Raw genomic sequence first — 55,056 nt, forward strand, 5'->3', positions numbered from 1 at the left:
GACCGAGACGGCGCAGTTTCTGGCCTCCGAGGCCTCGGGATTTATGACCGGGCAGGTGTTGACGCTGGATGGTGGGCGTACGCTGCTTGATCCCGTCACCGCGCCGGTGCATTGAGGCGACACGCTCGAATTACGATCTGACTCAGGAGGCCCGGATGGCAGAGAATGCGACAGAGATGCGCGCAGAAAAAGCGCGCGCGGCAGCATGGTTCCGGGAGTTGCGCGATCAGATCGTTGCAGCTTTTGAGGGGCTGGAGGGCAGCCATGCAGACGGTCCCTTTGCCGATATGGAGGCGGAACGGTTTGACGTGAGCGAGACCAAGCGCACGGCGGAAGATGGCTCTGACGCGGGCGGTGGCTTGATGAGCGTGATGCGTGGCGGGCGCGTATTTGAAAAGGTCGGCGTCAATATTTCCGAGGTCTACGGGACACTTGGCGAACGCGCGCAAAACGCGATGGCGGCCCGCAAGGGGCTGCCGGGCATGAAAGAAGATCCGCGGTTCTGGGCCTCGGGCATTTCGCTGGTGGCACATATGCGCAACCCGCATGTGCCGGCGGTACATATGAATACGCGTATGTTCTGGACACCGCATGGCTGGTGGTTCGGGGGCGGGTCTGACCTCAACCCCTGTATCGAGTATGACGAGGACACGGGGCATTTCCACGGCGTGCAGCAAGCGCATCTCGACCCGCATGGCGGCGACCTCTACCCCCGGCTGAAGGCCTGGGCGGATGAGTATTTCTTCATTCCGCATCGCGGGCGGGCGCGCGGAGTTGGCGGTATTTTTCTGGACGATCACAACACCGGCGACTGGGCGGCGGATTTTGCGCTGATTCAGGACATTGGCCGCGCCTTCCTGCCGGCCTTTGTGCCTCTGGTGGAAAAACGCCGAGTGCAGACTTGCTCTGAGGCGGACAAAGAGGCGCAGCTCATTCACCGCGGGCTCTATGCGGAATACAACCTCGTTTATGATCGCGGTACCAAGTTCGGTTTGGAGACCGGGCATGACGCCAATGCGGTGTTGATGAGCCTGCCGCCGCTCGCAAAATGGGTCTGACGGTCACATCGGTGTAAACCCGCTCAGCGTGCGGGAAAGCGGACCCTATTCGGCATTCTGCATTGAAGGATCTGCCTGTCTCCGGCTCTATGGAGGCAGGCAGTTTTCTTTGGCAGGTAGATATGAAATTTCATCAACTGATTGGTTTGGGGATGCTCGCGGCGCTGGCCGCCTGCGGCAGTGCAACGCGGGAGCCGGTGCCGCCGCCGCCTCTGGAGGGGGAGGTCGAGCGGGTGATAGATCCCGCTTTTGCACGTGCCTATGCGGCGCTCGCGACCTATCCGAAATACGGCGACAATGACCCCCACGACTGGGAGGGGGGCACGCCATGGGGCTATCCGATCCATGGCATCGATGTGGCGCGCTATCAGGGCGATATAGACTGGCGTCAGGTGGGTGCGGCGGGGGTGTCCTTTGCGTGGATCAAGGCCACGGAAGGGGGCGACCATCTGGACCCCGAGTTCAAGTCCAACTGGCGCGCGGCACGGCGTGCAGGTCTGCGACGCGGGGCCTATCATTTCTATTATTTCTGTCGCAGCCCGGAAGAGCAGGCGCGCTGGTTCATCCGCAATGTCCCCAAGGAGGCAGGTAGTCTGCCACCGGTGCTGGACATCGAATGGAACCATGCCTCGCCGAGCTGCAAACGCCGCCCTTCCGGAGCCGAGGCGCGGCATGAGGCGGAACGCTTCATCCAGAAGATTGAGCAGCACTATGGTCGCAGGCCGGTGGTTTATACCACGGTGGATTTCTATCGCGACACCGGGATTGGGCAGCTTCAGGGGGGGGATTTCTGGCTGCGGTCGGTCGCCGGGCATCCAGAGCAGGTCTATCCCGGCGCGCATTGGGTGTTCTGGCAATACACGGGCACAGGCTCTGTTCCCGGCATCAAGGGAAATGTGGACTTGAACGCCTTTGCGGGGAGCGCGGAGAACTGGCTCCAATGGCTTGGATATAGGAAATACCTGCCGGTGGAGGTGCCCCCGGCAGAGGCGGAGGGCTGATTCAAGCGCGGGGCAGTAGGTTTTGCGCTCCGCTTGCGCGGATCGCCGGGGGGCAGGGGCAGCGCCTTCGGCGCTGCCCCTGCCGGGCCCAACGCTTTTGGGGGAGGCTTGTCTCACCCGCAAAGGGGCGGGAGCGCCCCCTTACCCGGTGCGGCAGCAGCGACGGTCCGGTCAGGTGCTAGGGCGGTGCCAGCCCGCTTCGATCAGGGCCTGCCTGTAGCTTTTTGCCACCCGCATGCGCGTGCCGTATCTTTTTTGCCAGCAAGAGAGCGTGCATCTTTGGCAGCTGCCAGCACGGAACATGCATGACCATGTGGTGTTCGAGGTGATAGTTCACCCAGTAGGGCGCGACCAGAGCACGGGCTAGTGGGCCGGCATAGGTGGTTCGCACGTTTTGGAACGGGTTCTCAGATCGTTCTACCGCGCTGTGTTCGGCGATATTGCGCAGGCGCACGACGAATTGGAACCATGTCAGATAGGGCAGGAGCCAGAAGGCCAGCCCCCACCACCAGCTGCCCAGCAGGCTCATGACCAGCATCGGCAGCAGGAACATTGGCAGGGCGGGCAGCAGACGCGGGCTCTTGAACGTCTGCGCAAAATCGCCCGAGGCGGCCAGCACAAGGGACATGCGGATCTGGCCAAAGAGTTGCTTGAGGCCGGTTTGGCCCGTGAGGTCGCGGGTGAACTTGCGCTTGAGGGAGGCGCGTGTGGTCGGGAAGGCCAGCGACAGCGCCAGATCCGGGTCATTATCGGTCTGGGTGTAGCGGTGATGGGTCAGATGATAGTGGCGATAGGCCAGCAGGTCGGCCAGGATCGGACGCGCGCAGAACCATTGCCCAATGTGATCATTCAGCCTGCGCGTTTTGAACAGCGCATTATGCGCGGCCTCATGCATCAGGATGGCCAGTCCCAATTGGCGCGAGCCGATGAGCATCACTGCAATAAGCGCCGTCAGGAGGTTGGGCCAGAGTGCAAACAGCGCCACCGCCGCCGCAATCACGCCCCAGCAATGCAGCACCAGCCACGCGCCCATCAGGTCTGATCGCGCAGCAAGCGGGCGAATGTCGTCGCTGCTGAGATAGGCCTTTCCCGGTGTCATGACGTGCCCTCCCCGCACCCTGGTTCACTCCTCAGGCTGGCAGCGGAGCGGGCCTTGCGTCAATCGGGGCGTGGCGTCACGCAGGCTGCGACCGGTTATGACGGTTGCAAACGCGGGAGCGCGGGCCCGTCGGTCAGTGGCTGAAGAACCCTTCTCCCGCCCGCGCGCGCAGAGCCTCGCCCATGCGGCGACCGAGTTCGGCACCGTCTTCTATCGCGCAGCTTTGCTGGTCCGCCAGCGCCTCTGATCCGTCGGGGCGTAGAATTTGGCCGCGCAGCTGCAAGGTGCCGCCGGAGAGGTCGGCCAGCGCGGCAATCGGCGTTTCGCAGGATCCATCCAGCGCGGCCAGAAACGCGCGCTCGGCCGCGAGGCGCAGGCTGGTCTCGGCGTGGTGGATGGCTTCCAGCATGGCGGCCGCGGTTGTGTCGTGGCTGCGACGTTCGATGCCGATCGCGCCTTGGGCCACCGCAGGCAGCATGTCCTCGGGCGCGATGGGCGTGGCGGGAACCTCCTCGGCCATGTTGAGGCGGCGCAACCCGGCCATGGCGAGGAAGGTTGCGCTGGCCACGCCATCGTGGAGCTTTTGCAGGCGGGTCTGGACGTTACCCCGGAACTCCACCACCTGCAAATCCGGGCGCCGGTGCAGCAGTTGCGCGCGCCTGCGCAGGGAGGAGGTGCCCACGACCGCGCCCTCCGGCAGATCGGCAATCGCACGGATCTGGGGGGAGACAAACGCGTCGCGGACATCTTCGCGCGGCAGGTAGCAATCCAGCATCAGCCCTTCGGGCTGCTCGGTAGGCATGTCCTTCATCGAATGCACCGCGAGGTCGATGCCGCCGGAGGTCAGAGCCTCTTCGATCTCCTTGGTGAACAGCCCCTTGTTGCCGATCTCTTTCAGCGGACGATCCGCGTCGATCATGGCGCGGTTGTCGCCGGTGGTCTTGATCACCACGATATCAAAGGCCGTGGGCTCCAGCTCAAAGGCGCGGGCCAGCCGGTCGCGGGTCTCATAAGCCTGAGCGAGCGCCAGCGGAGAGCCGCGGGTGCCGATCTTCAGGGGCGAAGCGGGAGAGGGCAGGGTCAAGGTCATGGTGCACAGGATTAGTCGCGACATTATGCCGTGGCAAGCGCCAGTCTGTGCGGGCCGGCAAGCCTTGACAATTTGCCGCTGAGGCTAGACCTCAGAGTGACCGCAATTAAAGGGGCAGAGCATGGGCCAGAAAAAGACGATCCTTCGCGCATTGGCAGGCGAAACACAGGCTGTGCCACCGATTTGGATGATGCGGCAGGCGGGTCGCTACCTGCCCGAATATCGCGCCACACGGGCGCAGGCCGGCGATTTCCTGAGCCTGTGCTACAACCCGGAACTGGCCGCTGAGGTGACGTTGCAGCCCATCCGTCGCTACGGTTTTGATGCGGCGATCCTGTTTGCGGATATTCTTCTGGTGCCGCAGGCGTTGGGGGCGGAGTTGTGGTTCGTCACCGGTGAAGGGCCGCGCCTGTCCACCATCACGACGGAGGCGGATTTTGCCAAGATTGGCCCCGCCAGCGACGTGCATGAGACCTTGAACCCGATTTACGAGACGGTGCGCATACTGTCGCGGGGGCTTCCTTCTGAGACTACGCTGATTGGGTTTGCGGGGGCGCCGTGGACTGTGGCGACCTACATGATCGCGGGACGCGGGACACCGGATCAGGGTCCTGCACACGCATTGATGCAGGAAAATACCGCTCTTTTTGAGGCTCTCTTGGCGCGTATCACCGAAGCCACTATTCACTACCTTTCGGCGCAGATTGAGGCGGGCGCAGAGGTGGTGAAGATCTTTGACAGCTGGGCTGGATCGCTCAAGGGGGTTGCGTTTGAAAAATACGCGTTGGAGCCTGCACGTGAAATCACGGCGGCACTGAAGGCACGCCATCCCGGTATTCCGGTCATCGGTTTTCCACGTGAGGCCGGAGAGAAATACGTTGGCTTCCATAAGGCGACCGGCGTGGATTGCGTGGCACTCGACAATTCTGTTGATCCGGAATGGGCAGCGGCGCAGGTGCAGGTGGATGGTTGTGTGCAAGGCAATCTTGCGTCGCGCCATATGGTGACTGGCGGCGAAGAGCTTGTCGCGGATACACGCCGGATCGTGCAGGCGTTTTCAAAAGGGCCACATATTTTCAACTTGGGCCACGGGATCACGCCGGATGCCAACCCTGACAATGTTCAACTTATGATTGACACAGTCCGCGCGGGGGGCACGGGGTAATCTGGCTTGGCCCGGTCAAATGCCGTTTCAGCTCTGCTATGATGAGGGGGCTTTGCCCCCTCAAACTCCCCCGGGATATTTTGGTTTAGAAGATGATGTGAGGCGATCAGCGAGGTCTGCGAGAATATGCGCGCGATGCTGATCGCGGTATGGCGATGTCCCGATCGGGCGGATTTTATCATCAAAGCGCGGCGCGGGAGCAGCCTGAAGGTGGCCATCCTGTGTAAGCCATGTTTTGCGGCTGTTCATTGCATCTTGCGCAGCTTCTGCCGGGGAGAGCACGGCCGTTACGCAGGCGTCACAGTCGTTGAACATGTCTGCCCAGTATTCGCGCGGGTGTTCTGCAAAGCGGCCTGACAGGCGGACTGTGAGCTCAGGCCAGAGTGTCTTGTCGAATTGGTGAAGGAAATCAGGATCGTCGCCAAGGCCCAGTTTCGCAAGGAAGATGGCGTAGAATTTAGGCTCAAAACACTGGACCGCGATATATCCTCCACCTTTGCAGAGATAGGTTCGGCTCCAATGCGGGCCGTCCAGCAGGTTTTCCCCGCGTGTTTCTCCAAATCCACCGGCTTGGCGCAGCGCCATAAGCAGGTTCATCATATGCGCAGACCCATCATAGATTGCCGCGTCGACCACGGTGCCCACGCCGGTTTCTGCGGCGCGCAGGAGACCCGCCAGCAGCCCTGCGACGAGGTAGAGCGCGCCGCCACCGATATCTCCTACGAGGGTCGGTGGCGTCAGGGGCGTATCGTTTGGGGCTGAGGCTGACCAGAGTGCCCCGGACAGGGCAATATAGTTCAGATCATGCCCAGCCTGTGTCGCGCGAGCGCTTTGTTGCCCCCAGCCCGTCATCCGGCCATAGATCAGCTTGGGGTTTTTCTGATGCATTTGCGTGGGGCCGAGCCCCAAGCGCTCCATGACACCGGGGCGAAACCCCTCGATCAGGCCGTCTGCGGTGGCAATCAATTCCTGTGCGATCTGAAGATCTTGTGCATTTTTGAGATCAAGCGCGATGGATTTCTTACCACGATCCAGAATTGAGCGCTCTGGCATGCCGGGAGGTGCGGCGGTTCCCTTGCGATGAATGCAAATGACTTCAGCCCCCAAATCAGCAAGCATCATTGCTGCAAACGGTGCGGGGCCCAGTGCTTCGATTTCGATGATGCGAATCCCACGGAGCATGTCTGTCCCTCGTTGTTGTGCTGATGGGTGTAAATCGCATTCGCGCAGGTCATGGCGTGCGCTGTCAATCTATGTGGCAGGCCATGACGCCACGTTGCGGCCCTTCGCTGTCGATGTGGATCGCGGCAAGAGGTTCTTGGCAGCGCGACAAATTTCCGGCTAGGTGGAGACAGATGTGCCGTTTGGCCCGCAGGTGCAGAGCAAAGGGAGTTACGCCATGCAGATGAGTGATCAAAAAGAAATTGCGGCAGATCCGGCGAGTGTTTACGCGGCCCTGCTCAATCCTGAAGTGTTGAAGGCCTGCGTTCCCGGCGCGCAAGAAGTCACCGGCTCACCGGAAGAGGGATTTGAGGCGAAAGTGACCCAGAAGGTCGGCCCGGTAAAAGCGACCTTTACAGGCAAGGTGACGCTTTCTGATATGGTGCCGGGTGAGACGCTGACCATTACTGGCGAGGGGAAAGGGGGCGCCGCTGGTTTTGCCAAAGGCGGCGCAGAGGTGACGCTGACACCGAGTGATACCGGCACTCTGCTTTCTTATGATGTTGAGGCCAAAGTTGGTGGGAAACTGGCGCAGCTTGGCAGTCGGATTATCGACGGTTTTGCCAAGAAGATGGCAGATCAGTTCTTTACGAACCTCCAAGATGCACTTGCGCCAGAACCACCAGAGGGTGAAGCCGAGGCACCGGATGCCGACGCTGGCGATGCTAAGCCAAAGGGTTGGTTCAGAAAATTGTTGGGCGGAACCCCGGACGAAAGCGCCTAGATCCGCGATCTCTTTGTGCGCGTTCGTTTATGCAGAAGGTCGCGCCGCATTGAGTTCAAGGCTGCGTCAATGCACAGTGGAATGCGCGGCGATGGGGGTGGTGGTTTGCTCACGTGAGCGTTACCAGTAATACAAAGCGTGAACAAAATGGTTCGCGCTTTGATTGCCCGTATTCGAGCACGATCCGAAGTGGAGGCCGCATGAGCACCATCCTGTCCATAACTGACCTGCGTAAATCTTATGCAGGCGGGTTTGAGGCGTTGAAAGGCGTTAACCTTGAGATTGCTGAAGGCGAGATTCTCGCACTTCTTGGTCCCAATGGCGCTGGGAAAACGACCCTTATTTCAACAATCTGCGGGATTACCACCGCGACCTCCGGCTCTGTCACCGTGGGGGGGCACTGTATCGAACGGGAGTATCGCGCGGCGCGGGCGATGATTGGTTTGGTGCCGCAGGAGATTAATTTGGAACCGTTTGAAACGGTGATGAATTCGGTCCGGTTCTCGCGCGGACTGTTTGGTAAACCGAGAAATGACGCGCTAATTGACGACATCCTCAAGAAACTCTCGCTCTGGGACAAGCGCTCTAGTCAAATCAAGGAACTGTCTGGTGGTATGAAGCGCCGTGTGCTTATCGCCAAAGCGCTGAGCCATGAGCCGCGTGTGCTGTTCCTCGATGAGCCTACTGCGGGTGTCGACGTGGAATTGCGCAAAGATATGTGGGACGTGGTGCGTGAGCTGCGGGAAAGCGGTGTCACCATCATCCTCACCACTCATTACATTGAAGAAGCGGAGGCAATGGCCGACCGCGTTGGCGTTATTGCTGGGGGAGAGATCCTGCTGGTGGAAGAAAAATCCGATCTGATGGCGCGTATGGGCAAAAAGGAATTGCAGGTGTTCCTTATCGATCCGGTTGCGACTGTACCCGAGGCTTTGGATCAGCATGAGTTGCGTCTGGGCGAGGACGGGCACTCCCTGATCTATACCTATGACGTGAAGGCCGAGCGCACCGGGATCACCACGCTGCTGAACGATGTGGCGGCTGCGGGACTGGTGCTTTCGGATGTGTCGACGCGGCAATCAAGCCTTGAGGACATTTTTGTCGGCCTTGTTTCGGGAGAAGATGCATGAACTGGACGGCCGTATCTGCCATATACAAATTTGAAATGGCGCGCTTTTTTCGCACCCTTGCACAGAGTTTTCTGTCACCGGTCTTATCGACCTCGCTCTACTTTGTGGTGTTTGGGGCCGCCATTGGCAGCCGCATAGATCAGGTAGAGGGCGTGTCTTATGGGGCGTTTATCGTGCCGGGGCTCATCATGCTCAGTGTGATCACGCAGGGTATCTCTAACGCGTCTTTCGGGATCTATTTTCCAAAGTTTATCGGCACAGTTTACGAGTTGCTGTCGGCTCCGGTGAATTTTTTGGAAATCGTGCTGGGGTATGTGGGCGCAGCCGCGACCAAAGCGTTGTTTATCGGGGTGGTCATTCTTGCGACAGCGCATCTGTTCGTTGACATCACCATTGCGCATCCACTCGCGATGCTGCTGTTTTTGGTGCTGACCTGTATCAGCTTCGCGCTCTTGGGGTTTATCATCGGGATCTGGGCGAAGAACTTTGAGCAGTTGCAGCTGGTGCCGCTTCTGATCATCACGCCGCTGATTTTTCTCGGGGGGTCGTTTTACTCGATTTCGATGTTGCCGCCAATCTGGCAGACAATCACCCTGTTTAATCCTGTCGTCTATTTGATTTCAGGGTTCCGCTGGTCTTTCTTTGGTGTTTCGGATGTGCCGGTCGGGTTTAGCTTGTTGGCGATTGCGGTGTTCACGGGTCTGTGCCTAGCGGTTATCGGCTGGATATTCCGGACTGGCTGGCGGCTGCGCTCGTAAGGATTGCCGGGTGATCTCCCGCCCGGCAGAACTGCATTGTAAATGCCGCCCTGCCCGTTGGGTCGAGCGCCGCCCCCTCATTGAGGGGGCGGCGCGGTTGCATCAGGACGCAGATGTTGTGACTTGAATTGAACGAGGATTACGTTGCATTTTTACCCTCCGGAGGGCTGCAAACGTAACATCGCAACAATTCCTCTATGCCGATACCTTGTTTCCGGGGGGTGGGCATTCTACATCGGCGCCATGAGTGTTCGATTGCCCTTCAAAAAACGCCCGCCTCTTGTGGCGGTAGTGCGCCTGTCAGGAGCCATTGGCATGGCAGGTCGCGGAAGTCTGAACGACACAACGCTTGCTCCTGTGCTGGAGCGCGCCTTCAAAAAAGGCAAGCCACAAGCTGTCGCGATAGAGATTAATTCTCCTGGTGGAAGCCCGGTGCAAAGCGCCCTGATCGGTGCCCGTATTCGCCGCCTTGCCGAAGAACACGACGTTCCTGTTTTTGCGTTTGTCGAGGATGTTGCGGCTTCTGGCGGATATTGGCTTGCGGCAGCGGCAGACGAGATTTTTGCCGATGCTAGCTCGGTCGTTGGCTCTATCGGGGTTATCTCCTCCGGTTTTGGTGCGCATATCTTTTTGGCGCGGCAGGGGCTTGAGCGCCGTGTACATACGGCCGGTGAAAGCAAGAGCATGCTCGATCCGTTCCGCCCGGAAAACGAAGGCGATGTTGCACGCCTGAAGGTGCTTTTGAACGATATACATGCCAATTTTATTGAGCATGTAACTGAGCGGCGCGGCACCAAGCTCACGAGTGATGAGAAACTCTTTACCGGTGAGGTTTGGCTGGCACGCCGGGCTATTGGACTGGGGCTCATAGATGGGATCGGGCATCTGAAGCCGGTGCTGCAAGAGAGATTTGGAAAGAAAGTCCGCCTGCGCCGCTATGGCGTGAAGAAGCCGTTTTTAAGCCGTTTTGGCCTGTCGATGGCTGAAGACGCGCTGGCTGCGGTGGAGGAGCGCGCGCAGTTTGCGCGTTTTGGCCTGTGACGTGATCCTAAAGATCGTCTCTCTGTTTCTGGTGGCCATGGCTGTCCTCGCCATGTTTGGACGTTTGCGTTTTCCGGGACAAAAGAAACTCAATTCGGCCCGCTGCCCGTCCTGTGGACGTTTCAAAATTGGCAGAGGCGCCTGTGACTGTGGACGAGGAGGTCCAAAAACATGATGCCCTGGCTGTTTTCTGCCCTTGGCCTGGTGATCCTGTTACTGGCCGGTGACGCGCTGGTGCGCGGCGCTGTGAACCTCAGTCTGCGGGTGGGTATTCCTGCGCTGATCGTAAGCCTGACCATCGTGGCCTTTGGCACCTCCGCGCCCGAGCTGTTGATCGCAATACAAGCGGTGCATGAAAATGCCGATGGCATCGCGCTGGGCAATGTTGTCGGGTCCAATACTGCAAATATTCTGTTGGTTCTGGGCCTGCCTGCTTTGCTGCGCGCGCTGCACACCAGTGAATGTGACAGCCGGAAGAACTACATCTTCATGGTTGCGGCTTCCGTATTGTTCATTGCACTCGCCTTTGTCGGAACCTTTACGTGGGTGTCCGGTCTGATCCTGCTGCTTGCGCTGTTTGGCGTGCTGTTTACGGCCTTTCGCGAGGCCAAGGCGCACCGCGCAGCGGGGGAAGAGGACGAGCTGGAAGACATCGACGAAGCAGATCCGAATATGCCGTATTGGCGTATCGGGATCTATTTGGTGCTGGGTCTCATCGGTCTGCCTCTGGGGGCCGAACTTCTGGTGGAGAACGCGACCATCATTGCACGTATGTATGGCCTCTCGGAGACCGTGATTGGTCTCACACTTGTGGCACTCGGCACCTCGCTGCCTGAGCTCGCAACGACATTGGTTGCGGCCATGCGTCGACAAGCGGATGTGGCGCTGGGCAATGTGATCGGGTCGAACATGTTCAACCTTCTGGCGATCATTGGCATCACCACCTTTATCGGGCCTATCACAGTTGATCCGGCGTTCCTGCATTTCGATCTGTGGGTGATGCTGGCGGCATCGCTGCTGATTATTCCCTTCGTGTTCTTCCGTCAGGACATTACGCGCATTTGGGGCATCGCATTGACGGCTCTTTATGTGGTCTACGTGTGGTCACTGCTCTAAGTCTTTGTGCAAGACACAAAGATAAAGGGGACAGAGATGCGGGCATTGGTGACCGGCGCGGGCAAGCGCCTGGGTCGAGCGATGGCATTGGCATTGGCTCAGGACGGCTATGATGTGGCCGTCCACTATGCATCCTCCGAACGGGACGCCGAGGAGGTGGTGGCCCAGATCCGTCGCCTTGGACGCAATGCCGTGGCGCTTCGGGCAGATTTGCTGCAAGATGAGGAGACCGAGACATTGCTGCCGCGTGCGGCAGAGGCTCTTGGCGGGCATATCACATGTCTGGTGAACAACGCTTCCATCTTTGAGCCGGACGCATTGGGGACCGTGACCCGACAAAGTTGGGATCGACACCTGCAGAGCAATCTTCGCGCGCCGGTCGTGTTGCTACAGGCGCTGGCTGCACAGTCTCTGCCAGATCTGAGGGACAATTCCGGCGAGCCGCTCGCTGCGGCTGTCGCGGTGAACATGGTTGATCAACGGGTCCAAAAGCTCACCCCGGATTTCATGAGTTATACCTTAGCAAAATCCGCGCTTTGGACACTGACGCAGACGGCGGCGCAGGCCCTAGCTCCTAAAATCCGGGTCAACGCGATTGGTCCAGGACCGACGCTTCAAGGGCCACGCCAGAGCGCATCTGACTTTTCAGCTCAACGTGCATCGACGCCGTTGCAGCGTGGAGCAGGGGAAAATGACATCACTGCGGCTCTGCGCTATCTGGTCGCCTCTCCCGCTATCACCGGGCAGCTGATTTGCGTGGATGGCGGTCAACATATGGCATGGCAAACGCCTGATACCCTTCTTCCAGAGTAGCGTTGGCGACGGTCAAAATAGGCGTCGTCAAAGTACAAAAGTGCAACGTGAGCCACGACTTATGCACCCGTCACAGACCCTTCACATGAGCGTTACAAAAACCTCATTGTTTTCAATGATTTGGAGTGGGTGCGGAGAAAATGTAAGAAAAATCAGCCATTTGCGGCATCGCCTAATTTTTAGGCAAATCTGCGAAGTCGCGATATATAAAGGTAAAATTCCAACAAGCCCAAAGTTACCCGTACAGTTATCCACAAGAATGGTGGATTCATCACAGCTTGAAATCCCCGTCTGAAGATTGCAGCAAACCCCTCAGAATCATATGTCAGAGAACATGAGTGATCCCAGCGCAGAATCGCCCGGCCAATCCGAGACGCCGCGCACCGGCTACGGTGTAATTCAGGACTATCTGAAGACGCTCGACTCCTCGCCCGGCGTTTATCGCATGCTCGATCATGAGAGCCGTGTTCTCTATGTGGGTAAGGCACGCAACCTGCGGGCGCGGGTGTCGAATTACACGCGCCCGGGCCACACGCCGCGTATCGAAAAAATGATCTCGCAAACCACCCGCATGATGTTTCTGACCACACGGACGGAGACTGAGGCGTTGCTGCTTGAACAAAACCTGATCAAACAGCTGAAGCCCAAGTACAATGTGCTGCTGCGTGATGATAAGAGTTTTCCCAACATTCTTGTCGGGAAGAACCATGCCTACCCGCAGCTGAAAAAACACCGCGGGGCCCGCAAGGAGAAGGGCAGCTATTTTGGGCCTTTCGCAAGTGCCAGCGCGGTGAATAGAACGTTGAACCAGCTGCAAAAGGCGTTTTTGCTGCGTAACTGCTCGGACACGATGTTTGAGAACCGCACGCGGCCCTGTCTCCAGTACCAGATCAAACGCTGTTCGGGGCCCTGTGTGGGGCTGATCTCACACGACGACTATTCCGACAGCGTGCGCGATGCAGAGCGGTTCCTCGCGGGGCGCTCCACCAAGATTCAAGAGGAACTGGGCGCGCAGATGATGGCCGCCTCTGAGGCGATGGAATACGAACGCGCGGCGGCCCTCAGGGATCGGATCAAGGCGCTTACTCAGGTGCAGTCGGCTCAGGGTATCAATCCGCGTGGGGTTGCGGAGGCGGATATCATTGGCCTGCATTTGGAAAACGGGCTGGCTTGCGTGCAGGTGTTCTTTATTCGCGCCAATCAGAACTGGGGCAATCAGGATTTTTATCCGCGTGTGGCGGATGACATGTCTGCGGCAGAGGTCATGGAGGCCTTTATCGGCCAGTTCTATGACAACAAGGATGTGCCGCGTCAGTTGATCTTGTCCGATGATATTGAAAACGCGGATCTGATGGCCGCTGCTTTGGGTGATAAGGCCGGGCGGAAGGTTGAAATCCTGATCCCCCAAAGAGGGGAGAAGACCGAGCTTGTGGCCTCTGCCGTGCGCAACGCCCGCGAAAGCCTTGCGCGCCGGATGGCTGAAAGCGCGACACAGGCGAAGCTGTTGCGCGGCATTGCGGATGCCTTTGGTCTGGAAGGACCGCCGAACCGGATCGAGGTCTACGACAACTCTCACATTCAGGGCACCAATGCCGTAGGCGGAATGATTGTCATGGGACCGGAGGGGTTCATGAAGAACGCCTACCGCAAGTTCAACATCAAGGATGGCGAGACCATCGCGGGGGATGACTTTGGCATGATGAAGGCGGTGTTGAACCGTCGTTTCTCGCGTCTGCTGAAAGAAGATCCTGACCGTCAAAAGGGCATGTGGCCGGATCTATTGCTGATCGATGGGGGCGCGGGGCAGGTTTCTGCTGTTGCGGAAATCATGGAAGAACACGGTGTGCAGGACATCCCGATGATCGGCGTGGCCAAAGGCGTGGACCGGGATCACGGCAAGGAAGAGTTTTACCGTCCCGGCGAGAATGCGTTTGCGTTGCAACGAAATGATCCGGTGCTCTACTTCATTCAGCGCATGCGGGACGAGGCACACCGCTTTGCAATCGGAACTCATCGAGCCAAGCGGGCAAAGTCTCTGGTCGCAAATCCGTTGGATGAAATCCCCGGTGTAGGCGCACGGCGCAAGAAGGCATTGCTGACGCATTTTGGCAGTGCCAAGGCCGTAAGCCGGGCGAACCTGTCGGATCTGAAAGCGGTTGATGGCGTGTCGGACGCGTTGGCGGAAACCATCTATAACTATTTTCAGGTGCGTTGAGCGGAAATGCACACGTGTCGCACAAAATGAAACCCCCACGGCCATGGGCTGCGGGGGTTTTATTCTTAAACAGTATCCAGAAGCGACTGGAGACGAGCGAGGGGTCTTAGAGGAGACCTTCGCGCTGTGCTTTTTTGCGTGCCAGCTTGCGGGCACGGCGGATAGCTTCAGCTTTCTCGCGCGCTTTTTTCTCGGAGGGCTTCTCGAAATGTTGCTTGAGCTTCATTTCGCGGAAGACGCCTTCGCGCTGCAGCTTCTTCTTCAGGGCGCGGAGCGCCTGATCGACGTTGTTGTCGCGAACACTAACCTGCATGTGGTTTTCACCACCTTTCTAAGTTGAGTTGCAAGGATTTGCAGGAAGTGGCCGTATAGCAAGACAGTCCTAAATTGTCTAGTACTGGAGCCGCCGACACAAAGGAGCACGGGCATCATGGCAGAAAACCAAGGAAATTCCACCGGTCAGGGCGCGGATTTGCAGGCAAAGCTGCTGGATGCGGCGCTGATGCATGTGGCATTCGACGGCTGGACCAGGGCGACCTGGGATGCGGCTGTTGCTGATTCGGAGGTCGATCCCACCCTTGCCGAGGCGCTATTTCCGCGTCGTGCGCTGGATCTGGCGGTCGCCTATCACAAACGCGGTGATGCGCTGATGCTGGAACGGCTGAAGGATGCGGATCTGTCGAGTTTGCGGTTTCGTGACCGGGTTGCGGCTGCGGTGCGGTATCGTCTGGAAGCGGTTGGCGACAAAGAAGCAGTGCGTCGCGGCGCGACACTCTTTGCGCTGCCGCAAAACGCCGCTGAGGGCACCAAACTGATCTGGGGAACGGCGGATGCGATCTGGAATGCGCTTGGTGACACGTCAGAGGATGCAAACTGGTACACCAAACGAGCAACGCTTTCGGGGGTCTATTCCTCTACTGTGCTATTCTGGCTTGGCGATGACAGTCCCGAGCACCAAGCGACTTGGGATTTTCTGGATCGTCGCATCGACAATGTCATGCAGTTTGAGAGCCTTAAGGCCAGCGTAAATAAGAACCCATTGCTGAAGCCGCTGCTGGCAGGACCAAATTGGTTGTTGAGCCATGTTCGAGCCCCAAGCCAGCGGGATGATCTGCCCGGTCGCTGGCGATAGCCCCGCGTCGACGGTTGAGATATCCTGCGCCCGTCCATTCGCGGGGCGTTGCCAATGTGGCATGGCTTGGCCAGAGGCGTCGCGGGTGATACCTCTCGAACGGAGATGCAGGGGAGAGGACCGCACCGATGACTTTAGAACTTCCGCAAACCATGCGTGCCGTCGAGATCTCAGAGTTTGGCGCTCCAAACGTTCTGAAAATGGTGGAGCGGCCAGTCCCCGAAGCCGCGCATGGGCAGGTGGTGATCCGTGTTGCCTATGCCGGTGTCAATCGCCCCGATGCGCTGCAACGTGCCGGGGCTTATGCGCCGCCCAAAGGCGCAAGCGATTTGCCGGGGCTTGAGGCATCTGGCGAGATCGTCGCCATCGGTGCAGGCGTCGCGGGCCGGTCCATTGGAGATCAAGTGTGCGCGCTCCTGCCTGGCGGGGGATATGCAGAATATGTGGCCACTCCGGCTGCACATTGTCTGCCGCTCCCAGAAGGCGTGAGCCTGAAAGAAGCGGCCTGTCTGCCAGAGACCTGTTTTACTGTCTGGTCCAACGTGGTGACGCGTGGGGGACTTGCTGCTGGTGAGCGCTTTTTGGTGCATGGCGGATCATCGGGCATTGGAACCACGGCAATTCAGCTGGCCTCGGCCCTTGGCGCGCGGGTCTACGCCACCGCGGGGTCGGATGATAAATGTGCAGCTTGCGTTGGGTTGGGCGCCGATGTGGCGATCAACTATCGCGACGAAGATTTTGTCGAGATCATGAAAGCCGATGGAGGCGCGAACCTCATCCTCGATATGGTGGGCGGCGATTACATCCCCCGCAATATCAAAGCGCTGGCCGAGGACGGACGACTGGTTCACATCGCCTTTCTGCAAGGGCCGAAGGCAGAGCTCAACTTTGCCCAGATCATGGCGCGGCGATTGACGGTAACCGGTTCGACGCTACGCCCGCAAAGCGATTTGGCCAAGGCCCGCATTGCGCGTGATCTGCTTGAGGCAGTGTGGCCATTGATTGCTGCGGGCAAGCTACGCCCGGTGATGGATTCAACCTTCCCGCTGGCGGAGGCGGCCATTGCGCACGCCCGGATGGAGGGCTCCACCCACATCGGGAAGATCGTGCTTGAGGTGGCTGGCGACAGCTAAGCCCAGTCATTCAGCCCCGACCCAATCCGAGCGCCGCATGTCATTGCGCGGCGCTCACATCACCGCGCGGCGATACAGATGCCATGTTGCGTGTCCAAGCAGCGGCACCACGAAGATCAGGCCCGCAAACAGAGGCACTGAGCCGATCACCAACATCAGGCCCACTAAGGCACCCCACGCAAGGCAAACCACACGATTTTTGCGCATCACCTCAAGCGAGGTCGCCACGGCAATCGGAAGTCCGACATGGCGGTCGAGCAGGAGTGGGAAGGATACGATGCTGATGGCGAGCGCCGCATATGCAAAGGCGGCCCCAACCAGCGTGCCAACAATAATCATAGTCCAACCCGATGAAGTGTAGAACACATCGCGCACGAAGGCACTCAGCGTAGCAGGGCTCTCTGGTCCGAGCGTGGCGCCATAAATTGCTTCGGCAACCATGATCCAGATCACGAAGAGTGCCGCGAGATAGAAGGCGAGCATCAGGACCGACGCAAAAGCGGGGGATCGTATCACCGCGAAGGCTGACGCCCAGCCCATGGGTTGCCCTGCTTCGCGGCGGCGCGACATCTCATAGAGGCCAATGGCGGCGGCGGGGCCAACGAGTGCAAAGCCCATCACCATCGGAACCAGAAGCGGTAACACCTCAAGGTGAAACCCGCTGACGACCATCGCAAGGCCGATCAGCGGGTAGATGAACACCAGAAACATTGCGTCAGAGCGCGCGGCTTTGAAATCGTCCCAACCTGCCCGAAGGGCATGCGTAAGATCCGCCATGTCGAGGCTTCGAACACGTGGGCGACTGTGCGATGCGCCGCGGATCTCGTCGATTGCATCGGCGGTGCCATGACTGGCGGATTGCATCGATTGCAGAACCCAACTGGCTGGGTTGCCGATGGTTTTGGGGGCGGTGTCTGACATGGCTTGGCTCCTCCTGTGGCGCGCTGGGGCGTGCCGCGTGGACAGGCAGGATCTAAGCCGGGACCGGGCCAAGAAGGCGCGGACATGACGCGGCGGCTCTCGGTCGGTCCCGGTGGGAGGTTCCCACGATTGGGCCTGTGCGCGGCATGTCTGCGTTTCAGTGTAGCAGGATCGCTGCCGGGGCGGGATCAATTTCTGCTGAGGTCATCAGGTGCAGTCGTAGACTTCGCTCGGAAACGCGGTTGCTTGCTGCGTTGGCGATCAAATAGAATGGGTATGTCATATGCGCGTCATCGCGTTGTCATCAGCTGGTAGCCAAATCCAAGAAGAGTTGCGACGCAGGGCGAATTGAGCCATAAGACCAGCAAGAATGTTTGCGTTAACGGAAGATGCGGTCACGAACTGATGCCGTGCAAGTCCACGCAAATTCAAATTTAAGAATTGCCGTATTTAAAGGCGGCTGTCGAAGGATGGAGATCCCATGAAACGCACGCGCAATGTCAAAATCGTGGCCACGCTCGGTCCTGCGTCCGAGACCTACGAGACCATTCGCGCGCTGCATGAAGCGGGGGCGGATGTATTTCGCCTCAACATGTCGCACGGCAGCCACGAAGAAATCGCATCAAAGCACAAGATCATCCGTCAGGTTGAAGCTGATCTGGATTCCACCATCGCCATCCTTGCTGACTTGCAAGGGCCGAAACTGCGGGTTGGTGTCTTTACCAATGGGTCCGAAGAATTGGAAGAGGGTGCGAAGTTTCGCCTCGATCTTGATCCGGCTGAGGGAAATCTTGATCGTGTGTGCCTGCCACACCCCGAGATTTTTCAAGCGTTGGAGCCGGGGGCGTCGCTACTGGTCAATGACGGCAAAATCCGCCTGAAGGTCGAAGATTGTGGTGAAGATTTCGCCAATTGCGTGGTGACCACCGGTGGCACCATCTCCAATCGCAAGGGGGTGAATGTTCCTGACGTGATCCTGCCTCTGGCGGCGCTTTCGGAAAAAGACCGTGCCGATCTGGAATTTGTGTGTGAACTGGGTGTCGACTGGCTGGCGCTCTCTTTTGTGCAGCGCGCCAAGGATGTCTTTGAAGCACGCGCGCTGGCTGATGGGCGTGCCGCGATCCTGTCTAAAATCGAGAAACCCGCTGCGGTCGACAATTTTGCCGAAATCCTAGATGCCTCTGACGGGATCATGGTGGCACGTGGTGACCTTGGGGTGGAATTGCCAGTATCGCATGTGCCGCCAATTCAGAAACGTCTGGTGCGCAAGAGCCGGGCAGCGGCGAAGCCCGTCATTGTGGCGACTCAGATGCTGGAAAGCATGATCGAGAGCCCAATGCCGACCCGCGCCGAAGTTTCAGACGTGGCCACTGCAATCTATGAAGGCACAGACGCCATCATGCTCAGCGCAGAATCTGCGGCCGGCCAGTACCCGATCGAGGCGGTCCAGACCATGGATAAGGTCGCGACCGAAGTGGAGCAGGACCCGACATATCGCGACATCATCGCGGCGTCCCGGTCCTCTAAGGGGGACACGATTGCAGACGGGATTGTGGCCGCTGCACGCGAAATTGCTGAGAAAACAGAGATTAAGGCGATCTGTTGTTTTACTCAATCGGGCACCACTGCGCTGCTGACCGCGCGCGAACGCCCCTATGTGCCGATTCTGGCCCTGACACCGCTGGAGAAAACCGCGCGCCGTCTGTGTCTCAGCTGGGGCTGCAATTGCGTGATCACCCTCAAGGTGGACCGTTTCAAGGGGGCCGTGGTCTCGGCGGCGCGTGCTGCGCGTTCGGGCGGTTTTGCTTCTGAAACAGATCAGGTTGTGGTGACTGCGGGTGTGCCATTTAATGTGCCCGGAACCACCAATATTTTGCGAATTGCACCTTGTGATGAACGCCTGATTTACAACACCGATCCAGAATAATACGCTTTCCCCTGTGTATTTAAGGGGTAAGGCAAATATGGATACGGACCTGTTGCTGGTGGCTGGGCTGGTATTGGCTTGGCTTGGTGTGCCGGCGTTCTTTTCGGCCTATGCCCACCGCCGCAGCCTGGTAATGGCTGCGGCACTGCTTGTGCTCGGGGGGGGCTGCATTGCATGGGCGGTGCTCACCAACCCCGGAGGGTATAGCCTCGCTGAGGTGCCGGATGTATTTTTCCGGGTTCTGGGACGCTTTCTCTGATCAAAATCTCTTGCCCTTTATAACTAGCTGACGTAAAGGGCACCCCTGTTCGCGCGACCGGCCAATGTGGCATGCCGAGTCGCGTGTGTAGCGAACCTACGAATAAGGAGACGGAAATGCCCAAGATGAAGACAAAATCGAGCGCTAAGAAGCGCTTTAAAGTGACCGCGACCGGCAAGGTCATGGCTGGTCAGGCCGGCAAACGCCACGGCATGATCAAACGTCACAAGAAATTCATCCGTGATGCACGCGGAACCACCACCCTGTCCGCACCGGACGCAAAGATCGTCAAGGGCTTCATGCCCTACGACCGCTAAGAGGAGATCTGAGATATGTCCCGCGTTAAAGGTGGTACCGTCACTCACGCCCGTCACAAGAAGGTCATCAAGGCAGCCAAAGGTTACTACGGCCGTCGCAAGAGCACCTTCAAAGTTGCCCGTCAGGCCGTTGATAAGGCCAACCAATATGCAACTCGTGACCGTAAGAACCGCAAGCGCAATTTCCGCGCGCTGTGGATTCAGCGTATCAACGCTGCTGTCCGTAGCCATGACGAAGCGCTGACCTACTCCCGCTTCATCAACGGCCTGAACCTGGCCGGTATCGAAGTGGACCGTAAGGTTCTCGCAGACCTCGCCGTACACGAGCCCGAAGCTTTCGGTGCAATCGTGCGTCAGGCACAGGATGCGCTGGCCGCCTGAATTCAGGTGTAGCCGAACAAATTGGACCCGTCGGAGCGATCCGGCGGGTTTTTTTATGCCACGATTCACGAATGATCCTGCAGTCGACCGGTGCAATGGAACTGAGTGGCAGGTTGGTTGAGCGCAGGTCTATTCAGCCTGCGAGCGGCGTCGTTTGAAAAGGGAAAATACGGCGATTCCGCCAATCGGCCAGAGCGACCAGAGCGCGCCTTCCCAGCTGAACAGGTTCACCAGAAACAGGAAACCTGCGATCACGCAGAGTTTCACCGGGATGCCAAGGAACTCGGATCGACCCACAATGCGGTGGCCATCCCGAAGGCCGATCACCATCGCAAGCGCCAGCATCGGCCAATGAGCCCAGATACCGCGCCCCGATATAATATCTAACAGAAACAGTCCCGCCGCAACGACGGCGAGTTTCTTGCTGCCATCACTTAGGGGAAGGCGCCGCCCAAACAGCCGGTCTAAACCCTTAAGGGGGCGATCATCTGTGTCTTCGGGGGTATCCGGGAGCGCATAATCCCGTTTCGGCGCGCCAGAGAAAGGGTCGGGGTCTTCCCACACCTGCGCACTGCGGCCCGCATGATTGGTGCGGCTGGGACGTGGCGCACCAAGTGAGATGCGATAGACCGCGATATCCTCGGTCAGGTTGCGAGGGCGGCGGTCCCCCAGATATTCAAACCCGATGGTGAGCTTGTTTTTCACATGGTCATAGACCTGCTGCGAAATCAAAACCCCGCCGGGCTCTGCCATGGTTTGCAAACGGGCAGCGAGGTTCACACCTTCACCAATCAGATCGTCGCCATCGCAGATCACATCACCCAAATTGACGCCGATGCGAAAGGAAAGGGCGCTGTCCTTGGCAGCAAGCTCCTGCTGCACCTCTATGGCGCATTGCACCGCCTCGACGACGGAAGGGAAATCTGCGATCAGCCCATCACCCGCGGTATTTGCCACCCGGCCACCGTGCCGCTCGATCAGTTTGAAAAACACATCACGGGCCGACTGCAGCTCGGCATAGGTGCCGACCTCATCCGCCGTCATGGCCGTGCTGAACTGTTCAGCATCGGCTGCGAGGATCGTAGTCAACTTGCGTGTGATGCGATCATGCATGAAAGGCGCCCAAGTAAGTATGAGACCAAAGTGGGCCTTTGCGCCTGCGCATGCAAGGGGTTTGCGCATTCCTGGTGACAGGTGTTGGCATTAGCCGCGCCGCAAGAGCACGGGCGTGGATGGAGGGCGACAACATCCGTCTATGTGGCGGCTCATGACCCTCGGGTGCTTGCTTTCGACGCCTCGTGTGGTAGCAGGACAACAAAGCGAGACTTGAGGGGCCGTCATGGACGATCTTAAAGCAAAATACCTCGGCCAGATCGCCGAAGCCACGGATGAAAACGCGCTGGAGGCCGTGCGCCTCGCTGCGGTAGGCAAGAAGGGCGAAGTGGCCCTGAAAATGCGCGAGCTGGGCAAAATGACGCCCGAAGAACGTCAGGTGGCCGGCCCCGCGCTTAATGCGTTGAAGGATGAAATCAACTCGGCACTGGCCGCCAAGAAGGCAGCCTTGGGCGATGCCGCGCTGGATGAGCGTCTGCGCTCCGAGTGGCTTGATGCGACCTTGCCAACACGTCCGCGTCGGCAAGGGTCGATCCACCCCATTTCGCAGGCCTCAGAAGAGCTGACCGCGATCTTTGCCGAAATGGGATTCTCCGTTCAGGAAGGCCCCCGCGTCGATACCGATTGGTATAACTTTGACGCGCTGAATATCCCCGGCCATCACCCGGCCCGCGCCGAGATGGATACGTTTTACATGCACCGTGCCGAAGGCGACAATCGTCCGCCGCATGTGCTGCGCACGCATACCAGCCCTGTGCAGATCCGCTCCATGGAGAAGCTGGGCGCGCCGCTGCGCATCATCTGCCCCGGCGGTGTATATCGTGCGGATTACGACCAGACTCACACACCGATGTTCCATCAGGTCGAAGGGTTGGCGCTGGATGAGAACATCTCCATGGCGAACCTCAAATGGGTGCTTGAGGAGTTCGTGAAGAGCTTCTTCGAGGTGGACGAGGTGGAACTGCGTTTCCGCGCGTCGCACTTCCCCTTCACCGAGCCATCCGCAGAGGTCGACATCCGCTGTAGCTGGGACAATGGCCAGTTGAAAATCGGTGAAGGTGACGACTGGATGGAGATCCTCGGCTCCGGCATGGTGCACCCGAAGGTGATCGCTGCGGGCGGGATCGACCCCGAAAAGTATCAGGGCTTTGCCTTTGGGATCGGGATCGACCGGCTGGCGATGCTGAAATACGGCATCCCCGACCTGCGCGCCTTCTTTGAAAGCGACCTGCGCTGGCTGCGTCATTACGGGTTCAGCTGTCTGGACGTGCCGACACTTCATGGTGGCCTTAGCCGCTAAGTGTTTCTGATTGGCGAATATTTGGCGCGGTACATCGACTGGTGTGCCGCGCTTTTTTTGACCTAGCGTTCGCCGGCGTATGACTTGTCAAAAAAGGCCGCCCCGAACAGGGCGGCCTTTTTGTATTCTTCAGATCACTTCGGATCAGACCCAGGGGCGTTCCTGTGCCACGCGCTCCTCGTAGGACTTGATCGCATCCGCTTTCTCAAGCGTCAGGCCAATATCGTCGAGACCGTTAAGCAGGCAGTGCTTGCGGAAGGGGTCAACGTCAAACTTGATGACTTCGCCCTCCGAGGTTGTGATCTCCTGCGCCTCGAGATCCACGGTCATGCGGGCATTTTCGCCCTTTTCCGCGTCTGACATCAGCAGGTCGACCTGTTCCTGAGGCAGGACAATCGGCAGCATGCCGTTCTTGAAGCAGTTGTTGAAGAAGATATCGGCAAAGGACGTTGAGACCACCACTTTGATGCCGAAATCCGCCAGCGCCCAAGGCGCATGCTCACGCGAGGAGCCACAGCCGAAATTGTCGCCTGCCACCAGAATGGAGCTCTCGCGATAGGCGGGCTTGTTCAGCACGAAGTCAGGCACTTCGTTGCCTTCGCGATCAAAGCGCATCTCGTCAAAGGCGTGCACGCCAAGGCCGGAGCGTTTGATGGTTTTCAGGAACTGCTTTGGGATGATCATATCGGTGTCGATATTGACCAGCGGCATTGGCGCCGCGATCCCGGTGAAGGTTTCGAACTTTTCCATGGGTGTCTTCCTTCAGAGCTCGCGAACGTCGGTCAGTTTGCCGGTGACAGCAGCAGCAGCGGCCATGGCGGGCGACACCAGGTGCGTGCGTCCCTTAAAGCCCTGACGGCCTTCAAAGTTACGGTTGGAGGTGGAGGCGCAGCGCTCGCCTTCGCTCAGCTGGTCGGGGTTCATCGCCAGACACATGGAGCAGCCGGCCAGTCGCCATTCAAAGCCTGCGTCCTTGAAGATATCAGCAAGGCCCTCTTCTTCGGCCTGAGCCCGCACGAGGCCGGAACCCGGAACCACCATGGCGCGCATGCCGTCCTTGATCTTCTTGCCTTTGACGATCTCAGCGGCAGCGCGGAGGTCCTCAATCCGACCATTGGTGCAGGAGCCGATGAAGACGGTGTCGATCTCGATGTCCGAGAGCTTCATGCCCGGCGTCAGCCCCATGTAATCCAGCGAACGGCGCGCGGCTTCGACCTTGCCACCAGTGAAGTCCTCTGGTGCGGGGACGGTTGCGGTGATCGGCAGAGCGTCCTCCGGGCTGGTGCCCCATGTGACGGTCGGGGCAATGTCCTCGCCACGGATCGTGACGACCTTGTCCCAATGGGCGTCGTCGTCGGAGTAGAGCGTCTTCCACCAGTTCACGGCTGCTTCCCACTGTGCGCCTTTCGGGGCGTGCGGGCGGCCTTTGACGTACTCAAAGGTGGTCTCATCCGGTGCGATCAGGCCTGCGCGTGCGCCGCCCTCGATGGCCATGTTACAGATGGTCATCCGACCTTCCATCGACAGATTGCGGATCGCTTCACCGCAATACTCAATGACGTAGCCAGTGCCGCCACCGGTGCCGGTTTCGCCAATGATCGTAAGAACCACGTCTTTTGCAGTGACACCGGGCGAGAGCTTGCCGGTAATCTCCACCTTCATGTTTTTGGATTTCTTCTGGATCAGCGTCTGCGTTGCCAGAACGTGTTCCACCTCGGAGGTGCCGATACCATGGGCAAGCGAGCCGAACGCGCCGTGGGTCGCGGTGTGGCTGTCGCCGCACACCACGGTCATGCCGGGCAGGGTCCAGCCGTTTTCAGGGCCGACGATGTGCACGATGCCCTGACGGATGTCAGTGACCGGGTAGTAATGTACGCCGAACTCGCGGGCGTTGGTGTCCAGTGCGGCAACCTGAATACGGCTGTCTTCCGGCATCTGATCTGGGTTTTCGCGTCCCGCTGTGGTGGGGACGTTGTGATCTGGAACCGCGATGGTCTTGTCCGGGGCATGCACTTTGCGGCCGGACATGCGCAGGCCTTCAAACGCCTGCGGGCTGGTCACTTCGTGAACCAGATGGCGGTCGATATAAAGCAGACAGGTGCCGTCTTCGGCCTCTTGCGCGACATGCGCGTCCCAGATCTTGTCGTAGAGTGTTTTGGGGGACATCGGTCCTCTCCCGTATGTGGGTAAATGTGCTGGCGTAACTGGTCTGGCGGCGCAGCTTATAGGCGCGCAAGAACCGTGCGGGCGGCACCAAAGAACCGCTCACGCAGTCGCGCGCGGTCCTGAAGGGCAATAGTCTGAGCCAATACGTGAGTCATGCCTTGTGGAATATATCCACACCTTCCGACAATCAAGATTCGTTCTCGGGCTTGTGAGCACTCAAGTTCCGGAGTTCCCCTTGCCTCAGGCCCACCGTGCGGGACATGCTGGAGCGAAGGAGGACCGGAATGGAGCAAGACATTCTGCCCGAGGCGGTGCAGGGCACATTGCAATATCTGATCACGCAGGCGCAAATCTATTGGGATATGGCGCTAACCCCCGGTTGGCGCCAGTATCAGGTGCTGATCGTCATTGCGTTGGTGCTGGCCTCCATCGTGATGCGCAAGGTCACGCATGGACGTTGGGAAGCATGGGCAAGATCGCGTGAGGGTTGGCCCAAATGGCGTCTGCGTTTGCTGGTGCAAGTGCTCAGGCGGTTGTCGCTGATCTACTTTACGGTGTTCTCTTGGGCCGTTTACGCGATCATGCGCGAGGTCACATGGCCGTCCCGCAGTTACCTGATCGGAGCGGTGGCAAAGCTCGCGGCAGCGTGGCTGGTGATCGCACTGATCTCGCGGTTCATCGCCAATCCGACATTGCGAAAACTCGCATCATGGCTTTTGTGGATCTACGCGACACTGGCGGTGTTCAATCTGGTGGACGATACCGCTCAGATCCTCGATTCCATCGCATTGAATTTCGGTTCTCTGCATCTGTCGCTGTTGGTCGTGCTAAAAGCCGTGGTGCTGGCAACGGCAATGCTGACGCTGGCGCGGATGGGCTCCGGGCTTGCGGAACGTGGCCTGAAGGGGAACGAGGATCTCTCCCCATCTATGAAAGTGCTGGCAGGCAAGGCCGTTCAGGTTCTGCTCTATGGGGTTGCCTTTGTGATCGTCATTCGGTCGGTCGGCTTTGATCTCACAGGGCTGGCTGTTCTATCTGGTGCCGTCGGCGTTGGGATCGGTTTTGGCCTGCAAAAGGTGGTCTCCAACCTTGTGTCGGGCATTATCATTTTGATGGACCGATCTATCAAACCGGGCGATGTGATCTCCCTTGGCGAGACCTTTGGTTGGATCAATGCTCTGGGCGCGCGTTATGTGTCTGTGGTGACACGGGACGGCAAGGAATATCTGATCCCGAACGAGGACCTGATCACCTCGCAGGTGGTGAACTGGTCGCATTCCAACCGGTTTGTGCGGCTCGATATAAACTTCGGCACCAGCTATGACGATGACCCGCACTTGGTGCGTAAGGTGGCGATTGCGGCGACTATGACCGTCGACCGGGTGCTGGAGCGCGAAGGCATGAAACCCGTGTGCCATATCGTCGGGTTTGGTGACAGCAGCGTCGATTACATTCTGCGGTTCTGGATCACCGATCCGACAGGGGGCCTTACTAACATTCGCGGTAACGTCTTTCTGGCGCTTTGGGATGCATTCAAGGCTGAGGGGATCTCAATCCCGTTCCCGCAGCGGGAACTGCGCGTATTAAACGAAAAACTGGCGGTTCAGATGGCGGATGATCGCAGCGGTCCTGAGGGCGCTGATGGCACGGTGACACAGTCGCGCGGCGGTGCTTGAAGCTTGATTGAAAAGGGGCCGCTCAGTTGCTACATTTAACAGGACCCCAGCGCCGGGGGTCCGTCGGCGCGCAGCAAGGAGGACAATGTCCTGGCACCCCAACCTCAGGCGGCAGTTGCCGCCCCGTCCGGAGCAGCCGTGATGGCCGCTTCTGCACCTCAATTCTCCAGCGAGGATCTGCTGGAGCGCATTCTTTCCTCTCTCGATGAAGACAAGGCCGAGGACGTCACGCGGATTGACCTGCGCGGCAAGACCTCCATCGGCGACTATATGGTCGTGGCGTCGGGTCGTTCGACCCGTCAGGTCGCGGCGATGTCCGAGAAACTCACTGAGAAGCTGAAGCATGAATTCGGCGTCTCCTGTAAGGTCGAAGGTAAGGACGCAGGTGACTGGGTTCTGATCGATACCGGTGATGTGATCGTGCATATCTTCCGTCCCGAAGTGCGCGAGTTCTACCAGATCGAAAAGATGTGGCTGCCCGCAGGCGCAGTCGCCAGCTAAGACGGTTGTAATCGAGACCCGTTGCGGGTCGGGCGCTGCCTGACCCGAAGTGGTCTTGTTCATTCCCGGCATGGCAAGCGTGCTCTCAGCAATGACACATGCGACCGCCGCGCGCTCTCTTTTGATATCAGGAATCCCTCATGCGCGTGCATATCTGCGCGGTCGGGCGGTTGCGCGCCGGGCCGGAAAAGACATTGATCGATGACTATTTGCAGCGATTTGATCGCAGCGGTCGGGCACTCGGTCTTGGCCCGGCCAAGGTGATCGAGGTCGAAGACAAGAAAAACGCTGGTATGGGCGCGGAGGCGGATCTGTTGCGCAAGGCGCTGCCCAAGGGAGCCTTGATCTGCACGCTGGATGAACGTGGTAAGGTAATCTCTTCGCCGGATTTTGCGGATCGGCTTGCGGGGTGGCGCGATATGGGGCGACAGGATCTGGCGCTGATTATCGGCGGAGCAGACGGGATTGACCCCTCACTGCGGGCCGAGGCGGATTTTTCGATTTCATTTGGGAAAATGGTCTGGCCGCATATGATGGTGCGCCTGATGCTGGCAGAGCAGATCTATCGGGCCGCGACCATCCTGTCCGGCAGCCCTTATCACCGGGTCTGAAGGGCGTCAGGGCAGGTCGATCACTGTGGTATCCTGCGCCCAGCCGTCGACACTGCACCGCGCCTGTATTTGCACTTTCCCGATCCCCTCTGGCACCTGAACGCCACTGAGCGAACGTGTGAAGGGCTGTTCATTCACATGCGGATGCGCCAATACGCGCAGACCGAGTTCGTTGCCCTCCATATCCAGAACTCGCCATCCGTCGGCATAGTGATCCCAGCCCGTGTCCGGGTGGGATAGCGTGACGGAAAAGCTCCAGCTGTCGCCACGTTTCACTGCGGTCGCGTTTTCGACAACGGGATCAGCCGCAAGGGCCATCTGTGGTGCGACGAGGAACAGCAGCGATATGAGGACATGTTTCAACATGCGCTCAGGCTAGCCAATTCCCGGGGGGAGTGCGGTCACATTTTGGTGGGGGCGGTGATTTTGGGTTCTGATTGCATCAGGATGCGGCGGGACCGTGAGATGAACTCGCGACGATAAAGCACCGCAAGGGTGATCACGGTGGCGAGGATGAGCGCCTCGGCGCCCACCAGCCACGCCAGCCCGGCAAGCGAGAAATAGGTGGCCCGCAGGCCGCGATTGAAACTGCGTGCCGCCGTGATGTTGATTTCAGCGGCTTGTTGCGCCCGCGGATAGGCGCGGGGGTCGCTGGGCTCATTCGGGACCGCAGCCATCAGAACCGAGCAGTAACCAAACAGCCGGTGCGACCAGACAAAGGCAAGAAACGCGTTGGTGAGCGCGGCCAACACCAACAGGATCTTGATCTCCCAGACAAAATCCGGGGTTTGCCCCAGTGCCAGATCCTGCGCCACGCCAGCGAGTTGTTCTGTGTTGCCGATCAGTGCCAGCCCGGCGCCAAGCGCCAGCATGGTGGCCGATGCAAAAAAGGCGGTGGCCTGCCGCAATGAGGAAATCACCTGCGAATCAAAGATGCGTGGAGACCGGGTCACCATCTCTTTCATCCATTCGCGCCGGAAATCCGCCATCAGAAGCGAGACTGAGGGCCGTGATTTGCTGGGGTTCTCAATGCGCCAGCCGATCCATGCCCAGCCCAGTATATAACAGGCCAGGCTTATGAAATCCCCCGCAGAAAACAGTGACAGTCGCTCGATCCAGATCATGGCCCGACCCTAGCTCAGTCAGTTCGCCCTTGCCAGTAGAGATGAATTGGTAATATTATTTTACCAAAGAGGAGAGCCCGCATGGAGATGCCCACCCCCAATGCCGCCATCCTGGCCCGAAAGGCCGAGTTGCTGAAACGATTGCAGCAGGTGCTGCCCGATGATGCGCTGATCTCGGATGAGGCGGAGACGCGCGCCTATGAGTGTGATGCGCTGACGGCCTACAAATGCCCGCCGATGCTGGCTGTTTTGCCACGCTCGACCCAAGAGGTGTCGGATGTTCTGCGGATCTGTCTCGACATGAATGTGCCGGTGGTGCCGCGCGGGGCAGGGACGTCTCTCGCCGGTGGGGCACTGCCAACCGCCGATTGTGTGATCCTTGGTGTGGCACGAATGAACGAGGTTCTCGAAACCGATTACGCCAATCGCATCATCCGGGTGCAGACCGGACGCACAAACCTTTCGGTCTCTGGCGCGGTGGAAGAAGAGGATTTCTTCTATGCGCCTGATCCATCCTCGCAGTTGGCTTGTGCGATCGCGGGCAATATCGCCATGAATTCTGGCGGGGCGCATTGTCTTAAGTACGGTGTGACCACCAACAACCTCCTTGGGGTGACGATGGTGATGATGGATGGCACCGTGGTCGAGATTGGTGGCGCGCATCTGGACGCAGGTGGGCTGGATCTGCTGGGGGTGATCTGTGGCAGCGAGGGCCAGTTGGGCGTGGTGACTGAGGCAACCTTGCGTATCCTGCGCAAACCCGAAGGCGCGCGCCCCGTGCTCATCGCCTTTGACAGCAACGAGGTGGCGGGCGCTTGTGTGTCGGACATCATTAAGGCCGGCGTTTTGCCGGTTGCGATCGAGTTCATGGACCGCCCCTGTATCGAGGCCTGCGAAGCTTTTGCCAAAGCAGGGTATCCGATGTGCGAGGCGCTGCTCATCATCGAGGTCGAGGGGGCGGAGGCGGAAATCGCGCATCAGTTGGGGCTGATCGTGGAGATCGCGCAACAGCATAACCCGGTGGAACTGCGCGAAGCGGACGATGCTGATGAGGCCGCGCGGATCTGGCTGGGGCGAAAATCGGCCTTTGGGGCCATGGGGCAAATCAACGACTACATGTGTCTGGACGGAACTATCCCGGTGTCTGCCCTGCCGCAGGTCTTGCGCCGTATCGAGGAAATGAGCGCAGAATTTGGCCTGAAAGTTGCGAACGTCTTTCATGCGGGGGATGGCAATATGCATCCGCTCATCCTGTTTGACGCCAACAAACCCGGCGATTTGGAACGGTGCGAGGCCTTTGGGGCCGAAATTCTGAAGCTGTGTGTCGAGGTGGGAGGCTGCCTGACTGGAGAGCACGGTGTGGGAATCGAGAAACGCGATCTGATGCTGCACCAGTATGAGGCTGCGGACATCGAGGCGCAGTTGCGTGTGAAGGATGTGTTTGATCCGAAGTGGCTGCTCAACCCGGCGAAGGTTTTTCCGCTGTCAAGCACAGAGAACCGCCGCACCGTTTGTCTTGCCGCAGAGTGACACGCCATGGGGGCTTTGCCCCCAGACCCCCAAGGATATTTGGAAGAAGATGAAATGATGACACCGCAAAGTGAGGCTGAACTGGCCGACATCATTGCCGGGGCAAACGGGCCTCTTTGCATCGAGGGCGGCGGTACACGGGGTATTGAGGTGCCCGGTGAGCGGCTGAGTACAGGTGGTCTGTCGGGCGTGACCCTTTATGAGCCAGGGGCGCTGACGCTGGTGGTACAGGCGGGCACGCCGGTGGCCGAGATCGAGGCGCTGCTGGCGACGGAAAACCAGCGTCTGGCGTTCGAGCCCGTGGATTTCCGGAGCTCGCTGGGGACTGAAGGAGAGCCGACAATCGGTGGCGTTGTTGCCACCAATGCCTCCGGGCCGCGGCGCATTCAGGGGGGCGCGGCGCGGGACTTTCTGCTTGGCGTGCGGTTTGTCGATGGGCGCGGCGAGGTGCTGCGCAATGGTGGCCGGGTGATGAAAAATGTCACCGGCTATGATCTGGTCAAGCTGATGGCGGGATCACATGGCACGCTTGGGGTTTTGACGGAGGTCGCTCTCAAGGTGCTGCCACGTTCTGAGACCGAGGCCACTCTGGCGGTTGAAGAGATTGATCTTGCCGCCGGGATTGCCTGTTTATCGGCGGCTCTGGGCTCGCCGTTTGATGTGACCGGGGCCGCATATGACCCGGATGCGCAACGGGCCTATGTGCGGCTTGAGGGGTTTGAGGCTTCTGTGGCCTATCGCGCCAAGGCATTGCGAGAGCAACTTGGGCGCTATGGTGCGGTGACAGAGGTGTCTGGCTCAGGTGAGCTGTGGCGCGGTCTTCGCGATCTGCATGATTTTGCGGGGCTGGAGGGCGACATCTGGCGGGTGTCTGTCAAACCGACGGACGCGGTTGAGTTGATCCCGACATTGGGGGCAACGAGATGTCTCTGTGATTGGGGCGGTGGTCTGGTCTGGGCCTTGATGCCCGAAGGCGTGGACTTGCGGCAGCGCATGACGGTGCCCGGTCATGCAACATTGATCCGATCCGGCGCGGGCACATCGGTGCCGCGCCACCATCCGGAGCCTGCCTCGCTGGCGGCAATTTCCGCGGGATTGCGTCGGCAATTTGATCCGCGACACATTTTGAATGCAGGATTGATGGGGTAGCGATGGATGTGATCTTTATCTTTGTGGCGGGCGTTCCTGTCTTTGTGGTGCTGTCGGTGATCCCGGCGGCGCGACTGGGCCTCGCCGCCAGCCTCATCGTCGGGGCCGGGATCATTGCCTATAGCTTTGGTCTGGCGCCGATCACGGGCAGCGATCCGGCGGGGAACGCGATGTCCAATGGCTACCGGGGGATATTGCATATCTCGGCAGCCGGTGGGGCAGGGGTTGCCGCGCTCTATCATCTGACCCGCATATATATCCCGAGCTTTCCTGAGCCCGCGCTCAATATCCTCCGGTACATTGTGTTCCTACTGCTGAGCTTGCCCGGTGGGATGATGGGAGCTTGGATCGTGGCAGAGGCGTTGGTGTAGGACGATGCAGACCAGTTTTACCGATGAACAACTTCAGAACCCCGGAACGCAACGCGCGAATGAGATCCTGCGTACTTGCGTGCATTGCGGTTTCTGCACCGCCACCTGTCCGACCTATCAGGTGCTGGGCGATGAGCTCGACAGCCCGCGCGGGCGGATCTACCTGATCAAGGACATGCTGGAAAACGAGCGCGTTCCGGATGAGAAAACCGTCAAACATATCGACCGCTGCCTGTCTTGTCTGGCCTGCATGACCACTTGCCCGTCTGCTGTGCATTACATGCATCTGGTGGATCATGCGCGCGCCTATATCGACAAGCACTACAAACGGCCCTTTGGCGACCGCGCACTGCGCTGGATCCTGGCGCGTGTGTTGCCCTATCCAACCCGTTTCCGGCTAGCGCTTCTTGGAGCAAAGATTGCGCGTCCCTTCCGGGGATTGATGCCGGATGCGAGGCTGCGGGCGATGCTGGAGATGGCACCCAAAGTGATCCCTCCGGTGAGCCGAAATGACGACCCGCAAAGCTTTGCGCCGGAAGCTACGCAGGTAAAGCGCGTCGCGTTGATGACGGGGTGTGCGCAAAAGGCGCTGAACACCGATATCAATGACGCCACCATTCGCCTGCTGCGGCGTTTGGGTTGCGAGGTCGTTGTGGCCGAAGGCGCAGGCTGCTGCGGTGCGCTTACGCACCACATGGGACGCGAGGATGAGAGCCACGGGGCGGCGGCAAAGAATATCCGCGCCTGGATGGCCGAGAAAAATGGCAAAGGTCTGGACGCGATTGTCATCAACACATCCGGCTGCGGCACCACCGTCAAGGACTACGGTCACATGTTCCGCAACGATGCCTTGGCGGAGGATGCGGCAACGGTCTCTGGCCTTGCGATGGATGTCTCTGAATTGCTGATTCAGCTTGATCTGCCTGAGGGCGCGGACAAGGGGCTGACCATCGCCTATCATGCCGCCTGTTCCTTGCAGCACGGACAACAGATCAAGACCCACCCGAAGACCTTGCTGAAACGTGCCGGGTTCAAAGTGGTGGAGCCAGCGGACAGCCATTTGTGTTGCGGCTCTGCCGGGACTTATAATCTGTTGCAGCCGGAAATTTCGGCGCAACTGAAAGCGCGAAAACTACGCACGCTTGAGGCAAAGAATCCGGATATTATTGCGGCTGGCAACATTGGGTGCATGATGCAGATCGGGTCTGGCACCAACATCCCTATCGTGCATACGGTTGAGCTGTTGGACTGGGCAACCGGGGGACCCAAACCGCCTGCGCTGGAAGCGAAATGCAGCCGATCCGATGTTCCCATCTTGCGTTGAACCTGCGCAAACGGCATCACCAAGGGATGCGCGGAATCGCCCACGCGCGCCCAATTTTTGCCCGAAGCATTGGCTAGACTGCCGCATGAGGGATGTGGAGAGTGTCTGTGCTGCCGATGAAGCGTTTGATTTTGAGCGGGGTGTTTTGCGCCTTGTCTGCTGCCGCGATGGCGGGCACGACCCTGAGCGGGGAGAATACCCGGCTCAAGAGCTTGGAGACCACCGACGCCGGGCGCGATTGGGAGGCGGTTGGGCGTCTGGATCGTAAGGGCGAGGGGTTTTGCACAGGTGCGTTGATTGCGCCCGACATTGTTTTGACGGCCGCGCATTGCCTTTATGATCGTGACACGATGGAGCAGATCGACCCGACCTCCATCGAGTTTCTGGCGGGGTGGCGCAATGGGCGTGCCTCGGCCTATCGCGCGGTAAAACGTGCGGTGCTGCATCCATCTTATGTTTATGATGGCACGTTGTCGGCAAAACGGGTGCGCAACGACATTGCGTTGCTGCAATTGCAACGCCCCATTCGCAATACCACCGTCACACCGTTTGAAACGGACGCCCGCCCGCGTAAGGGCGCACGGGTCGGTGTGGTGTCCTACGCGCAGGATCGGTCCGAGGCCCCGTCGCTGCAGGAAGTCTGCATGGTAATCGCCCGTCAGGATGGCGTGCTGGTGATGTCCTGCGATGTGGATTTCGGCGCGTCCGGCGCACCGGTGTTTTCCTTCGAGGGGGAGCGTCCCCGGATTGTTTCCGTGGTTTCCGCCAAGGCGCGGGTGGAGGGATCTGCAGTTTCGCTTGGCGCATCACTGGCGGATGAGCTGGCGCTACTGGAGGCACAACTGACAGGTGCCCATGTCGGGAGCCGTATGCCGCAAGGTGTTGGCCGGGTGCAGGTCGGCGAGCCGCGGCGCAATGATCTCGGCGCAAAATTCATCTCCAATTGAGCATGAACCTCTTGAAACTGCGATGACCCTTCATAAATCGAAGGGTGTTCAGGGCGCCAATGATTGGGCTCTGAGAAAGAACCGCCCGTCCCGTGTTGGGAGGGCTTCATAGCAGTTATCGCTCAAAAATGAGGATGAACCATGCGTACGTTTGATTTTGCTCCGCTTCACCGCGCAACGGTTGGATTCGACCAGATTGCAGACCTGATGGATCGGGTCATGAGTTCTGATATCCAGCAGCCCAGCTACCCCCCTTACAACATCGAGAAGACCTCAGAAGATGCCTATCGCATCTCGATCGCCGTCGCCGGGTTTTCCGAAGACGAGCTGAACGTCGAGGTGAAGGAACACGCCTTGGTCGTGTCGGCGCGCAAAACCGAAGAGGCTGGCGAGCGCACCTATCTGCATCGCGGTATTGCCACCCGCGCGTTTGAGCGCCGCTTTACGCTGGCAGATCACGTGCGGGTCGAAGGTGCAAGCCACGCCGACGGTATGCTCCATATCGATCTGGTGCGCGAAGTTCCCGAAGCGTTGAAACCGCGCCGGATTGAAATCGCATCCGCCGCAGGATCGAAGCCCAAGGAAATCGCGGGCTCGACCGTGAACTGATCCCTCCCCGGGATGCATCCGCATCCTGTTTGCAGCGCCCCCGGTCTTACGGCTGGGGGCGATTTTATTTGTGGATTTGCGCATCCCTACCAATCGGTAGGTTGCCGGCCAAGTGATCACCTGCGCTAATGGCGCAATGACATTACGTGATGCGCCATCCAATACCCGCACCCAACTCATTGAAAGCGCGTGCCGCCTGTTTGCGGCGCATGGCTATGCCGGGGCTTCGATCTCAAGCATCGCCAAAGAGCTGGGCCTGAGCAAGCAGGCGCTGTTGCACCATTTTGGCAGCAAAAACGCGCTCTATTCATTGGCGGTCGAGCAGGCGGCGGCAGCGGTGCTGCAATTGCTGTTTGATGCCATGGAAGATGATCATCCGCCCGAAGATCAGTTGGCGGCTTTCTTTGCATCCTATCAGCGGCTCTTGAGCGTAAAGCCCGCCGCCGGGCAGCTCGTGTTGCGTGAACTGCTGGATAATGCGCTGACCACGCAGGAGGGGGGCGCATTTGCCACCTTGCTGGAAAGCCTGGTCGCAACAGTGCAGGCAACCGAGCGCTGGCAGGGTGCGGGTGCTGCCGGGGCGCTGGCAGTCGTGACGCAGCTGTTGGGGGCTGCGTCACTCATGTCATCGGCAGAGAGCTCGCTGAGCGCAAAATTTGGCAGTGCTACTGTGACGAAAGCTCAATCGCACACGGCAGAAATTTCTGCAGAACTGGTCTCAGGCATTTTGCGCGGGTGATGTTGGGCGGGCGCGGGCCTCCCGGTTCAACAGATAGATGCTGGCCACAAGGATTAGCATGGTGCCGAGCCACATATTCCCATCGGGCATAAATCCAAAGACCAGTGCGCCAAGACCGACGTTGAACACCAGTTTCAGGTGGTCAAAGGGCTGCAAAAACGCCGCATCCGCAAGCGTATAGGCACGCACCAACGTGTGCTGCGCCAATGCGGTCAAAAGCCCGGCCCCGATCACCAACCAAAGCGTGGTTTGTGGCAGGGCAAAGCCGGTGCTGACCGTGAGCAACGCATTGGCTGGGCTCAGCAATAGCAGTAGGTAAATGGTGACGGTCTCGGTGTTGTCGCGGCGCGTGAGCTGTTTGGTCACTACGGAACTTGCTGCCCAGAAGGCAGCAGCAGCCACCGGGAGCAGTGCCGCCAGTTGAAACCGGTCCGACCACGGCGCAAGGATCACCATGCCACCGATAATGCCCACGACAACTGCGCCCCAGCGATGCAGGGAGACCTCTTCGCGCAGGAACAGCCCCGCCCCGATGGTGACAAAGAAGGGCGACAACAGGATCAGCGCAATCGCCTGCCAGATCGGCACATGGGCAAGCCCCAGCGTCCAGAGCTGTACGCCGCCCACGGCCAGCGCGACACGCAGCACATGGGAGAGGATCTGTCGGGTCGACAGCACAGCCGACCGGTTGCGCCAGATCCATGGAATATAAAACAAAAGCGCGATCAGATACTGCCAGAAGGTCACCGTCGGAGCAAAAGCCCCGTGAAGCATGGTGGCCGATTGCAGTGCGGTGTTGACCAGCGCGAAACAGGCTCCGGCGATGACCATGAGGCCAGCCGCCTTGAGCGGGGTGGGGCGCGTTTGAGCCATCTGCGTGTCGTCCTTTCCTCGGTACGCATGTGACCCAAGGCAGACGAACAGACCCGGTGCCGCCTCCTGATTGGGGGCGGTGCGGGGCTCTCCATTCTCTTCCATCCGGACTATGACCGTCGGCCCCGGAATTGCGCCGGGTCTGCTGACACCTTTGCAAAAGCAAAGGCCGCTCGTGGGCTGTGACCACCGGTAGGGAATTTCACCCTGCCCTGAGAATATCACCTCACTTTCATGAGGTGCCAAAGACATAGCTAAGCTGACCGGCAAAGAAAAGCATCCCGTGCATAACGTGAAAGAGGCCCCCGTTTGGAGGCCTCTTTGCGTGGTCGGAATGTCGGCTGAATGGGCGAGCGGGTTACTCGACCTTGAAGGACCAGAACATGGTCTCGCCAGAGCTGTCATCGACGCCGTCGTTGTCGGTGGCAACCCATGCGGTGCCATCTGCCATGATAGCCAGCCCCTCGACCTTATCGAGGACATAACCGCCGGTGGATTTCAGATCGGGCAGCAGGTCGCGGACCTCTTCCTTGGTCACGACAGGCAACTCGCCACCGAGCGGAGCAGGGGTCATTTCAGACAGGGCAACGCGGTAGATCTTCTTGGTGACTGCGCGATCATCGTGCTGGTTGTCACGCTCGACGATGTAGACATAGTCGCCATGTGCCACGATCTCGGACAGACCGACCCAACCGGTTGCTGGCTCAGTCTTGGGATAATGAACCGCTCCCCACTCTTTGGTTTCCAGGTTGTAGGACACCAGTTTTACAAGGTTTTTGGGGTCGTCTTTCCACTCACGCTGCACCGGCATCCAAAGCGTGTTGCCAACCTTGGTGATGCCTTCGAACCCAAAGCGTTTTTCCACCGCTTGCAGTTTTGCCGGGATGGTGATTTCGCCTTTGTTGGTCTTGATCAGACCATCAGCGCTGACGTGATAGATCGCATGTGGAATGGCACGCTCCGTGCGGCCTTCGGACGCCACGTAAAAGCCGCCCTTGCCGTCCAATGTGATGCCTTCGAGGTCGAGCTTTTGAGCGGCATCGCCATTGGCGCGGTGGATGCGGATCACATCGGTGATGCGCGCCGGGGTCTGCGACGGGTCGATTTTAAAGATGGAGGGCTGGAAGCCATAGAAGCTGTCGTTGACAGCCCAGATCATGCCGTCTTCATCGGCGACCATGCCCGAGATTGCACCCCAGCCGATCAATTCATCAGCGCCCGCAGAGGTCAGATGCGGATAGACCGGCGCGCCATCCTGACGTTCGAACAGCATCACATGCGCCCGCGCGCCGCCATCCTCAATGAGGTCTTTTTCATTAGCGGAGACCAGCAGGCCGCGCTCTGGAATAGTGACATAGCCCTCGGGGCCGGTGCCCGACGGGAGCAGCTGGGTCAGAACCGGGTTGGCCGGGTCGGTCACGTCATAGACCCCCACGACCGAGGCGCGCTCGGCTCCGACAAAGACATAGGGCGTGCCGTCGAATTCGGCGAAGGTCACGGATTCAGGTTCCACGCCTTTGGCATCGGAACGTTTGTCCGGATAGTGGCCGATCTGAATGATGGCATGTTCGAAATCGACGCCGGAATCGTACACGAGCGTGCCATCTTTGTTGAAGATGCTCCAGCCACGCGAGCCGCCGTTGTAATCGCCTTCGTTGGCGATGGCGAAATGCTCATCATCAATCCATGTCACCGCATCGGGTTCGCGCAGGCGGCCCTGCTGGCTCTCGGTGAAGATCAGCGCGCCGCGCTCATCCGTGGCGTCGATCCCGTCGAGATCAACAGACCCGGCGGAGAAATGGTTCAGGATCTCTCCCTCTTTGGAGACAACGACCAGATGGTTGTTTTCCTGCAAGGTCACCACGGTTTCGCCAAGGCCGTTGATCGAAACATACTCGGGCTCGGGGTCGGACCCGGCGATGTCAGCAAGCCCGGTCAGGTCGACCATCTTCATGCTGGAGCAATCAAGGCCACCTTCGGTGGTGTTGACCATCACCAGATTGCCCGCTGGCATCTGCGGGATGACGCCGTCGTTCAGGTCCTCGTCGCGTTCATTTTCGATCGCGATAGACAGGAAGGAACCGTCTTTGGCCTTGGCAACAGAGTCCGGCTGACCGCCGAGATCGCAGGAGGCAAGTTCCTTGCCGGTGGTCGTGTCAAAGGCCATGAACTGGCCGGAGGGCTGGGTGTAGCTCTCGGAGGTGTTGACGCCCACATAGGCGATGGTGCCGATGACCGCGACAGAGGTCGGCTCACCCGGCAGAGCGATGTTGCCCTTAGGGATCGGGCTGGCGGCGTCGGTAATGTCGATCATGCCGAGTACCCCGAGCGGGCTGTCGGTATAAACCAGTGTCATGCCATCTGCAGTGACGTCGATGATCTCTGGCGAGCTTTCACGGGTTTGGTCGTCGCCTTCGGCCATGTTCTTGATGACGGGGAAGGACGCGATCCGGTTAAAGGATTTTTCAGCCTGCGCCAAACCAGCGGTCAGCGCGAGGGCAGAAGTCAGGCACACAAGGCGCAGGGACATCGGCAGCTCCTGTTGGAATTGTTGCAATGCCTTGGCCATGCCGATCCTGTGCAAAGTATTTGCGACGGTTTTCTGTAAATTTAATGACGCATGCATAAGTCCGCATTTACGAAGTTTCGGTACTGTTCCTGACAATACGCTGCAAAAACCAACTCTGCCGGGGTGTGCGATGGGGATAGCCATACTGCATCAAATTGATGCTCAACTGGTCAAAGGAAGCTTCAGGCAGGTTTTTGCGCACAAGGCTGCGCTCACGGATAAATTCTACGAGTACCTGTTTCTGGAAATGCCTGACACCAAGGCCATGTTCACCGGTGACTTCTCTCATCAGAAAGAGATGTTTGCCAGCGTGCTGGCAGCGGGTGTGCGCAGTCTTGGTCAAGACGCGGAATTGTTAGCGCTGATTGAACGCTTGCTGTTGCGCCACAGGCATCTGGGCCTGACCTCTGGGCATATGTATATGGCGCAAAGGGCGCTGCTGTTGGCGTTCCGCGAGGTGATGGGGCCGCATTTAACCGCAGCCGAGGTGTCTGCATGGGGGGCGGCGATCCGCCGTCTCTGTCAGACCTTGGCGGCGGGGATCGACACCCCCGCCACTTGAATACCTGTCCTCAGACGGACATGCAGAGGTATTTCATCTCGAGATAATCCTCAATGCCGTGGTGGCTGCCCTCACGTCCCAAGCCGGATTGTTTAACGCCACCGAAGGGCGCCATCTCAGTTGAGATGATCCCGGTGTTGATACCGACGATGCCATATTCCAGCGCCTCTGCGACCTTGTACACACGGCTCAGATCCTTGGCGTAGAAATAGGATGCGAGGCCAAAGATGGTGTCATTTGCCATCTCAATCACCTCGTCTTCGGTCTCAAACTTAAAGAGCGGTGCAAGCGGGCCAAATGTCTCGTCCTGAGCGAAGGCCATTTCAGGTGTTGCTCCGGTTACGATGGTTGGCTCAAAGAAAGTTCCGCCGAGTTCGGATGGATTGCCGCCAAGGATCACCTCCGCGCCCTTGTCCTTGGCATCCGCAATATGATCCTCGACTTTTTTGACCGCCGCGTCAGAGATCAGTGGGCCGAATTGGATGCCATCTTCAAGACCGTCACCGACCTTCATGGCGGCAACTTTTTCTTTCAGCTTGGCGGCAAAGGCATCATAGATCCCCGCCTGCACGTAGATCCGGTTGGCGCAGACGCAGGTTTGGCCATTGTTGCGGAATTTGCACATAATCGCGCCTTCGACTGCCGCGTCGAGGTCGGCGTCATCAAAGACGATAAAGGGTGCGTTGCCACCCAATTCCATCGAACATTTCATCACCTGATCTGCAGCTTGTCGCAGCAGAATACGGCCGACATTGGTGGAGCCAGTGAACGTCAGCTTGCGCACAATCGGGTTTTCGCAGAATTCCTTGCCAATGCCCGATGCATCGGATGCGGGAATGACATTGAACACACCTGCGGGGATGCCGGCACGCTCTGCCAAGACAGCCAGTGCTGTTGCTGAGAGCGGTGTCTCCGACGCCGGACGCGCCACAAAGGCACACCCTGCGGCGAGCGCTGGGCCAGCCTTGCGGGTGATCATGGCATTGGGAAAATTCCATGGTGTGATAGAGGCCGCAACGCCAATCGGCTGCTTGATGACCGTGATGCGTTTGTCACGTTGGTGACCGGGAATGGTCTCGCCGTAGACGCGCTTGGCTTCTTCGGCAAAGAACTCGATGAAGGATGCGCCATAAGCGATCTCACCGCGTGCCTCGGCCAGAGGTTTTCCCATCTCCGCAGTCAGGATTACGGCGAGGTCTTCTTGGTTCTCCATCATCAGATCAAACCATTTGCGCAGAACGCCAGCACGCTCTTTGCCGGTCCATTTCGCCCACTCTTTCTGAGCCGTATTGGCGGCTGCAATCGCCTCGCGGGCCTGCATGCGGCTCACGTCCGCCACCTGCGCGATCACGTCACCACGCGCCGGGTTTGCCACTGCGAAAGTGCCCTCGCCAGCCACGAACGCGCCGTTGATATAGGCACGCTCTTCCAGAAGGCTTGGATCCTTTAGAAGGGATTTCAGATCAGTTGTTGCGTCGAGCATGGGTTCCTCCGCAGATTCAGGTCTCGCAAATCAAAAGCAGTTGCGCCTAATGTTGTCCAGTGACAGCGATAAGTCTAGAAAATTAACACGTTAAGGGAATGTGATGGAACTCGACGACGCCTATGCAAACGGAGCCTATATCGAAGGAGCCGCAGACTACCCCCCGCGCTGGGCGGCCTCAGCCGAAGATTTCCGCAATAGCCTGCAAGAGCGGGCGCGACTGGACATCGCTTACGGTACAGGGGCGCGTCATAAATTCGATTTATTCCTGCCAGAAGGCGAGCCTGTAGGGGTGTTCGTTTTTGTGCATGGCGGCTATTGGCTTGCCTTTGATAAATCCAGTTGGTCGCATCTTGCTGTCGGTGCGCTCGAAAAGGGCTGGGCGGTGGCGATGCCGTCTTATGATCTTTGCCCGGATGTGCGCATTCCTGAGATCACGCAACAGATCGCGCAGGCGGTTCAGGCAGCGGCCAAAGAAATCGATGGCCCGATTGTACTGGCAGGGCATTCGGCGGGCGGACATCTGGTTGCACGGATGCTCGATAAGTCAGTCCTGCCTGAGGCGGTCGGGAGCCGGATTCGAACCGTCGTGCCCATTTCGCCATTGTCGGATTTACGACCTTTGCTGCGCACCTCAATGAACGAGAAGTTCAAGATGGATGCGGAGGAAGCCGCAGCTGAGAGCCCGGTAGAGATGCAAGACCGCTATGAGGCGAATGTGACGGTCTGGGTTGGTGGGGCGGAACGGCCTGCCTTCCTTGATCAGGCGATCTGGCTGGTGGAGGCATGGGAAGCGGATCACGTCATTGCCTTTGAAAAACACCATTTCAACGTGATCGAACCGCTCGCAGATCCTGAGAGCGATCTCGTCGCGGTGATTACGGGCTAATCATATGCCCTGCCCGGACCGTCGTTCGGGCAGGGCAAAAAAACCTTGCCGCATCGGTGATTTCATCCCATCATCAGTGCGGAACCAGCGATGGCGTCGCGCGTGGGGTGACCACGGGTTTCACATTCCAAACAACATCCTGAACGCCGGGATCTTCTTGTCAAAAGGAGGGTCCAGCATGACTGCTCGTCCTGAAATGTATCGCTTTCACAATGGTGAGAAAGCGCCGTTGCAATTTGCCGTGGCGGAGTATGAAGCGCGCATCGCGCATCTGCGCAGTATCATGTCTGAACTGGGAGTAGAGGCTGCGGTTTTTACGTCCATGCATAATATTTCCTACTACTCGGGCTTTACCTATTGTTCCTTTGGGCGGCCCTATGGGCTGGTTGTGACGGCGGATCAGGCGGTAACCATCAGTGCCGGGATTGACGCGGGCCAACCCTGGCGGCGGTCGTTTTGCGACAACATCACCTATACTGACTGGCAGCGAGACAACTTCTGGCGCGCGATCCTGTCGGTGACGGGTGCCGCGCAAGTGGTGGGATATGAAAGTGACCATCTCACACTGCTTCAACGTGGTAAGCTGGAGCACTTCCTTTCTCCGAAGCAGACTGTCGATCTCTATGAAGCCACTATGCAGCAGCGGATGCATAAGTCTTTGGCCGAGCTGGAAATCATCCGGGCCGGGGCGGCTGTTGCCGATGTGGGCGGGTTTGCCATTCGCGATGCGGTCAAAGCGGGCGTGCGCGAGATTGACGTGGCCATGGCGGGCCGGGACGCGATGGAGATGGAAATCGCCAAACGGTTTCCAGACGCCGAGTATCGCGACACATGGGTGTGGTTCCAGTCTGGTTTGAACACTGACGGTGCACATAATCCGGTGACAGCACGTCAGTTGCTGCGCGGCGATATCCTGTCGCTGAACACCTTCCCCATGATCTCTGGGTACTACACCGCGTTGGAGCGGACGATGTTTGTCCAGGAAGTCGACGCTGACAGCCTGAAGATCTGGGAAGCCAATGTTGCGGCCCATGAATACGGCATGTCGCTGCTGAAGCCAGGGGCGAGCTGCGCTGAGATCACCAATTCGATCAACGGTTTCTTCGAGGAACGCGACCTCTTGCAACACCGCACCTTCGGCTATGGGCATTCTTTTGGTGTTCTGTCGCATTACTACGGTCGCGAAGCTGGGCTGGAACTGCGTGAAGATATCGACACGGTACTGGAGCCCGGCATGGTGATCTCGATGGAGCCGATGCTGACAATTGCCGCTGATCAGCCCGGTGCAGGTGGCTACCGTGAGCACGACATTCTCATCATCACCGAAGATGGCAATGAGAACATCACGAAATACCCCTATGGCCCTGAATTTAACGTTGTCGGCTGACCTGCGATAAAACCCTTGACCGGCCCGCGTATGACTTGCATCCAGCGCGGGCCGGTGCGCAACTGGGGTTTCACCCACGGCACCGCGAATAATTCGCCCTAAATCATTGTTTCGGGAGGCCGGATGCCCGACATTGGATAGAGTGGCTCAGCGTGTGAAGGGGGCGAAATGGCCTATGTGAAGTGGATTTTCATTCTGATCTTCTGGCTCTTTGTCGGAGGCTTCCTGCACTACACGTTGCCGCAGTATGACGTGGTCCGCATCGTTAACACCTATGAAGAGCGCAAAGAGCTTGGTGATTGGACGCGGATGTTCTGGTCGACCCCGGACACTCAGAGCAGTGGTCTGTCCAATCGGGATGTTCAGTTCATTCAGGCCGTGCGCCCCAATGGCAAAGCGATCGTGTACCGCAATGAAGACACCGGCTGGAACTGGCCGCCTTATTTCAAGTTCGACACTGCGAACCTCTATACAGAGGCCAATGATGCGATCTCTACCAAGGATGACCCGGAATGGGTGCGTATCATGCATTATGGCTGGCGCAGCGAGTTGCTCTCGTCCTTTCCGAACGCGATATCCATCTCTGCTGCGGCAGGGCCGGATGACAAGCCGATCAACTGGATCTCCATCACCATACTTGTGTTGCTGGCAGCAATCTTCTGGGCCATTTTCGTGCGCCTGCGCCGTTTCAAACGCAACCGTCTGGACCCGATGTTTGAGAATGTTGAGGATGGGTTCTATGCAGCCGGAGACGCCATTGACGACCGCACGCGCGGCGTGCGGCGCTGGTTTGGGCGTAAATCCAAATAGCCCCTTGGCGCTCTGCCTTATGTGGTGAGTGCTCAATCAGCAAATAGATGTGGCGTGCGCACGACCTCGAAAGCGGTGTCCATCGGCACGTCGAGAAACTGCGCAACCGCACTTGCGTTGTCTTTTTCAAAGGCGCGCTCGGCCACCGCCCAGTGACGCTCAAACCCGGCATCACGGATCTGGTCGACCTCATTGCTGATATCGTTGCGGATCGCGGGCAGCAGCCGCTCCAGCGTGGCTTTGGCCGCATGTTCCCCCGCGAGTCCGACCCGATGCGCGTGTCCGATCAGATAGTCATCGGCGAACTCACAATCGATCCGCAACAGGCGCGTGTGTGAGCGATCGGAGAAAAAGTCATGCATCAGATCCAGTGCGGATGGATCCAGACAGATGATCATGCGATCTGTTTCAAAGTAGTCAAACAACATGCGCACCAAAGCGCGCCGATGCCGGGTGCGTTTGGCCAACGTGCGTTGGATGCCACCAAGATCAGGAAGCGGCGTGCTCTCCTCGTGAAAGAGGTACTCAATCGCTGGGGTGTTGGTAAGTTTTCGGATTTGCTCAAGCATGCGTTTGGCGACGTGCCATTTCTTGCAAGTGAGGATCAGCAATTCCCGCTCGCGTCCCAAACTGCTCTCTGTTTCCCAGAACCGCGAGGCAAAGCGCTGCCCCGTGCGGCCGCGTTCTGACAGGAATTTATAAAGGTTGCGCCCCTCATTGGAGATCTTGAACTCTACATCGCGCGCGGCATAAAGGCGCCCGAGGCGGGTTTTGAGTTCTTTTGCATCCGGGCTGATCTTACGCGCGAACAGGAAATCCTGCCCCAAGAGTAGATCGTAGTGATCATTGTAGAAGGTCACCGGCATGCCGTAGTCGCTGAACATCAAAAACGTCAGCGTCCGGCATTCTATTTCGTTCTCTGGGATCAGGTGACGGACAAGGGTTTGAAAAAAAGTCTCGTCGGGGATCCACGTGGTGGAGAAAAACCGCATCACATCCCGGCGCTTACGCGTCATGGACAGAACCGCCTCAACGGTGCGACGACGCAGGCACCACCATTGACTGCCGATCTGAACCTGAATGTCATTGGGAACATCGCGAGTCAGGTTCAGCTTCTTCTGCAGCTCATAGGATGCATAGAACAGTTGTTTTTGCGTGCGTTCGTTGAAGTAATGGCGATAGATCAGCCGGTCGTCCTTCATACCGGTCTTGATCCAGTCGCTTTCAAAGAAATCAAAGCTCTCGATGAAGTCTTTGTCATGTTGGTCAAGAAACGCACGCGCATATTCGGCGGTCTTGATGGCCATACAGTCACCGGACAACATGTAAAAATGTGTCGCACGCGGGAATTCGTCCACTGCCGCCTGCAATGCGTTGAGCGTGGCGCGTACCAGTGACCACTCCCCCCACCCACATTTCACCCGACGCTTTGCGAAGGTCACATTGGGATTGTCACAAAGCGCAGCACGTATGGTGCGGAAATCGCGTGCTCTGGCGCGGGCATCAAAGTGGATTGCCATGAAATCGCCAGTCGCAGTCAGCCGGTTGGCCTGCTGAATGATGGCCTCCGGATCCTTGTGGCAGAGCAGAATATAGGCGATTTTTGCCATAGTTGGGATGCAATAGCCTGTTTTATCGAACTGTTTCCTTGATAAAGTGGAACTAGGACTGAATAAACCAGATTGTTCTGCATTTACGAACAGATCGGGCATTCTTGCCCCAAGAGAGACGCAGGGGACGTTTAAGAGATGGGATTTCCGGGCACTTGGATGACCGAGAGCGAGAGCGTGGTGTACCGCGTGGTGCCAAAATGCGCGTGCTCCACCATCGGCCAGATCATGTTCTATTCAGACCACGGGCGCTTTTTTGATGGCGATATCCACGACTCGACTGCCGGGTTGCACAAGTGGGCGCAAGAGGAAAGCAAGCCTCTGATCCAGTCGAATGTGACATCTCACAGCGCCTATGCCTTCACCTGCGTGCGAAACCCCTACACGCGGATACTCAGTTCGTTTTTCGACAAGATTTGCGGCATCCAACGCAATGGGCGGCGCTATCGCGGTAATTTGGTGCCCCAGCTGGTCTATGAATACGGGATCGAGGTGGGTGGCGAAGACGGCAAGCAAGAGTTTGACCAAATCAAGAGTTTTCGGCGTTTCCTGCTTTTTGCACGCGATACCATCCGCTGGCGCCGACCGATGGATCCGGACATCCACTGGTCCGCGGCGTCGGGTCACGTGTCGACTTTCATTGTGAACGGCGGGCGCTACGACAAGGTGGTGTGGACAGAGAACTTCAACGACGGCATGCAGGATGTGCTCGATGCGATTGAGACGCCGCATAAGGTAGATCTGGCGTCGATTCCGCGGTTCAATGAGAGTGAGGGTCACGGTCCCAAACGGGCGCATCCGGTCGAGGATTACTTCGACGATCTGTCGATGCATCTGGTTTATGAGATCTACAAGCGTGACTTTGAGGTTTTCAAATATGATTTTGAGAACCCAGCCAACAAAATGCCCATCGGTGAGATCGACCTCGAAGAGCTGCACGCCAAATTGGGCGATTGATTAAAGTCTCAGAGGCGGGTGTGCTCCCGCCTGTCCGGCGATCATTGAAATGATCTGGTCCAGTTGGGCCCAGCGCCGGGCTGACGCCCGGCGTGCGCTTTGTGGCCACTCGACGCTTTCGCAGATCAAGCGGGGTGCTGGTCTCGCACCGGCAGCGCAGGGGAGGCAGCCCAAATCAATAAGGCCCCTACGCGGAGATCGCGAGGGGCCTTTTGTGTAGCATCAAAGGGGCGCGCTTACTCGTCTTCGGGCACCTGGCGTACCGCACCTTTGGCGGCCGAGGTGGCAAGCATCGCATAGGCTTTGAGCGCCGTGGACACCTTGCGCTTGCGCTTCGCTGCGGGCTTCCAGCCTTTTTCATCCTGCGCGGCACGACGCGCGGCCAAAGTGGCCTCATCCACCGCCAGATGGATCGAACGGTTGGGGATGTCGATTTCAATGGTGTCGCCATGCTCGACCAGACCGATGGTGCCGCCTTCGGCAGCTTCTGGCGAGACATGCCCGATCGAGAGGCCGGAGGTGCCGCCGGAGAAGCGCCCATCCGTGAGCAAGGCGCATTCTTTGCCGAGTCCTTTGGATTTCAAATAGGACGTCGGGTAGAGCATCTCCTGCATGCCCGGTCCACCGCGCGGCCCCTCGTAGCGGATCACCACCACGTCGCCCGCGCTGACCTTGCCGGTCAGGATGTCATTGACCGCCTGATCCTGGCTTTCGCAAACATAGGCGGTGCCGGTGAATTTCAGGATTGAGGCATCCACACCGGCGGTTTTCACGATGCAGCCATCCAGCGCGATGTTGCCGAACAGCACGGCAAGACCACCGTCCTGACTGAAGGCATGTTCTTTAGCGCGGATGACGCCGCCCTTACGGTCGGTGTCGAGGTCCTTGAACCGATTGGCCTGACTGAAGGCTTGCGTGGTGCGCACACCACCGGGAGCGGCCTTGAACAGCTCTTCGGCCTCCGGGTTGTTGGCGACGGCAATATCCCATTTGGCGATGGCACTGCCCATGGTCGGGCTGTGCACGGTCGAGACGTCGTTATGCAGCAGATCGGCGCGGCTCAATTCGCCAAGGATCGAGAAGATCCCACCGGCGCGGTGAACGTCCTCCATATGGACGTTCTCAATATTGGGCGCGACCTTGCACAGGCACGGCACCTTGCGGCTGAGGCGGTCGATGTCCTGCATTGTGAAGTCCACCTTGCCCTCGTGTGCAATCGCGAGGAGGTGCAGTACGGTGTTGGTGGAACCACCCATGGCGATATCGAGGCTCATGGCGTTCTCGAAGGCTTCAAAGGTGGCGATTTCGCGTGGCAGCAAGCCCTTTTCGTCCTGCTCATAGTGGCGCTTGGTGATCTCGACGATCTTGCGCCCAGCCTCAAGGAACAGATTTTTCCGGTCCGCGTGAGTTGCCAGTGTGGAGCCATTGCCCGGCAGCGCCAGACCCAGAGCCTCAGCTAGGCAGTTCATCGAGTTCGCGGTGAACATGCCCGAGCAGGAGCCGCAGGTGGGGCAGGCGTTTTCCTCGATATGCAGCACCTCTTCGTCGGTGAGCTTGTCACTGGCGGCGGCCACCATCGCATCGACGAGGTCAACCTTTTTCGCATCGAGGGATTCGATGTCGATCTTGCCCGCTTCCATCGGGCCACCGGAGACGAAGATCACCGGAATGTTGAGGCGCATAGCCGCCATCATCATGCCCGGCGTGATCTTATCGCAGTTGGAGATGCAGACCATGGCGTCGGCGCAATGGGCGTTGACCATGTATTCGACGGAGTCGGCAATCACCTCGCGAGAGGGCAGCGAGTAGAGCATCCCATCGTGGCCCATGGCGATGCCGTCATCGACCGCGATGGTGTTGAATTCCTTAGCCACACCGCCTGCGGCTTCGACCTCGCGGGCGACCATCTGGCCGAGATCCTTGAGGTGGACGTGGCCGGGCACAAACTGGGTGAAGGAGTTCACGATCGCGATGATCGGCTTGCCAAAGTCGCTCTCGGTCATGCCGGTGGCGCGCCAGAGGCCGCGTGCGCCCGCCATATTGCGACCGTGGGTGGAGGTTCTTGATCGGTACATCGGCATAATGCTGGTTCCCTATATTTTTGCCCACAGGGACACTATTCGCGCAGTAAAGGCAACATGTCGGGGCGGGTTGTGGTCACGAAATTGCTCTTGAGGCTGGGATTTCGTGGATTTGCGAAAGATGATCAGGGTGCGGGGCGGGCGCGTACGGTTTGAGGTTCCGATGGATTGAACAGGTGATTCACCGCAAGTCCCATCAGCAAGGCCCAGAACGGAGCACCAATTCCAAAGAAACTGACACCCGAGACGGTCATCATGAAGGTGATCAGAGCCGCCTCGCGCCCCCGGCTGTCTGACAGCGCAGCGGAGAGGCTGTTGCCAATGGTAGACAAGAGCGCAAGTCCGGCCACCGTGGCGATCAACGCTTTGGGCGCAATCAGGAACAGGCTGATGACCGTTGCGCCGCCGAGACCCACGAGGCAGTATAGCACACCCGCAACCACGCTGGAGAGATAGCGGCTCTTGGGGTCGTCATCCGCCTCCGGTCCAGCACAGATCGCGGCGGTGATGGCGGCGAGATTGAAAGCAAAGCCGCCAAAGGGGGCAAGGAGCAGCGATGCCAGTCCGGTCACGGTCAGACTGGCGGACACCGGCGGCGTGTAGCCTGCACCGCGCAAGGTCACCACGCCGGGCATGTTCTGCGAGCACATAGTGACAATATAGAGGGGCAGCCCCACGCCGATAAGAACAGGGAGCGAGAACGCGGGTGCGACAAATTCCGGCATGCTGATGCTGAGATCAAGGGCCTCCAGATCGCCAAACGACCCCGCAAAACCGGCCCACAAGCAGCCAGCCACCAGCACGGCGGGAATGGTGTAGCGGGGAAACATGACCCGGCCAGCGAGGAAGGTGGCCCCCATGATGCCCACCAGAGCTGCATCCTCGCCAAGCGCTGCAAAGGCCGAAAGCCCAAATTGGAACAGGATCCCGGCCAGAAGGGCATTGGCCAGCGCGTCCGGGATCAGCCGAGCCAAACGCTCGAACCAACCGGTGAGGCCAGTGAGTGTCAGCAACGCGCCGCAAAACAGAAACGCTCCCACCGCTTCGGAGATCGGAACGCCGTTTAAGCCAGTGGCCAAGAGGGCGGCACCGGGTGTCGACCAGGCGGTGAGGATCGGCATCCGAAACCACAGCGACAGGATCAGACTGGTCAGCCCCATTCCGAGCCCCAGAACCACCAGCCAGCTATTGGCCTGTGCCTGTGTCGCGCCCACTGCCTCGATGGCCTGAAAGATGATCGCGACGGAACTCGTATAGCCCACCAGCACCACGATTGCTCCCGCAGCAAGATGGGAGAGTTTTAATCTGCTCAGCATGCGGGTTTTCCTCGGGCGGTGGCTGGGGTAGGTGTTGTGCGTTATAGCGCACACTACAATCCGTGCGCTATAACGCACAAGTCTTTTTTGGAGTAGCTTTCGAGCGGTGGAATCTTGGCCACTCGAACCAGAGGGAGTGGCATGAGCGACGAAAGCATCACGTTGAACTTGCGGGACATTCGCGCATCTGCGGGGTTGAGCCTGTCACGTGCCGCCGAGATCACCGGCGTCAGCAAGGCCATGCTGGGGCAGATCGAGCGTGGCGAATCAAGCCCGACGATCGCCACGCTCTGGAAGATCGCCAAAGGGTTTCACTTACCGCTGACGGCCCTGATCGAAGAGAGTACGCGCCCCTCGGGGATGAGCGGCGAGGTCTATCGCACGGTGCAGTTTCCCGGCAGTATCTCGGTCAAGATCGTCTTTCCCTTTGATCCACAGCTTGGGGCGGAGACGTTTCATGTCAGCCTGAAACCCGGCCAAAGCCATGAATCGCAGCCTCACGACAGCGGCGTGACCGAAGAGGTCTTTGTGCTGGAGGGCAGAATGGAAGTGCTGCGGGGCGGCGATTGGGTTGCGTTGGAGCCGGGGCAGGGGCTGAGGTTTGCAGCTGACCAGCCGCATGGATACCGAAGCCTTGAAACCGGTGCGGCCTTCCTGAACATGCATCACTATCGAAACGCGGGCCTGTTCCGCGCGGCAGATTGACGCCGCGGGCTTGTTCTTTGCCCACTCACACGGCTACCACTGGCGATAAGATCATTCATTTTCGGGATTTTTTTATGGATCGGGACACCCTGCGTGGCAGCCTTTTGATGGCGCTGGCGATGGCTGCTTTTGCGGTTGAGGATATGATCATCAAATCGGTAGCGGGCGCGATGCCAACGGGGCAGGTGCTGATCTTCTTTGGTCTGGGCGGCATGGCGATCTTTGCCGTGGTGGCGCGTGCGCAAGGTTCCACCCTCTGGCATCCGGGGTTTTGCACGCGCCCGCTGTTGTGGCGCTGTGTGGCCGAGGTTTCGGGACGGCTGTTTTTCACGCTGGCGATCGTGCTCGCACCGTTGTCTTTAGCCTCGGCCATATTGCAGGCCACGCCACTTGTGGTCACCGCCGGGGCGGTTGTCTTTTTTGGCGAGACGGTGGGGTGGCGGCGCTGGCTTGCGATCTGTCTTGGATTCGTCGGTGTATTGATGATTTTGCGTCCGGGAATGAGCGGCTTTGAAGCGACGTCGCTTTTGGCCGTTGCGGGTATGCTTGGGTTTGCGGGGCGTGATTTGGCGACACGTGCAGCGCCCAAGACCATGAGCAACGCACAACTGGGCATTTTTGGCTTTGCGATGCTGGTGATTGCAGGGGCAATCCTGTTGATCTGGACCGGTGGCGCGGTCTGGCCCTCTGCGGGGCAGAGCGGCGCGCTTGCTGCGGCGGTGATTGTGGGCGTGTTGGCCTATATGGCGCTCACTGGCGCGATGCGGACGGGGGAAATTTCCGTCGTTGCGCCGTTTCGCTACACACGTCTGGTGTTTGCCATGGCGCTGGGCGTCATGGTGTTTGGCGAACGCCCGGATCTGATGACAATCCTCGGGTCTGTCGTTGTGGTCGCCAGTGGTATTTTCACGCTGCTAAGAAGCCAGAAGAGCGCATGAGAACGGCGATTAATTCTGGCGTTTGCAGCACAGGTTGTCTGCTTTGTGCATCAGGTGATCTTGCACGTGGATGCAGGGCGACTTACATCTGCGCCCCATGGCTCAACAAAAGACAGACCCGAACTACAAAGTCATAGCTGAAAATCGCCGTGCGCGGTTCGACTATGCTATCGAGCAGGATCTCGAATGCGGCATCGTGCTCGAAGGGTCCGAGGTCAAATCCCTGCGTGCGGGGGGCTCCAATATCGCGGAGTCCTATGCTGCGGTAGAGGAGGGAGAGCTTTGGCTCGTGAACTCCTACATTGCGCCCTACGAACAGGCTAAAGTCTTTAAACATGACGAACGCCGCCGCCGTAAGCTATTGGTGTCGCGCAAGGAAATGGCCAACCTGTGGAATGCGACGCAGCGCAAAGGCATGACGCTTGTGCCGCTGGTTCTGTATTTCAACCATCGCGGCATGGCGAAAATTAAGATCGGCATCGCCAAAGGTAAGAAGAACCACGACAAACGCGAGGCGCAAGCCAAGCGAGATTGGTCACGGCAAAAGCAGCGTTTGCTCAAAGACCACGGCTGACCCCCATAAGCCCGCTTCGCAACGCTCGCCATATCGGCGGGCGTTTTGTTTGGTGATGGTATGTACAGGGTGCTTGACATTGCTTGGCGCCTCACCTCATGTAAAGGGTGTTTTACATGAGGTGAGATATGCTCAAATATGTTTCTCTGCTTTGTCTAGGTTTGATCGCCTATGCAGGGGTTTTGGTGGCAGCCCAGCTGCGTCTGGCGCAGGTCATTGATGACGGCGCGATCGAGGTTCTGCTGTCTGTGCTTCCAATGCTGCCTGCGCTCTTTATTTGTTGGGTGGTGGTGACAGGTATCCGCGACATGGATGAGCTGCAGCGCAAAGTGCAGTTTGAGGCTCTGGCTCTCGCATTTGCGGGCACCGCGCTGATCACGTTTACCTATGGTTTTCTTGAGGGCGCCGGGTTTCCAAAGCTCTCAATGTTCGTAGTCTGGCCGCTGATGGCCGGGCTTTGGGTGATCGGCGTCATGATGGGGCGATTGCGGTACGGATGAAAAACAACATCCAAGAGTTGCGCCAAATAGCGGGTTGGTCGCAAGCGGAGCTGGCCAAGCGGCTGAATGTGTCGCGCCAGACCGTGAATGCGTTAGAGCGCGGGCGCTATGACCCCAGCCTGCCGCTTGCCTTTGCCATTGCGCAGTTGTTTGAGCGCCAAATTGAGCAAGTTTTTCAGCCAGATACATAACTCACAATAAAAAACGCCCCGGAGAAGATGTCTTTCTTCCGGGGCGTTTCCAATGCTTGGTAATGATCAGCTGAGCTTTTTCAGGTCCGCGATCATCTTGTCGATGTCGCCACCGTTGCGGTCGATCATCGCGCCAATTTCGGTGCGTTCGGTCAACAGAAGGTTCACGCCTTCGATGAACATGTTGAAGAACAGATCCTTGCCGGAGCGGTCCGAGACGTGGAATGTGACCTCGAACGGGGATTGCCCACGCAGGTAGGCTACGCAGGAGACCTCGTACCACTTTTTGACTTTCTTGACGCCAGTGACCTCAAGGCGGCCACCGATGAACTCCCGAAAGCGGCTGCCGTACTTGCGAGCCATGTACCCCTGAAATGCATCGGAGAAGGCACGTTTTTGCGCGCTAGAGGCACGCCGTGCGTCTACTCCCATCGCGTAGGCCGCGATATAGGAGGTATCGCTGTAGCGCTGGAAGATGCGCTCAAAATCGCCATACATGGAGCGCTCCGACTTGCCGGAGGCGATCACTTTGTTGATGTCGGCAACGAGATTGTTGATCAGAGCCGATGCAGAGCTTTCGTTCAGAGCGAAGGCAGGCAAAGCAGCGACGGATGCGCCAATCGCACCAAGCGAAGCGAGGAATTTACGGCGAATCATGGTTTAGAACCCTCCGGTGTCTAGTTCGAACGGATCGATCTCGGAATTGACATCTTCCTGCCCCAGCTCGAACCGGCGGTTTTGCAGATAGATCTGTCGGCCCTGCGCGTAGCTGTCTGCGCTCTCGTAGAGAATCGAATCGATCGTGTCGGAATATGTACCGCGATTGCCAAGCTGATCCACGATCTCGGCTGGGATCTGCAGGTCTTCGGCGGGATTGTTCTCAAACTGGCTAAGCGGGTTGGTGAAAAAGTCCACAACGATGCCAACCGCGTCGCGCGTGGTGGAGGGGCCGTAGGCAGGCAGTTCTACATAGGCCCCTTCACCGGCACCCCAAATATGCAAGGTCTCGCCAAAGTCAGTGCGTGCTTCTGGCATTTTGAAATCTGACGCTGGATCACCAAGGCCACCGATCCCGAGCACGGTGTTTATCGCAAAACGTCCCAAGGCCTGCCCTGCGCCCTTTATATTGCCTTGCAGCAAGTAGTTGACGGCATCACCTGGTTTGGAGAGGTTCTCGGCAAAATTGCCAAATGCAGTGACCATATCGGGCGGAACGACAGCTACATACCCTTTGGATGCGGGGCGGAACGCATAGCGGTCCAGCCCTTTGTTGAACTGATGAATGGATCGGTTGGTTTTCTCATAGGGATCGAAGATCTCTCCGGCAGCCTTTGCTGCAGGGTCCTGTGTTGCACAGGCCGAGGTCAGGACCGCCACAGAGAGGGTCATCGCGATCACGGGTTTTTTCAACAGGGCAATCATGTCTACCAATTCAGTTCTAACTGGCGCCGGGGGTCACGCTTCCTAGGGTCACTTAACAATCTCTGTGACACTTCCCAGCCCGCATCACAGCAAAGCCAGATAATGTGACAGATATAGAACAGATTCCAGACACTCTTTGAAAAGAGTTTCCAGACTTTATAAGGGAGCACAGGCGCGTTCTACTGGGACGATATGAACAATAAATTTACAAACGCGGGACGAGAAGAGCTTTTGGCAGTACGTCGCCAGAGCCGCAGTCTCTACTGGACGGTCGCGCTGTTTAGCGCATTTGTGAACATACTGATGCTCACCGGGCCGCTCTACATGATGCAGGTCTATGACCGGGTGCTGGGCAGTCGGTCAGAGGCCACATTGCTGGCGCTCTCGCTCCTGGTGATTTTTCTCTACGGGATGATGGGGCTTTTGGATGCGGTGCGCGGGCGTATCATGCGCCGGGTCGCTGCGCGCTTTCAGTCTGCCTTGGATCGACGGGTTTTTGACGCCATGATCCGCCGTTCTGCAGCTGCG

57 protein-coding genes and 1 riboswitch (2 of these 58 running past the window's edge) are annotated in these 55,056 nt (G+C 58.5%); of the genes, 39 read left to right on the forward strand and 18 right to left on the reverse strand.

All coding sequences use genetic code 11. The features are described 5' to 3' along the window. The 3 genes from UB90_RS16340 to UB90_RS16350 form a co-directional block, all read left to right on the forward strand. On the forward strand, positions 1-115 hold the 3' end of the coding sequence (locus UB90_RS16340; RefSeq protein WP_065324178.1) for an SDR family NAD(P)-dependent oxidoreductase. 689 nt of this gene lie to the left of the window's left edge; only the last 115 of its 804 coding nucleotides appear in the window; its start codon lies off the left edge, out of view; its stop codon occupies positions 113-115. A gap of 40 nt (positions 116-155) precedes the next feature. Further along, positions 156-1,058 carry an oxygen-dependent coproporphyrinogen oxidase gene (gene hemF / locus UB90_RS16345; RefSeq protein WP_065324179.1) on the forward strand — a complete coding sequence of 301 codons (903 nt, stop codon included), beginning with the start codon at positions 156-158 and terminating at the stop codon, positions 1,056-1,058. Between the two features lie 122 nt (positions 1,059-1,180). Beyond that, positions 1,181-2,059: a glycoside hydrolase family 25 protein gene (locus tag UB90_RS16350; RefSeq protein WP_065324488.1), complete on the forward strand. Its 879-nt coding sequence runs from the start codon at positions 1,181-1,183 to the stop codon at positions 2,057-2,059. Positions 2,060-2,237: 178 nt separating this feature from the next. On the opposite strand, the gene UB90_RS16355 is transcribed toward UB90_RS16350, so the two are convergent. Both UB90_RS16355 and hemC read right to left on the reverse strand, forming a co-directional pair. Further along, positions 2,238-3,158 (reverse strand): fatty acid desaturase family protein, encoded by a 921-nt coding sequence (locus UB90_RS16355; RefSeq protein ID WP_227512045.1) that lies wholly within the window; start codon positions 3,156-3,158, stop codon positions 2,238-2,240. A 133-nt stretch (positions 3,159-3,291) separates the two neighbouring features. Further along, positions 3,292-4,248 (reverse strand): hydroxymethylbilane synthase, encoded by a 957-nt coding sequence (gene hemC / locus UB90_RS16360; protein ID WP_065324180.1) that lies wholly within the window; start codon positions 4,246-4,248, stop codon positions 3,292-3,294. 121 nt (positions 4,249-4,369) lie between these two features. Between hemC and hemE the strand changes: the two genes are divergently transcribed. Continuing rightward, complete coding sequence (hemE, locus tag UB90_RS16365; RefSeq protein ID WP_065324181.1) at positions 4,370-5,413, forward strand: uroporphyrinogen decarboxylase; 1,044 nt, start codon at positions 4,370-4,372, stop codon at positions 5,411-5,413. A 60-nt stretch (positions 5,414-5,473) separates the two neighbouring features. On the opposite strand, the gene UB90_RS16370 is transcribed toward hemE, so the two are convergent. Beyond that, on the reverse strand, positions 5,474-6,595 hold the full coding sequence (locus UB90_RS16370) for a CaiB/BaiF CoA transferase family protein (RefSeq protein ID WP_065324182.1): 1,122 nt from the start codon (positions 6,593-6,595) through the stop codon (positions 5,474-5,476). Between the two features lie 217 nt (positions 6,596-6,812). On the opposite strand from UB90_RS16370, the gene UB90_RS16375 reads away from it, so the two are divergent. From UB90_RS16375 to uvrC, 7 genes are all read left to right on the forward strand, one after another. Beyond that, entirely contained in the window at positions 6,813-7,358 is a 546-nt protein-coding gene (locus UB90_RS16375; RefSeq protein ID WP_065321062.1) for a CoxG family protein, read from the forward strand. A 200-nt stretch (positions 7,359-7,558) separates the two neighbouring features. Continuing rightward, positions 7,559-8,488, forward strand: coding sequence for an ABC transporter ATP-binding protein (locus UB90_RS16380; RefSeq protein WP_065324183.1), 930 nt, complete (start codon positions 7,559-7,561; stop codon positions 8,486-8,488). Then, positions 8,485-9,246, forward strand: a complete 762-nt coding sequence (locus UB90_RS16385; RefSeq protein ID WP_005614286.1) for an ABC transporter permease — start codon at positions 8,485-8,487, stop codon at positions 9,244-9,246. Before UB90_RS16380 ends, UB90_RS16385 begins: the two co-directional genes overlap by 4 nt. Positions 9,247-9,489: 243 nt before the next feature. After that, complete coding sequence (locus UB90_RS16390) at positions 9,490-10,287, forward strand: S49 family peptidase (protein ID WP_065324184.1); 798 nt, start codon at positions 9,490-9,492, stop codon at positions 10,285-10,287. A gap of 171 nt (positions 10,288-10,458) precedes the next feature. Continuing rightward, positions 10,459-11,403, forward strand: coding sequence for a calcium/sodium antiporter (locus tag UB90_RS16395; protein WP_005614283.1), 945 nt, complete (start codon positions 10,459-10,461; stop codon positions 11,401-11,403). Positions 11,404-11,439: 36 nt separating this feature from the next. Next, positions 11,440-12,216, forward strand: coding sequence for an SDR family oxidoreductase (locus tag UB90_RS16400; protein ID WP_009177705.1), 777 nt, complete (start codon positions 11,440-11,442; stop codon positions 12,214-12,216). Positions 12,217-12,550: 334 nt separating this feature from the next. Beyond that, complete coding sequence (uvrC, locus tag UB90_RS16405) at positions 12,551-14,431, forward strand: excinuclease ABC subunit UvrC (protein WP_404976724.1); 1,881 nt, start codon at positions 12,551-12,553, stop codon at positions 14,429-14,431. A 106-nt stretch (positions 14,432-14,537) separates the two neighbouring features. Here uvrC and rpsU read toward each other — a convergent pair whose 3' ends face one another. Further along, positions 14,538-14,744, reverse strand: a complete 207-nt coding sequence (gene rpsU / locus UB90_RS16410) for a 30S ribosomal protein S21 (protein ID WP_005614280.1) — start codon at positions 14,742-14,744, stop codon at positions 14,538-14,540. A 117-nt stretch (positions 14,745-14,861) separates the two neighbouring features. Between rpsU and UB90_RS16415 the strand changes: the two genes are divergently transcribed. Together UB90_RS16415 and UB90_RS16420 are read left to right on the forward strand one after the other, a co-directional pair. Further along, a complete protein-coding gene (locus UB90_RS16415; RefSeq protein WP_065324186.1) occupies positions 14,862-15,563 on the forward strand; it encodes a COQ9 family protein in 702 nt (233 codons plus the stop codon). Between the two features lie 128 nt (positions 15,564-15,691). Beyond that, positions 15,692-16,696: an NAD(P)H-quinone oxidoreductase gene (locus tag UB90_RS16420; RefSeq protein ID WP_065324187.1), complete on the forward strand. Its 1,005-nt coding sequence runs from the start codon at positions 15,692-15,694 to the stop codon at positions 16,694-16,696. A gap of 54 nt (positions 16,697-16,750) precedes the next feature. Here the strand turns inward: UB90_RS16420 and UB90_RS16425 are convergent, their stop codons facing one another. Beyond that, a complete protein-coding gene (locus UB90_RS16425) occupies positions 16,751-17,617 on the reverse strand; it encodes a DUF2189 domain-containing protein (protein WP_065324188.1) in 867 nt (288 codons plus the stop codon). 481 nt (positions 17,618-18,098) lie between these two features. Here UB90_RS16425 and pyk point away from each other — a divergent pair, with 481 nt between their 5' ends. From pyk to rplT, 4 genes are all read left to right on the forward strand, one after another. Next, a complete protein-coding gene (pyk, locus tag UB90_RS16430) occupies positions 18,099-19,544 on the forward strand; it encodes a pyruvate kinase (protein ID WP_065324189.1) in 1,446 nt (481 codons plus the stop codon). Between the two features lie 37 nt (positions 19,545-19,581). Further along, complete coding sequence (locus UB90_RS16435; RefSeq protein WP_065324190.1) at positions 19,582-19,803, forward strand: hypothetical protein; 222 nt, start codon at positions 19,582-19,584, stop codon at positions 19,801-19,803. Between the two features lie 116 nt (positions 19,804-19,919). Continuing rightward, the gene (gene rpmI, locus UB90_RS16440) at positions 19,920-20,120 is read left to right on the forward strand and encodes a 50S ribosomal protein L35 (RefSeq protein ID WP_009178285.1); all 201 of its coding nucleotides are present in this window, start codon (positions 19,920-19,922) and stop codon (positions 20,118-20,120) included. Between the two features lie 15 nt (positions 20,121-20,135). Further along, complete coding sequence (rplT, locus tag UB90_RS16445) at positions 20,136-20,501, forward strand: 50S ribosomal protein L20 (RefSeq protein ID WP_005614262.1); 366 nt, start codon at positions 20,136-20,138, stop codon at positions 20,499-20,501. A gap of 129 nt (positions 20,502-20,630) precedes the next feature. Here the strand turns inward: rplT and UB90_RS16450 are convergent, their stop codons facing one another. After that, entirely contained in the window at positions 20,631-21,614 is a 984-nt protein-coding gene (locus tag UB90_RS16450; protein ID WP_065324191.1) for an adenylate/guanylate cyclase domain-containing protein, read from the reverse strand. Between the two features lie 226 nt (positions 21,615-21,840). On the opposite strand from UB90_RS16450, the gene pheS reads away from it, so the two are divergent. Next, positions 21,841-22,914 (forward strand): phenylalanine--tRNA ligase subunit alpha, encoded by a 1,074-nt coding sequence (gene pheS, locus UB90_RS16455; RefSeq protein WP_065324192.1) that lies wholly within the window; start codon positions 21,841-21,843, stop codon positions 22,912-22,914. 144 nt (positions 22,915-23,058) lie between these two features. On the opposite strand, the gene leuD is transcribed toward pheS, so the two are convergent. Continuing rightward, positions 23,059-23,664, reverse strand: coding sequence for a 3-isopropylmalate dehydratase small subunit (gene leuD, locus UB90_RS16460; protein ID WP_065324193.1), 606 nt, complete (start codon positions 23,662-23,664; stop codon positions 23,059-23,061). A gap of 12 nt (positions 23,665-23,676) precedes the next feature. Then, on the reverse strand, positions 23,677-25,080 hold the full coding sequence (leuC, locus tag UB90_RS16465; RefSeq protein ID WP_005614254.1) for a 3-isopropylmalate dehydratase large subunit: 1,404 nt from the start codon (positions 25,078-25,080) through the stop codon (positions 23,677-23,679). A 284-nt stretch (positions 25,081-25,364) separates the two neighbouring features. Between leuC and UB90_RS16470 the strand changes: the two genes are divergently transcribed. The 3 genes from UB90_RS16470 (at position 25,365) to rlmH (ending at position 27,868) form a co-directional block, all read left to right on the forward strand. Then, on the forward strand, positions 25,365-26,756 hold the full coding sequence (locus UB90_RS16470) for a mechanosensitive ion channel family protein (RefSeq protein ID WP_065324194.1): 1,392 nt from the start codon (positions 25,365-25,367) through the stop codon (positions 26,754-26,756). Positions 26,757-26,897: 141 nt separating this feature from the next. Further along, entirely contained in the window at positions 26,898-27,257 is a 360-nt protein-coding gene (gene rsfS, locus UB90_RS16475; RefSeq protein ID WP_009178230.1) for a ribosome silencing factor, read from the forward strand. Between the two features lie 140 nt (positions 27,258-27,397). Further along, entirely contained in the window at positions 27,398-27,868 is a 471-nt protein-coding gene (rlmH, locus tag UB90_RS16480) for a 23S rRNA (pseudouridine(1915)-N(3))-methyltransferase RlmH (RefSeq protein WP_065324195.1), read from the forward strand. A gap of 6 nt (positions 27,869-27,874) precedes the next feature. Here the strand turns inward: rlmH and UB90_RS16485 are convergent, their stop codons facing one another. Continuing rightward, on the reverse strand, positions 27,875-28,234 hold the full coding sequence (locus UB90_RS16485) for a hypothetical protein (protein ID WP_065324196.1): 360 nt from the start codon (positions 28,232-28,234) through the stop codon (positions 27,875-27,877). A gap of 35 nt (positions 28,235-28,269) precedes the next feature. Beyond that, positions 28,270-28,992 (reverse strand): DUF599 domain-containing protein, encoded by a 723-nt coding sequence (locus tag UB90_RS16490; RefSeq protein ID WP_065324197.1) that lies wholly within the window; start codon positions 28,990-28,992, stop codon positions 28,270-28,272. 81 nt (positions 28,993-29,073) lie between these two features. On the opposite strand from UB90_RS16490, the gene UB90_RS16495 reads away from it, so the two are divergent. From UB90_RS16495 to UB90_RS16525, 7 genes are all read left to right on the forward strand, one after another. Continuing rightward, positions 29,074-30,522 (forward strand): FAD-linked oxidase C-terminal domain-containing protein, encoded by a 1,449-nt coding sequence (locus UB90_RS16495; protein ID WP_065324198.1) that lies wholly within the window; start codon positions 29,074-29,076, stop codon positions 30,520-30,522. A gap of 57 nt (positions 30,523-30,579) precedes the next feature. After that, the gene (locus UB90_RS16500; protein WP_204161348.1) at positions 30,580-31,671 is read left to right on the forward strand and encodes an FAD-binding protein; all 1,092 of its coding nucleotides are present in this window, start codon (positions 30,580-30,582) and stop codon (positions 31,669-31,671) included. A gap of 2 nt (positions 31,672-31,673) precedes the next feature. Beyond that, positions 31,674-32,042, forward strand: a complete 369-nt coding sequence (locus UB90_RS16505; RefSeq protein ID WP_065324199.1) for a hypothetical protein — start codon at positions 31,674-31,676, stop codon at positions 32,040-32,042. A gap of 4 nt (positions 32,043-32,046) precedes the next feature. Continuing rightward, positions 32,047-33,366, forward strand: a complete 1,320-nt coding sequence (gene glcF, locus UB90_RS16510) for a glycolate oxidase subunit GlcF (RefSeq protein WP_065324200.1) — start codon at positions 32,047-32,049, stop codon at positions 33,364-33,366. A 92-nt stretch (positions 33,367-33,458) separates the two neighbouring features. Continuing rightward, the gene (locus UB90_RS16515) at positions 33,459-34,313 is read left to right on the forward strand and encodes a trypsin-like serine peptidase (RefSeq protein WP_193600241.1); all 855 of its coding nucleotides are present in this window, start codon (positions 33,459-33,461) and stop codon (positions 34,311-34,313) included. Positions 34,314-34,454: 141 nt separating this feature from the next. After that, a complete protein-coding gene (locus UB90_RS16520; RefSeq protein ID WP_005622228.1) occupies positions 34,455-34,922 on the forward strand; it encodes an Hsp20 family protein in 468 nt (155 codons plus the stop codon). Positions 34,923-35,058: 136 nt separating this feature from the next. Beyond that, positions 35,059-35,661, forward strand: a complete 603-nt coding sequence (locus tag UB90_RS16525; protein WP_065324201.1) for a TetR/AcrR family transcriptional regulator — start codon at positions 35,059-35,061, stop codon at positions 35,659-35,661. Here the strand turns inward: UB90_RS16525 and UB90_RS16530 are convergent. After that, positions 35,641-36,534, reverse strand: coding sequence for a DMT family transporter (locus tag UB90_RS16530; RefSeq protein ID WP_065324202.1), 894 nt, complete (start codon positions 36,532-36,534; stop codon positions 35,641-35,643). The genes UB90_RS16525 and UB90_RS16530 overlap by 21 nt on opposite strands. Positions 36,535-36,623: 89 nt before the next feature. After that, positions 36,624-36,758, reverse strand: a riboswitch (FMN riboswitch). Positions 36,759-36,892: 134 nt separating this feature from the next. After that, positions 36,893-39,064: an esterase-like activity of phytase family protein gene (locus UB90_RS16535; RefSeq protein ID WP_204161349.1), complete on the reverse strand. Its 2,172-nt coding sequence runs from the start codon at positions 39,062-39,064 to the stop codon at positions 36,893-36,895. Positions 39,065-39,101: 37 nt separating this feature from the next. On the opposite strand from UB90_RS16535, the gene UB90_RS16540 reads away from it, so the two are divergent. Continuing rightward, complete coding sequence (locus UB90_RS16540) at positions 39,102-39,665, forward strand: globin (protein WP_227512061.1); 564 nt, start codon at positions 39,102-39,104, stop codon at positions 39,663-39,665. Positions 39,666-39,675: 10 nt separating this feature from the next. On the opposite strand, the gene UB90_RS16545 is transcribed toward UB90_RS16540, so the two are convergent. After that, positions 39,676-41,148, reverse strand: a complete 1,473-nt coding sequence (locus UB90_RS16545; RefSeq protein ID WP_065324205.1) for an NAD-dependent succinate-semialdehyde dehydrogenase — start codon at positions 41,146-41,148, stop codon at positions 39,676-39,678. A gap of 103 nt (positions 41,149-41,251) precedes the next feature. Between UB90_RS16545 and UB90_RS16550 the strand changes: the two genes are divergently transcribed. The 3 genes from UB90_RS16550 (at position 41,252) to UB90_RS16560 (ending at position 44,234) form a co-directional block, all read left to right on the forward strand. After that, the gene (locus UB90_RS16550; protein WP_065324206.1) at positions 41,252-42,037 is read left to right on the forward strand and encodes an alpha/beta hydrolase; all 786 of its coding nucleotides are present in this window, start codon (positions 41,252-41,254) and stop codon (positions 42,035-42,037) included. A gap of 178 nt (positions 42,038-42,215) precedes the next feature. Then, complete coding sequence (locus UB90_RS16555; RefSeq protein ID WP_065324207.1) at positions 42,216-43,424, forward strand: aminopeptidase P family protein; 1,209 nt, start codon at positions 42,216-42,218, stop codon at positions 43,422-43,424. Between the two features lie 168 nt (positions 43,425-43,592). After that, positions 43,593-44,234, forward strand: a complete 642-nt coding sequence (locus tag UB90_RS16560) for a DUF1523 family protein (protein WP_065324208.1) — start codon at positions 43,593-43,595, stop codon at positions 44,232-44,234. Between the two features lie 32 nt (positions 44,235-44,266). On the opposite strand, the gene UB90_RS16565 is transcribed toward UB90_RS16560, so the two are convergent. Next, positions 44,267-45,844, reverse strand: coding sequence for a DUF5928 domain-containing protein (locus tag UB90_RS16565; RefSeq protein WP_065324209.1), 1,578 nt, complete (start codon positions 45,842-45,844; stop codon positions 44,267-44,269). 138 nt (positions 45,845-45,982) lie between these two features. On the opposite strand from UB90_RS16565, the gene UB90_RS16570 reads away from it, so the two are divergent. Further along, positions 45,983-46,801: a sulfotransferase family protein gene (locus UB90_RS16570; RefSeq protein ID WP_065324210.1), complete on the forward strand. Its 819-nt coding sequence runs from the start codon at positions 45,983-45,985 to the stop codon at positions 46,799-46,801. Between the two features lie 236 nt (positions 46,802-47,037). Here the strand turns inward: UB90_RS16570 and ilvD are convergent, their stop codons facing one another. Next, entirely contained in the window at positions 47,038-48,882 is a 1,845-nt protein-coding gene (gene ilvD / locus UB90_RS16575) for a dihydroxy-acid dehydratase (RefSeq protein WP_065324211.1), read from the reverse strand. A 125-nt stretch (positions 48,883-49,007) separates the two neighbouring features. Beyond that, a complete protein-coding gene (locus UB90_RS16580; RefSeq protein ID WP_065324212.1) occupies positions 49,008-50,198 on the reverse strand; it encodes a benzoate/H(+) symporter BenE family transporter in 1,191 nt (396 codons plus the stop codon). 141 nt (positions 50,199-50,339) lie between these two features. Here UB90_RS16580 and UB90_RS16585 point away from each other — a divergent pair, with 141 nt between their 5' ends. The 5 genes from UB90_RS16585 (at position 50,340) to UB90_RS16605 (ending at position 53,106) form a co-directional block, all read left to right on the forward strand. Then, positions 50,340-50,903: a helix-turn-helix domain-containing protein gene (locus UB90_RS16585; RefSeq protein WP_009177349.1), complete on the forward strand. Its 564-nt coding sequence runs from the start codon at positions 50,340-50,342 to the stop codon at positions 50,901-50,903. Positions 50,904-50,977: 74 nt separating this feature from the next. Then, the gene (locus UB90_RS16590) at positions 50,978-51,841 is read left to right on the forward strand and encodes a DMT family transporter (protein WP_065324213.1); all 864 of its coding nucleotides are present in this window, start codon (positions 50,978-50,980) and stop codon (positions 51,839-51,841) included. Positions 51,842-51,938: 97 nt separating this feature from the next. After that, positions 51,939-52,415 carry an SsrA-binding protein SmpB gene (gene smpB / locus UB90_RS16595; protein ID WP_005644169.1) on the forward strand — a complete coding sequence of 159 codons (477 nt, stop codon included), beginning with the start codon at positions 51,939-51,941 and terminating at the stop codon, positions 52,413-52,415. 128 nt (positions 52,416-52,543) lie between these two features. After that, a complete protein-coding gene (locus tag UB90_RS16600; protein ID WP_065324214.1) occupies positions 52,544-52,915 on the forward strand; it encodes a hypothetical protein in 372 nt (123 codons plus the stop codon). Next, positions 52,912-53,106, forward strand: coding sequence for a helix-turn-helix transcriptional regulator (locus UB90_RS16605; protein ID WP_005644176.1), 195 nt, complete (start codon positions 52,912-52,914; stop codon positions 53,104-53,106). Before UB90_RS16600 ends, UB90_RS16605 begins: the two co-directional genes overlap by 4 nt. A 66-nt stretch (positions 53,107-53,172) precedes the next feature. On the opposite strand, the gene UB90_RS16610 is transcribed toward UB90_RS16605, so the two are convergent. After that, a complete protein-coding gene (locus UB90_RS16610; protein ID WP_065324215.1) occupies positions 53,173-53,763 on the reverse strand; it encodes an MlaC/ttg2D family ABC transporter substrate-binding protein in 591 nt (196 codons plus the stop codon). 3 nt (positions 53,764-53,766) lie between these two features. After that, on the reverse strand, positions 53,767-54,528 hold the full coding sequence (locus UB90_RS16615; protein WP_065324216.1) for an MlaA family lipoprotein: 762 nt from the start codon (positions 54,526-54,528) through the stop codon (positions 53,767-53,769). A gap of 192 nt (positions 54,529-54,720) precedes the next feature. Between UB90_RS16615 and UB90_RS16620 the strand changes: the two genes are divergently transcribed. Then, positions 54,721-55,056, forward strand: the start of a protein-coding gene (locus tag UB90_RS16620; RefSeq protein ID WP_065324217.1) for a type I secretion system permease/ATPase. The gene runs 1,428 nt beyond the window's last position; the window shows 336 of its 1,764 coding nt (coding positions 1-336); the start codon lies at positions 54,721-54,723; its stop codon lies beyond the right edge, outside the window.

The organism is Tritonibacter mobilis, assembly GCF_001681715.1.
Taxonomy (GTDB): Bacteria; Pseudomonadota; Alphaproteobacteria; order Rhodobacterales; family Rhodobacteraceae; genus Epibacterium; species Epibacterium mobile.

What these genes read in the sequence shown, in the direction of transcription:
- hemF (WP_065324179.1), top strand. Translation starts at nt 156, where the DNA reads ATGGCAGAGAATGCGACAGAGATGCGCGCAGAAAAAGCGCGCGCGGCA.
- UB90_RS16350 (WP_065324488.1), top strand. Translation starts at nt 1,181, where the DNA reads ATGAAATTTCATCAACTGATTGGTTTGGGGATGCTCGCGGCGCTGGCC.
- UB90_RS16355 (WP_227512045.1), bottom strand. Translation starts at nt 3,158, where the DNA reads ATGACACCGGGAAAGGCCTATCTCAGCAGCGACGACATTCGCCCGCTT.
- hemC (WP_065324180.1), bottom strand. Translation starts at nt 4,248, where the DNA reads ATGACCTTGACCCTGCCCTCTCCCGCTTCGCCCCTGAAGATCGGCACC.
- hemE (WP_065324181.1), top strand. Translation starts at nt 4,370, where the DNA reads ATGGGCCAGAAAAAGACGATCCTTCGCGCATTGGCAGGCGAAACACAG.
- UB90_RS16370 (WP_065324182.1), bottom strand. Translation starts at nt 6,595, where the DNA reads ATGCTCCGTGGGATTCGCATCATCGAAATCGAAGCACTGGGCCCCGCA.
- UB90_RS16375 (WP_065321062.1), top strand. Translation starts at nt 6,813, where the DNA reads ATGCAGATGAGTGATCAAAAAGAAATTGCGGCAGATCCGGCGAGTGTT.
- UB90_RS16380 (WP_065324183.1), top strand. Translation starts at nt 7,559, where the DNA reads ATGAGCACCATCCTGTCCATAACTGACCTGCGTAAATCTTATGCAGGC.
- UB90_RS16385 (WP_005614286.1), top strand. Translation starts at nt 8,485, where the DNA reads ATGAACTGGACGGCCGTATCTGCCATATACAAATTTGAAATGGCGCGC.
- UB90_RS16390 (WP_065324184.1), top strand. Translation starts at nt 9,490, where the DNA reads ATGAGTGTTCGATTGCCCTTCAAAAAACGCCCGCCTCTTGTGGCGGTA.
- UB90_RS16395 (WP_005614283.1), top strand. Translation starts at nt 10,459, where the DNA reads ATGATGCCCTGGCTGTTTTCTGCCCTTGGCCTGGTGATCCTGTTACTG.
- UB90_RS16400 (WP_009177705.1), top strand. Translation starts at nt 11,440, where the DNA reads ATGCGGGCATTGGTGACCGGCGCGGGCAAGCGCCTGGGTCGAGCGATG.
- uvrC (WP_404976724.1), top strand. Translation starts at nt 12,551, where the DNA reads ATGAGTGATCCCAGCGCAGAATCGCCCGGCCAATCCGAGACGCCGCGC.
- rpsU (WP_005614280.1), bottom strand. Translation starts at nt 14,744, where the DNA reads ATGCAGGTTAGTGTTCGCGACAACAACGTCGATCAGGCGCTCCGCGCC.
- UB90_RS16415 (WP_065324186.1), top strand. Translation starts at nt 14,862, where the DNA reads ATGGCAGAAAACCAAGGAAATTCCACCGGTCAGGGCGCGGATTTGCAG.
- UB90_RS16420 (WP_065324187.1), top strand. Translation starts at nt 15,692, where the DNA reads ATGACTTTAGAACTTCCGCAAACCATGCGTGCCGTCGAGATCTCAGAG.
- UB90_RS16425 (WP_065324188.1), bottom strand. Translation starts at nt 17,617, where the DNA reads ATGTCAGACACCGCCCCCAAAACCATCGGCAACCCAGCCAGTTGGGTT.
- pyk (WP_065324189.1), top strand. Translation starts at nt 18,099, where the DNA reads ATGAAACGCACGCGCAATGTCAAAATCGTGGCCACGCTCGGTCCTGCG.
- UB90_RS16435 (WP_065324190.1), top strand. Translation starts at nt 19,582, where the DNA reads ATGGATACGGACCTGTTGCTGGTGGCTGGGCTGGTATTGGCTTGGCTT.
- rpmI (WP_009178285.1), top strand. Translation starts at nt 19,920, where the DNA reads ATGCCCAAGATGAAGACAAAATCGAGCGCTAAGAAGCGCTTTAAAGTG.
- rplT (WP_005614262.1), top strand. Translation starts at nt 20,136, where the DNA reads ATGTCCCGCGTTAAAGGTGGTACCGTCACTCACGCCCGTCACAAGAAG.
- UB90_RS16450 (WP_065324191.1), bottom strand. Translation starts at nt 21,614, where the DNA reads ATGCATGATCGCATCACACGCAAGTTGACTACGATCCTCGCAGCCGAT.
- pheS (WP_065324192.1), top strand. Translation starts at nt 21,841, where the DNA reads ATGGACGATCTTAAAGCAAAATACCTCGGCCAGATCGCCGAAGCCACG.
- leuD (WP_065324193.1), bottom strand. Translation starts at nt 23,664, where the DNA reads ATGGAAAAGTTCGAAACCTTCACCGGGATCGCGGCGCCAATGCCGCTG.
- leuC (WP_005614254.1), bottom strand. Translation starts at nt 25,080, where the DNA reads ATGTCCCCCAAAACACTCTACGACAAGATCTGGGACGCGCATGTCGCG.
- UB90_RS16470 (WP_065324194.1), top strand. Translation starts at nt 25,365, where the DNA reads ATGGAGCAAGACATTCTGCCCGAGGCGGTGCAGGGCACATTGCAATAT.
- rsfS (WP_009178230.1), top strand. Translation starts at nt 26,898, where the DNA reads ATGGCCGCTTCTGCACCTCAATTCTCCAGCGAGGATCTGCTGGAGCGC.
- rlmH (WP_065324195.1), top strand. Translation starts at nt 27,398, where the DNA reads ATGCGCGTGCATATCTGCGCGGTCGGGCGGTTGCGCGCCGGGCCGGAA.
- UB90_RS16485 (WP_065324196.1), bottom strand. Translation starts at nt 28,234, where the DNA reads ATGTTGAAACATGTCCTCATATCGCTGCTGTTCCTCGTCGCACCACAG.
- UB90_RS16490 (WP_065324197.1), bottom strand. Translation starts at nt 28,992, where the DNA reads ATGATCTGGATCGAGCGACTGTCACTGTTTTCTGCGGGGGATTTCATA.
- UB90_RS16495 (WP_065324198.1), top strand. Translation starts at nt 29,074, where the DNA reads ATGGAGATGCCCACCCCCAATGCCGCCATCCTGGCCCGAAAGGCCGAG.
- UB90_RS16500 (WP_204161348.1), top strand. Translation starts at nt 30,580, where the DNA reads ATGACACCGCAAAGTGAGGCTGAACTGGCCGACATCATTGCCGGGGCA.
- UB90_RS16505 (WP_065324199.1), top strand. Translation starts at nt 31,674, where the DNA reads ATGGATGTGATCTTTATCTTTGTGGCGGGCGTTCCTGTCTTTGTGGTG.
- glcF (WP_065324200.1), top strand. Translation starts at nt 32,047, where the DNA reads ATGCAGACCAGTTTTACCGATGAACAACTTCAGAACCCCGGAACGCAA.
- UB90_RS16515 (WP_193600241.1), top strand. Translation starts at nt 33,459, where the DNA reads ATGTGGAGAGTGTCTGTGCTGCCGATGAAGCGTTTGATTTTGAGCGGG.
- UB90_RS16520 (WP_005622228.1), top strand. Translation starts at nt 34,455, where the DNA reads ATGCGTACGTTTGATTTTGCTCCGCTTCACCGCGCAACGGTTGGATTC.
- UB90_RS16525 (WP_065324201.1), top strand. Translation starts at nt 35,059, where the DNA reads ATGACATTACGTGATGCGCCATCCAATACCCGCACCCAACTCATTGAA.
- UB90_RS16530 (WP_065324202.1), bottom strand. Translation starts at nt 36,534, where the DNA reads ATGGCTCAAACGCGCCCCACCCCGCTCAAGGCGGCTGGCCTCATGGTC.
- UB90_RS16535 (WP_204161349.1), bottom strand. Translation starts at nt 39,064, where the DNA reads ATGTCCCTGCGCCTTGTGTGCCTGACTTCTGCCCTCGCGCTGACCGCT.
- UB90_RS16540 (WP_227512061.1), top strand. Translation starts at nt 39,102, where the DNA reads ATGCCGATCCTGTGCAAAGTATTTGCGACGGTTTTCTGTAAATTTAAT.
- UB90_RS16545 (WP_065324205.1), bottom strand. Translation starts at nt 41,148, where the DNA reads ATGCTCGACGCAACAACTGATCTGAAATCCCTTCTAAAGGATCCAAGC.
- UB90_RS16550 (WP_065324206.1), top strand. Translation starts at nt 41,252, where the DNA reads ATGGAACTCGACGACGCCTATGCAAACGGAGCCTATATCGAAGGAGCC.
- UB90_RS16555 (WP_065324207.1), top strand. Translation starts at nt 42,216, where the DNA reads ATGACTGCTCGTCCTGAAATGTATCGCTTTCACAATGGTGAGAAAGCG.
- UB90_RS16560 (WP_065324208.1), top strand. Translation starts at nt 43,593, where the DNA reads ATGGCCTATGTGAAGTGGATTTTCATTCTGATCTTCTGGCTCTTTGTC.
- UB90_RS16565 (WP_065324209.1), bottom strand. Translation starts at nt 45,844, where the DNA reads ATGGCAAAAATCGCCTATATTCTGCTCTGCCACAAGGATCCGGAGGCC.
- UB90_RS16570 (WP_065324210.1), top strand. Translation starts at nt 45,983, where the DNA reads ATGGGATTTCCGGGCACTTGGATGACCGAGAGCGAGAGCGTGGTGTAC.
- ilvD (WP_065324211.1), bottom strand. Translation starts at nt 48,882, where the DNA reads ATGCCGATGTACCGATCAAGAACCTCCACCCACGGTCGCAATATGGCG.
- UB90_RS16580 (WP_065324212.1), bottom strand. Translation starts at nt 50,198, where the DNA reads ATGCTGAGCAGATTAAAACTCTCCCATCTTGCTGCGGGAGCAATCGTG.
- UB90_RS16585 (WP_009177349.1), top strand. Translation starts at nt 50,340, where the DNA reads ATGAGCGACGAAAGCATCACGTTGAACTTGCGGGACATTCGCGCATCT.
- UB90_RS16590 (WP_065324213.1), top strand. Translation starts at nt 50,978, where the DNA reads ATGGATCGGGACACCCTGCGTGGCAGCCTTTTGATGGCGCTGGCGATG.
- smpB (WP_005644169.1), top strand. Translation starts at nt 51,939, where the DNA reads ATGGCTCAACAAAAGACAGACCCGAACTACAAAGTCATAGCTGAAAAT.
- UB90_RS16600 (WP_065324214.1), top strand. Translation starts at nt 52,544, where the DNA reads ATGCTCAAATATGTTTCTCTGCTTTGTCTAGGTTTGATCGCCTATGCA.
- UB90_RS16605 (WP_005644176.1), top strand. Translation starts at nt 52,912, where the DNA reads ATGAAAAACAACATCCAAGAGTTGCGCCAAATAGCGGGTTGGTCGCAA.
- UB90_RS16610 (WP_065324215.1), bottom strand. Translation starts at nt 53,763, where the DNA reads ATGATTCGCCGTAAATTCCTCGCTTCGCTTGGTGCGATTGGCGCATCC.
- UB90_RS16615 (WP_065324216.1), bottom strand. Translation starts at nt 54,528, where the DNA reads ATGATTGCCCTGTTGAAAAAACCCGTGATCGCGATGACCCTCTCTGTG.